The following is a 55,843-nucleotide window of genomic DNA, read 5'->3' on the forward strand; positions in this document are numbered from 1 at the left end:
CCTGCGCCGCGCCCTGCCGGCCGGCCTCGGCGCGCGCGGCCGCGGCGTCCTCGCGCGCCGCAGCGAGCGCGCCGCGCTGCACCGAGCCGCCGAAGGCGAGGCCGGCGGCGGCGAAGACGATGGCCTCCAGGCCGGAGAAGAGGAAGACCAGGCGGTCCCAGTTGGCATCGGCGCGTTTCGCCGCCAGGAAGATCATCATCGCGGTGTAGCCGGCGAGGACGACGCAGATCAGGGCGTAGATCGTCCAGTGGATCGGCGGCGCGGTGGCGGCTCCTGGCTCGGCCGGTGTGCCTGGGTCGGGGGCCGTGCCCGGGGCCGTCCCGCCCGGCTCCGTGCCGGGGGTCGCGTCCGGCTCCGTGCCGGCTTCGGCTCCGGCGTCCACTCCCGCCATCCCTGTGCCCCTCTTTCCGCTCTTCCCGTGCGGCTCGCCGCGCAGGTGCGCCAACGTGCAGGGCGAGTATGCCAGAGCCGGCATGATCGTCTTCTGCCTTCCGGCACACCGCAGTTGACGTACCGTCGGCCGGCCGGGCCACCCGGGCGGGGCAGGCCCGGGTGACGCGGCTCAGCGGCTGCTCAGCGGCTGCTCAGCGCTTGCTCAGTGCTCGCTCAACGCTTGACGGCCACGCCGCCGTACATCGCGATGTCCTGGTCGCGGATCGGTGCCGCGTCCGGGTCGGGGTTCCAGTGGTGGACCAGGGTGACGCCGGGGTCCAGCAGCTCGTAGCCGTCGAAGAAGGCGAGGGTCTCGGCGCGGTCGCGGATCTGCAGCGGGATGCCCCGGGCGTTGTACTCGCGGCCCACGCCACCCACGCCGACCGGGTCGGTGTCCCCGGTGAAGACGGTCAACGCGAGGAAGCTGCCGGGCGCCAGGCGGTCCATCAGCCGCCGGGCGAGGCCCTGCGGGTCGTCCGCGTCGAGGAGGAAGTGCACGATCGCGATCAGCGACAGCGCCACCGGCTGGGAGAGGTCCAGCACCTCGCGCAGCCGGGGCGAGTCCAGGATCGAGTCGACGTCGCGCAGGTCGGCGTCGAGGTAGGCGGTGCGGCCCTCGGGCGTGCTGGACATCAGCGCGCGGGCGTGGGTCAGCACGATCGGGTCGTTGTCGACGTACACCACCCGCGACTCCGGGGCCACCGCCTGGGCGATCTCGTGCAGGTTCGGCGAGGTGGGAATGCCCGAGCCGATGTCGAGGAACTGCCGGACCCCGTGCTTCCCGGCGAGGTGGCGGACCACCCGCTCCATGAAGGTGCGGGTGGTCCGCATCGAGGTCGGCAGGGCCGGCCAGGCCTGCACGGAGGCGTGGGCGGCGGCCCGGTCCGGCGCGAAGTTGGTCTTGCCGCCGATGAGGTAGTCGTACACCCGCGCCGAGTGCGGGACGTCCATCCGGAGGTCCACACCCTGCCAGGCCTCCTCGCCCGGCCGCTCCCCCGACAGCCAGTCAGCGTTTCCCATGTCGTTCCTCCCGCATCCCCGTTGACGTTCCGTGCCGGCCCCCGCCGGCGGCCCGCCACGCCGACTCCTCGGCGGACGCGCCTTCCTGCGCATGGTAGCCGTACCGGGCGCCCGACGGGGCGGGCGTCTCAGAGCTGCCCGGACAGCGCGGCGAAGGCCGCCTCCAGACCGCTCACCGCCGCCGCGAGCACCGCGACCGTGCGCAGCGCGTCGACCACCGTGCCGACCCGGCGGCGCAGCGGTCCCTCGCGGGGTTCGTCCAGCGCCGTCTCGGCGAGGATGCCGGCCAGTGCGGCGTCCGCGTCCTCGGCGTCGGCGTCCGTCACGGCGTCCGGGCGCTCGGCCCGCAGCCGGGCGAGCGCGGTGCGCAGCGTCTCGGCCGCCGCGCGCAGCGCCTCCGGTCCGACCGGGCCCGCCGCGGCCGCGTCGGCGCCGATCCGTACGGTCGCGCCCTGGCCGCCGGCCACCGGGCCGTGCACGGTGGAGCCGACCACCTGCACGCCGCCGGTGTTCCAGTTGGCCCCGGCCGGCGGCTGGTTCGCGTCCCCCGTGTCCTTCGCGTCCTCCGCGTCCCCCGCGTTCGCCATCTCACTTCCCCTTCCCCTTGCCGATGTCGACCTTCGCCCCCGCACCGCCCGCGACCGGGCCGTGCACGGTGGAACCCACCACCTGGACCCCGCCGTTGTTGATGTTGGTGATGCTCTGCGACTGCTCCTCGAAGGCCGCGCTGTCGTACCCGCGCGCCTTGAGCTCGCCGCCGACGGCGCTGAACACGCGCTCGGTGACGGTGCTCAGGAACCGCTGCACGTCGTGCTCCTGGAAGATGTTCTGGTACGCCCCGCCGGCGCCGAGTTCGCGCACGCTCGACCGGGGCGCGTAGTCGACGGCGTACCCGGCGCGGGTCAGATGGCGGTACCGGCGGGCGAGTCGGGCGGCCCGGCGGCGCGACCGCCAGCTCTGCCGCACCTGGCCGACCGCGATCGCGAGGTCGCCGCCGAGCCGGCGCGCGGACCAGCCGAGCGCGTTCATCCCGTGCATGAAGCCGGAGCGGTGACCGAGCAGGTCGACCACGTGGTAGCCCTGCGCCACCGGGCCCAGCACGTACGGCAGCCACTCCAGGTAGAGCATCCCGCCCCGGGTGCTGGCCCGGACCAGGACGGTGACCACGACCTCCTCCTGCCACGAGCCGACCCGGATCGCCAGGTAGTGGCGGAGCCGTTCGTGGCCGGAGCGGCTCAGCAGGTCCGCCCAGGCCGGTTCGAGCAGGACCTGGTCGCCGGCCCGGCCGGACATCGCGCCCAGCCAGCTGTCCGGGGCGTCGTCGCGCAGGCTGGGGCGGAACACCCGGTCGGTGACGGTGAGTCCGCGTAGCGAGTCCTCCGGGTAGCGCGGGTCCAGGGCGAGCGCGCGGACCCGGGCCGCGACGGAGCGGTAGAGGGAGGTGGTGTCGATCGGGTCCGGCGCCCCGCCCCGGGCGGCGCGCTCGGCGGAGGGGCGCAGCTCGAAGGTCATCCGCCAGATGCGGCCGGCCGTGCCGAGGCCGACCAGCGGGGCCTGCCGGCGGTAGAGCAGTTCCGGACCGGCCTGCTGCTCCCCCAGTCGCTCGTACACCAGGGCGGCCCGCAGGCCCCGGGGCCTCGGCGGCGGGACGGGGGTGGGGTCCATCCCGACCAGGGCGGACAGCCGCCGGCGCAGCCGGTAGCGCAGCCGGGCGGCGGCCAGCCAGAGCAGCAGCAGTTCGACGAGCACGCCGACCCCGGCCGGGCCGAAGAGGTTCGGGACGAACGCCCGGTCCACCTCGGAGTTCCGGAGCGGGCCGTAGAGGTAGCTGACGGCGACGGCCACCAGGACGAGGGTGCCGAGCAGCCGGCCGACGACGGCGACGGTCCCCCGCCAGCCGGTGGCGCGCGGCGCCCGCGGGGTGATCATCAGCCGCTCGACCTCCAGGCCGAGCCGGTGGTCCATCCGGCCGCTGCCGAAGCCGCCGGCCAGTCCGAACAGCAGGAGCAGCGCCAGGGCCGCGAGCCCGGCGCCCACACCGAGCAGCGGGAAGCCCAGGGCGAGGACGAGCACGCAGAACACGCCGGTCCGGGCCTCCCAGCGGCGGGCGGTCAGGGCCTCGTGCAGCACCCGGACGAGGTCGGTGCCGGGCGAGGGGGCGGGGATGCGGAAGGACTGCTCGATCAACTCCTCGATGAGCGCCGCGCGGAAGCGCCGGTCCAGCCAGGCGGCGGCGCACAGGTAGCGGGTGGCGTCGCCGGGGACGGTGCCGGCCTGGTGGTGCAGGTTCTCGGGCGTCGCGGCGACCGGCGGACCGTCGAACGGGTCGTCGTGCGCGGGGTCGTCGTGCGCGGCGGAGGGGCCCGGGCCGGCGGACGTCGTGAAGGACGGGCCCAGGTACGTCGGTGTGTCCTGCGGCTCGGGCGCGACCTGCTCAGCCTGCTCGACCGGCGCCGGTTCGACGGGGGCCCGTTCGGGCGGCGCCGGTCGGGGCGGCGGCGGCTTCGGCGGGAGCACCGGCCCGGTCCGGATCCGCGGCGGGGGCGGCGGGTACCCGTGCGGCGGGGTGGGCGGAGCGGGCGGGCGCGGCGGAGGGTAGGGCGGCGGGTACGGCGGTGGTGTCCGTGCGGGTTCCTGCGGCGGAGTTGGCGGTGGGGTGCCACTGTCCACGGTGTCCCCATTCCCCAGGTAGTCTTCCGGCGAACGAGCCTGGCCAGTAAAGCAGTTGACCTGTCCGACGGACAGCACGCCGACGCCTCTCCCGGGTAACGGTTCGGCTCCGCCGGGCGGCGCGCGCAGGAAGGGGTGGGCGACGTGGTCGGCTGCGGCCGCGCGGTCACCGGGCCCGCGCGGCCGCCGTCACCGCGCGGTCTCCGTCACTCCGCGGTCAGTTCGGTCAGGAACGCCCCGGCCAGGTCGAGGTACTCCTCGGGCGAGTCCGTCACCATCTGGAGGTCCACGAACACCTCATCGTTCGGCGCCGTGCACATCACCCTCAGGTGGTCGCAGATCTGCCGGACGGTCCCGCGGCGGTAGGTCTCCGAGGGGTCGGCCTCGACCGTGGTGACCTCGGCGTTCACCCGGAACACCCGGCGCAGCCCCGCCGCGTCCCGCCCGGCCTGCTCGGCGGCCGCCGCGACGACCGCCCAGAGACCGTCGAGGAGGGCCAGCGGCATCGAGGCCGCGAGCCAGCCGTCCGCACGCCGGCCGACCCGCTCCAGGGCGGGCGGGGCGAAGCCGCCCAGCAGGATCGGGGGCCGCGGGCCCTGGAACGGCTTGGGGTGGACGGTCGACTCGGCGATCGTCCACAGCTTGCCCGTGTGGACGACCGGATCGGCCCGCCAGACGGCGTCGAGGACGTCGAGGGTCTCCTCCAGACGTTCGCCGCGGCCCTGCCAGGGCACCCCGGCGGCCTGGTACTCCTCACGCATCCAGCCCAGCCCGATGCCCACGTCCAGGCGCCCCCGGCTGATCAGGTCGAGGGTCGTCAGCGCCCGGGCGAGCACGAGGGGCGGCTGCCACAGGGCGTTGAGCGTGCTGCTGCCCAGCCGCACCCGTTCGGTGGCCGCGGCCGCCGCGCCCAGCGCGAGCAGCGGATCGAGGTGGATGCCGTACCGGCCGGACATCTGCCCCCCGCCGGGGTAACCCTCGGGGGGAACCACCGGGGAGAGGAGGCGGTCGGCCACCCAGAGGCTGTGGCAGCCCAGTTCCTCCAGCGCCGCGCATGTCCGGGCGCTGCTGTGCGGGTCGGCGAACGGGCCGAACTGGGGGACGGCGAATCCGATGCGCATCGGTGAGGACTCCTCGATCGGTACGGGACGGGACGGGCGGACGGATGGGTTTCGGGAGCCACCGCCGCGGATCCGGCGGTTCCAGGGCGGTAGGTGGTGCCCGACGTCATGGCAGCCAGTCTCCGGACCCCGATTGCCACAGACTTGACGCCGACTTGCCGCACGGCGACGCGCACACCCCGGCCCCGCTCCCGGTCCCGCCCGCGCCGGCGGCTCGACGGCGGCGGGCGGGCGGCTCAGGCCGCGGTGGTACGGCGGCTCAGACCGGCCGGAGTTCGAGGGTGCAGCACTTGGGCCCGCCGCCCCCCTTGAAGAGCTCGGAGAGGTCCACCGGTATCGGCTCGAAACCCGCGTCGGAGAGGCGGCCGGCCAGCGACTTCGCGGCCTCCGGGAGCAGCACCCGCCGGCCGTCCGAGACGGCGTTCAGGCCGAACACCTCGGCGTCCTCCCGGTCGGCGAGGACGGCGTCCGGGTAGAGGCTGCGCAGCAGCGCCTGACTGTCCGGGGTGAACGCCTCCGGGTAGTACATGATCTGGTCGTCGTCGAGGACGGCCATCGCGGTGTCGAGGTGGTAGAAGCGCGGGTCCACCAGGGTCAGGCTGAGCACCTGCACGCCGAACAGCTCCCGGACCTCGGCGTGGGCGGCCGGTTCGGTGCGGAAGCCGGAGCCCGCCAGCAGCCGGCGGCCGACCAGCAGGTGATCGCCCTCGCCCTCGTTGACGTACGCGGCGCGCCGCACCTCGCGGTAGCCGCCGGCCTGGAACCACGCCTGGTGGGCGTCGGACTCGGCGGCCCGCTCGCGGTGACGGAAGGTCGCGACCAGGACCTGGCCGCCGAGCACGGTCGCGCCGTTGGCGGTGTAGACCATGTCCGGCAGGCCGGGCACCGGATCGATCAGCTCCACGGTGTGGCCGAGCTGCTCGTACAGCGCGCGCAGCCGCTCCCACTGCCGGACGGCGAGCCCGGTGTCGGTCGGCTGCTCGGGGTCCATCCAGGGGTTGATCGCGTACTCGACGGTGAAGTACGTCGGGGGGCACATGAGGTAGCGTCGCGGCCTTGCGACGCGCTCCGGGAATCGGTTCGGCATGCGGCGACCTCCGCCGTCGGCAACGGGACTGGGAAGAACGAGACCGGGTGAACACGGACGCGCGGGCCCCGGGGTACGGGGCGCGGGCGACGCTCGCCGCCCAGGCCCTCTCTTTCGGATCTTGTCGGATCAGCGCGCGGCGTTAGGCGCCCGGCTGGGCGTGCCGGCAGGTCGTCCTCGTACTGGGTCGTACTTGGGCGATCTGCCGGTGCGTCCAGGCGGGATGCCCGGCGTCGCGCGCCCGGCAAGATCCGAAAGAGAGGGCCTGCGTCCGTACGGTCCGAAGGGCGGCTGCCCCGGCGAAACCCTCCGCACACCCGGGTGGACACATCGGGCGGCGCACTCCCCCCGCGCACCCGGCGCGCCCGCCCGCGCAGCACCGGCGCACAGCGGGTGCCGGACCGTCATCGCGGGCCGTCCGCGCGGGCCGTCCGGCCCCACGTGGCCGATCTCACGCACCACACGGGCCACCTACGGTGGCGTAGGTTACTTGAGACAGTGAACTATCTCTTTCATGCCTAACCTCCAGGAGACCCTCGACCTCAATTCGTACGTCGCCCTCGGGGACAGCTTCACCGAGGGGCTGAACGACCCCGGCACCGACGGCGCCTTCGCCGGCTGGGCCGACCGCCTGGCGGGGCTGCTCGCCGACGGCCGGCCGCCGGGCGACTTCCGGTACGCGAACCTCGCGGTGCGCGGCCGGCTGCTGGACCAGGTCATGGCCGAGCAGGTGCCGGAGGTCCGCCGCATCCAGCCCGACCTGGTCACCTTCTGCGCCGGCGGGAACGACATCCTGCGGCCGGGCAGCGACCCGGACGAGGTGGCCGAGCGGTTCGAGGCCGCCGTCGTCCAACTCGCCGACGCGGCGGGCACGGTGCTCATCTGCACCGGCTTCGACACCCGTGGCGTGCCGCTGTTCAAGCACCTGCGCGGCAAGATCGCCACCTACAACGGCCACATGCGGGCCGTCGCCGACCGGCACGGCTGCAAGGTGGCCGACCTCTGGTCGCTGCGGGCCGTCCAGGACCGCCGCGCCTGGAGCGAGGACCGGCTGCACCTCTCCCCCGAGGGCCACCAGCGGGTCGCCCTGCTGGCCGCCCGCTCGCTGGGCCTGCGCACCGCGCAGGACCCGGAGGCGCCGTGGCCGTCCGCGCCGGCGCTCTCCGCCGCCGAGCAGCGCCGCGAGGACCTCCAGTGGGCCCGCGAGTTCCTGCTGCCGTGGGTCGGGCGCCGGCTGCGCGGCGAGTCCTCCGGCGACCACGTCGAGGCCAAGCGGCCCGAGCTGCTGCCACTCTGACGGACCGTCAAGCGAGGGACCGGCCCACCGCCCTCGTGCTCGCGCGCACCACCGCGTGTACGAGGGCGGCCAGGCCCGCGCCGACCAGGTACCAGAGCAGGTCCGGCGCGTTGAAGGTCGAACCGAGCACCAGGCGGGCGAGCACGCTGCGCCGGGCCAGGTCGTCCGGCACACCGGTCAGCTGGAACAGCTCGACGGCCCAGCTCAGACCGGCCGCCCAGGCGGCGGCGACCGGCGGCCGCAGGCGCGGCGCGAGCAGCACCGCGAGCGCGTACAGCAGCACGGTGTAGAGGGCGTCGCCCGCGTACTTGGCCGCCTCGCCGCCCGCCACCGTCCGCACCCCGAGCCCCGCACCCACCGTCAGCACCGCCGCCACCGCGGCCGCACCCCGGACCACCCACCGCCCCCGAAGATCATCCATGTCCGCACCCTAACCGTCGGCCCCGCGCCGCCCTCCCCGCCCCTGCGGGAACCGCCGTCGCCCGCCGCGCGTCCCTCCCTGCCGAAAGACCGGGGCGGCGGCCCGGTAGCCTGCTGGCCGGCCCGCTCCCGGGCCGGGTCCGCGCAGGTCGCGGACCGGAACGACAGAGACAGGGCGGGGCGCAGTGACGCAGCTGACCGAGACGGTGGACGGGTCCGGGATACCGGCGGACGTGGCGGGGGCCGGGCAGGGACCCGGGCGGCGGTTCGCCGTCGAGGGCTTCGCGCCGCACCAGGACGGCCGGGCGCGCGAGCGCGGCAAGGAGTTGCGCGCCCGCACCCCGCGCGAGCGGCACGCCGAGTTCCCGCCCGCCACCGACCGTCCGACCGCCGTCCGGGCGATCGAGGCCTCCAACGAGGGCCGGCTCGCCGAGCTGGTGCCGATCCGCCTGGGCCGGATGGCCGCCACCCCGTTCGCGTTCCTGCGCGGTTCGGCCGGCCTGATGGCCGCCGACCTCGCCGCCACCCCGACCAGCGGCACCGTCGCCCAGCTGTGCGGCGACGCGCACGCCGCCAACTTCGGCCTGTACGGCGACGCGCGCGGCCGGCTCGTGATGGACATCAACGACTTCGACGAGACCGTGCCCGGCCCGTGGGAGTGGGACCTCAAGCGCCTCGCCGCGAGCCTGGTGCTGGCCGGCCGGGAGATCGGCGCGGACGAGACGACCGCCCGCCGGGCCGCCTTCGACGCCACCGCCGCCTACCGCCGCACCATGCGCACGCTGGCCAAGCTGCCCGCGCTGGACGCCTGGAACGCCGTCGCGGACGAGCACCTGGTCACCTTCGCCCAGGCCGAGGACCTGGCCGAGGTGCTGGAGAAGGTCGGCGCCAAGGCGCTCGGCAACACCAGCGCCCGCTTCGCCGCCAAGTCCACCGTCCGCTCCGAGGAGGGCGGTTGGCGGTTCACCGCCGCGCCGCCGGTGCTCAGCGAGGTGACGGACGCCACGGCGGCGGCCGTCGCCGGCGCGCTCGGCCCGTACGTGCGGACGGTGCCCGCCGAGCTGCACCCGCTGCTGTCCCGCTACCGGGTGCAGGACGTGGCGTTCCGCGTCGTGGGCACCGGCAGCGTCGGCACCCGCTCCTACGTCGTCCTGCTGACCGACCACCGCGAGCAGCCGCTGGTGCTCCAGGTGAAGGAGGCCCGCCCGTCGGTGCTGCTCCCCCACCTGGCCCGGGCCGGCTACCCGGTGGCCGCGCCGGACGAGCACGAGGGCCGCCGGGTGGTGCTCGGCCAGAAGCGGATGCAGGTGGTCAGCGACACCCTGCTCGGCTGGACGACGGTCGACGGACTCCCCTACCAGGTACGGCAGTTCCGCAACCGCAAGGGCAGCGTGGACCCGGCGGCGCTGCTGCCCGCCCAGCTGGACGACTACGCCCGGATCACCGGCGCGCTGCTCGCCCGCGCCCACGCCCACACCGCGGACCCGGGCGTGATCAGCGGCTACTGCGGCAAGAACGAGGCCCTGGACGAGGCGGTGGCCGCCTTCGCGGTCGCCTACGCCGACCGCACCGAGGCCGACCACGCCGACCTGGTGACCGCGATCCGCGCCGGCCGTCTCCCGGCCGAGCACGGCGTCTGACGGAGGCCCCGTTCCTCGCCCCTACCGGCCGGGCCGGTCGGTAGGGGTGAGGAACGGGGCGACGGTCCACTCGATCAGTGCTCTCCGGCGAGGGGCGCCAGCTGCCGGCTGAGCCTGAGCACGGCGCCGACGGTCCGCGGGTCGGTGCTTGCCCGAGGGGCGGGAACGGGCTGGGTCCGGGGGCCGATGATCAGGCCGGTCCGCCCGTCGAGAGAGGGGTCGGTGGCCGCGACGACGGACGGCTCGGCGGCCACGGACGCGGGGCCGGCGGTGGAGCGCTCGAAGGTGCGGCGGACCAGCGGCCACAGCAGCCGCAGGGGCGGGGAGACGATCCCGGGTGACGTCATGGTGCCGTTGGTCATGTCGGTCGCCGCGCCGCCGGGGTCGGCCGCGAAGACCGTGACGCCGCTGCCGCGCAGGCGCTCGGCCAGGTCCAGGGTGTAGACGAGGTTGGCGAGCTTGGCCCGGCCGTACCAGTGGAAGCCGTAGTAGCCGCCCGGCGGCTCGACGGCGTCGAAGGTGCGCTTGGCGACCTTGATCGCGCCGGAGCTGACGTTCACGATCCGGCTCGGAGCGCCGTCCCGGAGCCGGTCGAGGAGCAGCTCGGTCAGCAGGTACGGCGAGAGGTGGTTGACCGCGAACGACGCCTCGATCCCGTCGGTCGTCCGCTGCCGCTCTGCGAACATCGCACCGACGTTGTTGACCAGGACCTTCAGCGGCCCCTCGGCCGCCAACCGGGCGGCGAGCGCCCGGACTTCGTCCAGCGAGGCGAGGTCGGCCGCCACGAAACGCGGTTCGCCTCCGGTGGCGATCGCGGCGATCCGCTCGACCGCGCGGGCGCCCCGCTCGGCGTCGCGGCCGACCACGGTGACGGCCAACCCGCGCGCCGCCAGCCCCACCGCGGTCTCCAGGCCGATGCCGCCCGTCCCCGCCGTGACGACCGCCCGCTGCTCCATCGTGTCCGCCCTCCGCTGCCTCGCCACGACGAAACGGATAGGTATCCGTTTCGATGCGAGCACGCTAGCACAAGCGGATATCTATCCGTTTAGCTGAGGGATGGGCGGGCGGAGGCCCTTGTGCGCTTGCCGAACTGCCGTCAGCGCGGCGGGCGCAGGCCCTCCAGGAGGACATCAAGGTAGATCTCGGTGCGCGCCGGATCGCTGTCGCCGACCCGCACGGCGTGCTCGATGCCGCAGAGCAGGCGGCGCACGTCGTCGGCCTCGACATCGCGCCGGATGACGCCCGTCAGGCGGGCACGGTCGAGCAGGCCGGCGGTGGCCCGGTCCAGTTCGGCCTTCAGCTGCGAGGTGTGCGCCTCGGCATCGGCGGCGGATTCGAGAACGGCGGCGAACCCGGCGTCCTCCAAGGCGCACGCGAGGGTGAACCGCAGCAGGCGGTGCAGGCCCGCGAGGGCGTCCTCCGCCTCCGCCGCGGCCTGGGCCTCGCCGACCAGCTCCCTGAACCGCTCGGCCGACAGCGCCTCCCGCAGCGCGTGCTGGTTGGGGAAGTGCCGGTACACGGTCCCCACGCCCACACCGGCCAGCCGGGCGATGGCGTTCAACTGGAGCGAGTCGTCACCGGCGGCCAGCTGCTCGCGAGCGACCTGCAGCACCCGGGCGCGGTTGCGAGCGGCATCCGCCCGCAGGATCGGCCCCTGATCGGCTTTCGGTGTCACGGGCCCCAGCATACGACCGCCGGACACCCCACCGCCGGGACGAACGCCCGAGCCGCCGACCGTGAGCCTGCGGCCCCGCTCCGGTCACGTCGGCAGATCGGCGGACAGGAAGGGAGCGAGGAGCGCGAGCAACGCGTCGGGGCGGTCGAGGGGGATGATGTGGCCGCAGTCCTGGAGCTGGTGTCCGACCAGGTCGTCGGCGATGGGGCGGAGTTGGCGTTCGAGCCCGGTGCCGACGGGGTGGGAGCCGACGGCCATGGTGGGCATGGTCAGCCGGGCCGTCGCCACGGCGTCCTGGAGCTGCCGCGCGCTGGTGGGCAGGGCCCGGTAGTAGGAGAACGCGCAGCGCAGGGCCTCGCTCCCGGTGTACGCGTGGACGAAGGCCGCGCGGATGTCGTCGGGTACTCCTCGCCCGAGCGTCCCCGAGTCGAGGAACCAGTCGATGTACGGGGCCTCGTTGCCGGCCAGGACGGTCTCGGCGAGGCCGGGGACGGCGTGGAAGCCGAACCACCACGGGGCGCCGCCCGCGAGGACGTGTTCGGCTCCGGGCAGGCGGCCGAGCAGTGCCTCCATCACGACCAGGCGCCGGACGAGGTCGGGGCGGCGCAGCGCGAGCAGGACGGCGGGGGCGGTGCCCGCGTCGATGCCGACCACCGCTGCCGAGGGCTCGCCGAGCGCGTCGAGCAGCCCTTCGGCGTCGGCGGCCAGGGTGCCCGCGTCATAACCCTCGACAGCACGTTCGCTGGCGCCGAGGCCTCGCAGGTCCGGGGCGATGACCCGGTACCGTCCGGCCAGTCGGCCCATGATGCCGCTCCAGAGTCGCCAGGTGTGCGGGAAGCCGTGCAGCAGGAGCACCGCGGGTCCGTCCCCGGCGATGGCGACGTTGAGGTGGACACCGTTCGTCGCGACGCGGCGCAGGTGGTGTGCGGTGGTGGCGGGCATGGCGGCTCCTCCGAGCTCCTCCGAGCTCCTCCGAGTTCCTCGGCTGGTTACCATTGGTGACCACAGAACGATAGGTAACTGCCGGGCCGCTTGCCAGACGGCACTTTCAGGGAAGGTGGTGAGCCACAGGTGACCACCCGAGGAGCCCGGGCCGCCGGTCGTGGGGTACGCGGCGATCTGTTCGATCCCGACTGCCCGACGCGGCAGTTGCTGGACCGCATCGGTACGAAGTGGACGTCCATGGCCGTCAAGACGCTCGCCGACGCCGCACCGGACGAGGTGCGCTTCGCGGAGCTGAGGCGCCGGATGCCCGGCGTCTCGCAGAAGATGCTGTCCGTGACGCTGCGAAGCCTGACCCGCGACGGGCTGGTGTCGCGTCGGGTCGAACCGACCGTGCCGCCGCGGGTCTTCTACCGGCTCACCGGACTCGGGCTCTCCCTGGAGGCCGCGCTCGCCGGGCTGCGGACCTGGGCGGAGGAGCACATGGCCGAGATCGACCGCGCCAACGAAGCCGTCGACCAGGAGGTCGACGAGGGATAGGCGGGCCGGGCCCGGCCGGCTGCGGCCCGGCGTTCGCGCGGCGCTCAGCGCGTCGGCGTGGCCTTCCGCGCGGGGCCGCCCGCCGGGTCCTCGGTCTCCGCCTCGACGTTCGCCTCGGAGGCCGTCCCGCCGGACGCCGCCTCGGACGCCGCCGTCTCGCGCGCCGACACCCGGCCCGCCAGCATCGAGGCGACCACCGCCAGCGCCGCCACCGCCGCGCAGACCCCGCTCGCCCAGGCGTACGCGGCCCGGTGCCCGCCGCCCCCGCCGGTCGCCCGCAGATAGACGCCGGAGAGCGCCGAGATGCTGACCGCCGCCGCGATCCGCTGTGCCATCTGCAGGATCGCCCCGCCCACCCCCGCCGCCTCGGCCGGGGCGTGCCGCAGCACGAACGCCTGGTTGGACGCCGCCATCAGCCCCACCGAGGCGCCGCCGAGCAGTTGCAGGAGCGCGAGCAGCCAGGGCAGCGGGCCGACCGGCGCCCAGCGCGCGACCAGCCCGCCGGCCAGCATCACCAGCGCCGAGCCCGTCATGCCCGCCGTGACGGTCCGCCGGCCGAAGCGCTGGACCACCCGCCAGGCGAACGCCGAGGCGAAGCCCATCGCGACCGCCGAGGGCAGCGCGACCAGGGCCGCGCCCATCGGCGAGAGCCCGAGCCCGTCCTGCAGGAACATGGTGAGCACCAGCCCGGCCGCCAGCGAGGAGCCGAACTGGGCCATCGCCACCGCCGTCCCCAGCGCGTACGGCGCCGACCGGGTCAGCGCCGGGTGGATCAGCGGGTGGCCGCCGGCCCGGGCGTAGCGGCGCTGCCACCAGGCGAGCGTGCCGAGCAGCAGCACCGCCGCGGCGGCGAACCCCAGCCAGCCGGCCCAGCCGGGCGGCTGGACGAAGGGCAGCATCAGCGCGAGGGTCAGCGCGGCGACCAGCAGCAGGCCGACCAGGTCGAGGTCGGCGTGCCGGGCGCTGGGGCGCGGGCGCGGCAGGTGGCGGACGGCCAGCACCAGGGTGGCCAGTCCGAAGGGGACGTTGAGCAGGAAGGTCAGCCGCCAGCCGTACTCCGGTCCGACGGCCGCGAGCACCGCGCCGCCGATCGGCGGGCCGAGCGCGAAGGCGAGGCCGCCGGTGACCGCGTACATCCCGAGTGCGCGGGCCCGCAGTTGGCCCCGGAACACGTCCTGGAGGGTGCCGATCATCTGGGAGTTCACCAGTCCGGCGCCCGCGCCCTGGAGCAGCCGGGCGGCGACCAGCAGCCACGGCTCGGTGGCGGCGGCGGAGAGCAGGCTGACGGCGGTGAACAGGGCGAGCCCGCCGACGAAGAACCACTTGCGGCCCCGGACGTCACCGAGCCGCCCGCCGGGTATCAGGGCCAGGCCGAAGGCGAGCGAGTAGCCGGCCACGATCCACTGCAGGTGCGCGGGCTGGGCGTGCAGCGACTCGCGCAGCGCGGGGATCGAGGTGTTGAGCACCGACTGGTCGATGAGGGTGGTGAACCCGCCCGCGACGCAGACCAGCAGCACCCGCCGCCCGGCGGCGTCGAACCTCTCCTTGACCGGCGGCGCCGGCGGCACCGGCGGCACCGGTTCCGCGGGGGTCGCGGGGGTCGCGGGGGTCGCGCTCACGGCTCGACCACCACCAGCGCGTACCGGGCCTCGGCCGGGCCGGGACAGCGGAACCGGCTGGTCTCTGCGACGAACCGCAGGCAGTCACCGGCCTCCAGCAGGTGCTCCTCGCCGTCGACGGTCATCGCCAGCCGGCCCGCCAGCAGCCAGAGGTGGTGCTCCCGTCCGGTGTCGCTGGGCTTGTCGTAGGCGATGTCGGCGCCGGCGGGCAGCCGCCCCTCGACCACCTCGGCGCGCAGCGAACCGTGCGGGGGCGAGACGGAGCGGCGGACGAACCCGGTCGCCTCGTCCCGCCAGACCCGCTGGTCCCCGGCCCGCACCAGCCGCGCGGGCGCGGCCTCCACCTCGGCGAGCAGGCGCGACATGCTCCGCCCGTACACCGCGCAGAGCCGCCCGAGCACCGCGGCGGTCGGGCTCACCTCGGCCCGTTCGACCCGCGACAGGGTCGACCGGCTGACGTCCGCCCGCCGTGCCAACTCCTCCAGCGTCCACCCGCGTTCGACCCGCAACTCGGCGAGCCGCTCCGCCAACCGCTCGTCGGCGGCCGTCTCGATTCCCATATCCGCGATGTTATCCCGAATATGGGACGATCCTTCGAGCCGTTTTTCGCAGCGGCGGCATCGGAGCGGCGGCATCGGAGCCGTGGCATCGGAGCGGTTTCCGCCCCCCGGCCACCGGACACCGAGCGGGGGAGGCGCCGTCCGTCGGGAGTTCCAAGTCGGCAGGCCGGCGATCATATGATGTCCGCGATCACGGGCCCGGCGGTCGACGCGAAGGCGGCCCACGGGACACAGGGGACACACGGGGGAACGGGGAACCACTATGTTCGGCATCATCAGGCCGTGCCGCCACCGGCTCTCGGAGCGGCTGCAGGCGAGCTGGATGGCTCACCTCTGCGGGCTCTGCCTCGCGCTGCGCGACGACCACGGGCAGCTGGCGCGGACGGCCACCAACTACGACGGGCTGATCATCTCGGTGCTGGTCGAGGCCCAGGCCGACGCCGCGACCGGCGCGGGCGCCGCGGCCGGACGCCGGACCGCCGGGCCGTGCCCGCTGCGCGGGATGCGGACCGCCTCGGTCGCCCGCGGCGAGGGGGCCCGGCTGGCGGCCACCGTCTCGCTGGCGCTCGCCTCGGTGAAGATCCGCGACCACGTCGAGGACCGGGACGGCGTGTTCGCCCGGCGCTCCGTGGCCGCGGGCGCGCGGGCCGTCACCCGGCGCTGGGACCGCAAGAGCGCGGGCAGCGCCTCGGTGGTCGGCTTCGACACCGCCGTGCTGCTCGACGCGGCGGCCCGCCAGGGCGAGTTGGAGCGCGCGCTGCCGGCGGGCGGGACGGTGCTGCTGGTCACCGAGCCCACCGAGACCGCCACCGCCGCCGCCTTCGCCCACACCGCCGTCCTGGCCGGACGGCCGGGGAACGAGGCACCGCTGGCCGAGGCCGGGCGGCTGTTCGGGCGGCTCGCGCACCTGCTGGACGCCGCCGAGGACCAGGAGGCCGACGCCCTGAGCGGCGCCTGGAACCCGCTCACCGCCACCGGCACCGACCGCGCCGAGGCCGCACGGCTCTGCCGGGACGCCGTGCACGGCATCCGGCTCGCCCTGCGGGACGTCGAACTGGCCGACCGTGCCCTGGTGCACATCCTGCTCGCCCACGAGACCGAGCGCGCCGTCGAGCGGGTCTTCGGCCGGGCCGGCCACACCGCCTGCCGGGTCAAGGCCGAGGACGGCGCGCCCCTCGCCGCCAACCCGTACCAGTCGCCGCCGCAGCACGACCCCAGCCAGGCCCCGCCGCAGCACAATCCCTACCAGACCCCGCCGCAGGGCCCGGGCGCACCCGTGCCGCCCTGGATCCCGCAGGGCCCCGGCTTCACCCCGCCCGGCGCGCCGCCGCCGAACCGCCGCAACCTGCTGGCCGGTTGCGCCGCCTGGGCGCTGCTGGGCTGCACCTGCCAGCTGCTCTGCTGCGAGCACGACCACCCGTTCTCCGGCGAACGCCGCGAGGGCTTCTGCGCCCGGAACGACTGCTGCGACTGCGGCAACTGCTGCGACGGGTGCCAGTGCTGCGGCGAGAACGCCCAGTGCTGCAGCGACTGCGGCTGCTGCGACGGGTGTGACGGCTGCGACTGCGGCTGCGACTGCTGAGCCCCTCCGACGGAAACGCTCCCGCGAGGCGGAGCCGGCCCCGGTCCGACGGCGCCGGCTACCTCACCGGCGACAACCTGATCGTCTCCGGCGGGATCGGCGTCCACACCCGCCCCGTGTAGGCCGGACCGGCGTCGGCCCGGTGGGGCTCACCCGTCGCGGCCCGCCGGCGGTCTCGCCGCGGGCGTCGTCTCGGTGCGGCGGTCGGCCGCCAGTGAGTCCTCCAGCCGGGCCAGCAGCACCCGGAACCGGTCCGCGTCCTCGGCCGTCATCCGGCCGCTCTCGGCCGGGGTGCGCGTGCCCCGGCTCCCCCTCGTTCCCTCGGTCATCCCCAGACGCTAGGCGATCACGATCAACACCGGATAAACGGAGTGCGTCCGGCCGAACGGAATCCCGCGCGCCGCAGGGCCCAGGACGGCCTCAGGCCCGTCCGAGCACCCGGTCCACGGTGATCTCGATGACCACCCGGTCCGGGTTCACCCGGGGCTCCCGGTAGCGCTCGGCGTAGCGGCGCTCCGCCTCCGCCACCGCCGCCGGCTCGTCCCGGACCACGGCCACGCCCTCCAGCGTCGACCAGCGGGCCCGGTCCACCTGGCAGACCGCCACCCGCTGGCCCGCCGCCCCGGCGTCCAGGACGTTGCGCACCTTCCGGCTGGTCCGGCTGCTGATCACCCGCGCGATCCCGGTCTCCGGCTCGAACGTCACCCCGACCGGCACCACGTGCGGCGAGCCGTCCGGGCGCCGGGTGGACAGGGTGGAGATGTGCCGCTCCTGCCAGAAGGCGAGGAAGGCGTCGTCGAGCGCGCGGGGATCGTGGGCCATGCCCGCGATGCTACGTCGTCGGGCCCGGCGGCCGGCCGCCGGGCCCGACAGCGTGCTCAGTGACCGCGGACGTGCTCAGTGACCGCGGGCGATCCACTCCGGCAGGGCCGGGGCCTCGGCGCCGACGCTGGTCGGGTCGCCGTGGCCGGTGCGGACCACCGTCTCCGGCGGCAGCGTCAGCAGGCGCTCGCGGATCGAGTCGATGATCGTCGGGAAGTGCGAGAACGACCGCCCGGTGGCGCCGGGGCCGCCGTGGAAGAGGGTGTCACCGGTGAACACGGTGCCCAGCTCCGGGGCGTACAGGCAGACCGCGCCCGGGGCGTGGCCCGGGGTGTGCAGCACGGTCAGCTCGGTGCCCGCGACCGCGATCCGCTGCCCGTCGGCGAGTTCGCCGTCCGGGAGCCGGTCGGGGTGGGTGAGCTTCCACAGCGGCAGGTCGTCCGGGTGGAGCAGGATCGGCGCGCCGGTGCGCGCGGCGAGCGCGGGGGCGGCGTCGATGTGGTCGTTGTGCGCGTGGGTGGAGACGATGGCGAGCAGTCGGCGCCCGCCGAGCGCCGCCTCGATCGCCTCGGCGTCGTGGGCCGCGTCGATCACCACGGCCTCGTGGTCGTCGCCGACGATCCAGACGTTGTTCTCCACCTCCCAGCTGCCGCCGTCGAGTTCGAAGGTGCCGGCGGTGACGAGCCGGTCGATCCGGGGGGTGCCGCCGCTCACAGGACCACCACCGAGCGGAGCACGTCGCCGTGGTGCATGCGCTCGAACGCCTGCTCCACCGCGTCGAGTTCGATGGTCTCGCTGACGAACGCGCCGAGGTCCAGGCGGCCCTGGAGGTAGAGGTCGATCAGCATCGGGAAGTCCCGCGAGGGCAGGCAGTCGCCGTACCAGGAGGACTTCAGCGCGCCGCCGCGCCCGAACACGTCGAGCAGCGGGAGCTCCAGCTTCATCTCCGGCGTCGGCACCCCGACCAGGACGACGGTGCCGGCGAGGTCGCGGGCGTAGAAGGCCTGCCGGTAGGTCTCCGGACGGCCGACCGCCTCGACCACGACGTCCGCGCCGTGACCGCCGGTCAGCTCGCGGATCGCCTCGACCGGGTCGGTGGTGGTCGAGTTGACGGTGTGGGTGGCGCCGAGCTTCGCGGCGGTGGCGAGCTTGCGGTCGTCGATGTCCACCGCGATGATCTTCGCCGCGCCGGCCAGCCGGGAGCCGAGGACGGCCGCGCCGCCGACGCCGCCGCAGCCGATCACGGCGACCGAGTCGCCCCGGCCGACGTCGCCGGTGTTGATCGCGGCGCCGATGCCCGCCATCACGCCGCAGCCGAGCAGCCCGGCGACGGCCGGCGAGGCGGCCGGGTCCACCTTGGTGCACTGGCCGGCGGCGACCAGGGTCTTCTCGGCGAAGGCGCCGATGCCCAGGGCCGGGGACAGCTCGGTGCCGTCCAGCAGCGTCATCTTCTGCTTGGCGTTGTGGGTGTTGAAGCAGTACTGCGGGCGCCCCCGCCGACAGGCGCGGCACTGACCGCAGACGGCGCGCCAGTTGAGGACGACGAAGTCGCCGGGCGCGACCTCGGTGACGCCCTCGCCGACCGTCTCCACGATGCCCGCGGCCTCGTGCCCGAGCAGGAAGGGGAACTCGTCGTTGATCCCGCCCTCCCGGTAGTGCAGATCGGTGTGGCACACGCCGCAGGCCTGGATCCGCACCACCGCCTCGCCCGGCCCGGGGTCGGGCACGACGATCGTCGTCACCTCCACGGGCGCGCCCTTGGCGCGTGCGATGACTGCCTTGACCTGCTGGGCCATCCGATCCACCTCCGTCTGCCGGTACCGCTCCGTACCGGCGTGACCTGCGTCGATGCGAGTCCGGTGACTCGCCCACGAAGCCTAGCGTCCGGCGCGGCGGCGGGTCGGGGAAGACCCTGGTGATCCGGCTCGCCGGCCGTCACCACCACCGGCGGGTCCCGCGACGGCGCGAAACCGTCCACCGGCGGACCCCGCGCCGAGACGGCGCCGACCGCGCACCGAGACGGCGCGACGACCCGCGCGAGGCGCGGAGCCGGGCGCGCGGGCGGCGCTGAGCGCCCGTCAGCAGCGCCGTGCCCTCACCACCCCCCGGGCGCCCCGGCGTTGGCTGGAATCGTCGCTGACTGCGGCTCGTCGCCCACGTACGGTCGTAGCCAACCCGGCCCACCCGGCACCCACCAGTCCACCACCCGTCGTCGCCGCGCACCGCCCGGATCCACCCCCACCGGCCGCCACCCTGGGCGGCCACCGCCCTGGAGTCTGGAGTACGGATGTCCGCCGAGAACAGTGCCACCGGTGCCGGAACCGGAACCGGTACCGCCGCCGACGCCGGTCCCGCCCAGGCCGCGCTGCCGCCGTTGCACTGCCTGCGCCTGCTCGAACCCGGCCCGCCCCGGCTGACCGCCCTGCCCACCGGCACCCCCGTCTGGCTGGTCACCCGGCACGCGGACGTCCGGCAGGCGCTCACCGACCCGCGGCTGGGCCGCGCCCCGCTCTACGCCCCCGGCGCCCCGCCGGTCTCGCTGACCCCGAACCTGCTCGACGACCCGGCCTCGATGCTCAACATCGACGGCGTCGAGCACCAGCGGCTGCGCCGCACCGTGCAGCGCGCCTTCACCCCGCGCGCGATCGCCCGGTGGCGCCCCTGGGTGGCCTCGGTCGTCGAGGGGCTGATCGACGAACTGATCGACCGGGGCTCGCCCGCCGACATCGTCGCCGGCTACACCCGCCCACTGCCGGTCGCCGTGATCAGCCGGCTGATGGGCCTGGACGGCCTCGACGGCAAGCGGCTGGAGCACTGGAGCGACCACGCCCTGTCCGCCTCCGCGTACTCGGCCGAGGCGATCCGCACCGCGATGACCGAGTTCGCCGGCTTCGGCGCCGAGGTCATCGCCGAACGCCGCGCCGCCCCCGGCGACGACCTGGTCAGCAGCCTGCTCGCGGCCACCGACGACACCCCGGGGATCACCGAGGCGCAGATCGTCACGCTGGTCATCGGCCTCGTGGTCGCCGGGCACGAGACCACCATGACCTCGCTCGGCAACGCCCTCGTCTACCTGCTGAGCGACGGCCACGACGCCTGGCGGCAGCTCGCCTCGGACGAGCAGAGCGCCGCCGCGGCCACCGAACAGCTGCTGCGCGCCATCCCGCTGGGGGACTCCGACGTGCTGCCCGGGCTGCTGCGCCGGGCGATCGAGGACGTGGAGATCGGCGGGGTGCGGATCCCGGCCGGGAGCGTGGTCGCCGCCGACACCGACGCCGCCAACCAGGACCCCGAGGTGTTCACCGCCGACCTGCTGACCGAGCTGTTCTCCCCGCTCGCCGCGCCGATGTACACCTTCGGCGCCGGGCCGCACCACTGCCTCGGCGCCTGGCTGGCCCGGATGGAACTGGAGCTCGCGCTGCACCGGCTGGCCCGCCGGCTGCCCTCGCTGCGGCTCGCCGAACCGGCGGACGCCGTCGACTGGCGGCGCGGCCTGCTGACCCGCAGTCCGCAGCGCCTGCGGGTCGCCTGGTGACGGGCCCGGAGGCGGCCCCCGGGGCGGCCCCGGAGCCGGCCGGGACGGCGCCGGCGGTCATCGTCCAGGTGGACCGCGACCGCTGCATCGGCTCGGGCATGTGCGCGACCACCGCGCCCGGCTCGCTGGCGCTCGGCGCCGACGGGCTGGCCCGCGCGCTGCGCGAGCAGCCGACCGGCACCGCCGCGGAGCCGCTGACGGCGGAGCTGGCCGAGGCGGTCGACTTCTGCCCGGTCGAGGCGCTCTCCCTGTACGGCGTCCACGACGGGCGCCGGATCAGCCCGACCGACTGATCCGCCGTCGGCGCCGCGCCCCGTCCGGCGCGGCGCCGACGGCCTCCCGTCCGCAGCCGTCAGCCCGAGGCCGCCAGGGCCTGCCGGACCTCGTCCACCGGATCGCCCTCGTGGTACGGGCGCTCGGTGTCCTCGATGTGGTCGAGGAACTGCTGGTACCGCAGGGCCTGCCCGAGGTGCACCAGCGGCCCGGCCAGCTCCAGCGCCCGCTCCGGGTCGCAGCCCGGCACCCGCTCGCGCCAGGCCCGCGCCCACTCCTCGGCCACCTGCGCCCAGCGCTCCCCGTCGACGAAGCCGCGCGGGCGCAGCCCGTCCGTCACCGGGTGGCCGAGACAGGCGTCGGCGAAGTCGATGACCACCACGCCGGAGCCGTCACCGCGCCAGTTGCCGGGGTGGAAGTCGCCGTGCACGACGGTCTCCGGCAGCCCGCAGGCGGCCAGCTCCTCGACCAGCGCCGGCAGCCCGGCGGCCAGCGCCCGGGCGGCGGCGAGCTCCTCGCCCGTCAGCTCCGCCGCGGCGGCGAGCCGGTCGAGCAGCCCGGGGACGGCGGCGGCCACCGCCCGCGGGGTGCGGTCGGGCAGGCCGGCCGCGTCGGCCCGGCCGTCGGCGGCGTGCACCGACTGGGCGGCGACCAGCCCCGGCACGACGGCGGCCACCTCCTCCGCCGACGGGCCCCAGCAGTCCTCGCCGGGCACCTCGTCGAGCAGCACCCGCCCGTGCGCCGGGTCGGCGGCGAGCACCGTCGGCACCAGCGCCGGGGCGGCGGCGCCGAACAGAGCGATCGCCTCGGCCTCGGCGACGTTGAAGGCCGGGTTGATCACCTTCAGCCAGACCGGTCCGGCGGCCGTCGGCAGCCGGAACACCCCGGACAGGTTCCACGTCCGCACCTGCTCGGCCTGCCCGGTGACCGGCCGCCCGGCCGCCGCCAGCACCCGCCCGGCCCAGTCCAGCGCCGCCCGCAGCCCCGCGGGCGTGGCCCACCCGGCGCGCCGCTCGGCCGGGCCCAGCAGCGCGTCGACCTCCGGCCCCGCCGGGCGCGGCGCCGCGTCCGCCGGCCGCTCCAGCGCCTCGACGTGGTACACCGCGTGCCCGTCCCGGCCGCCCGCGCCGCCCGTCACCCCGACCAGCCGGACCACCGCCACCGGCACCCCGGTCTCCGCCGCGACGCGCTCGGTGACCGCCCCGACGGACGACCACCACGGGACCGCCACCTCGAAGGGGCCGACCGGTCCCAGGTACTCGCCGTCGTGCGTGAGGTGGACGCCGACGGTCCGACCGCTTCCTTGATCCATTCGCGCAGGGTCCCCCACCCGGCCCGGCCGCGCCACCCATTTTCCGCGGCGGCTTTTCCTCGGCGGCGCCACCCCGCCGCCGTGCCCTGTCCGAGGACGGCTCCCGCCCCCGTCCCGTCAGTGCGCTCCCTCCCCGGAGGCCCCGTGAGCAGCACTGTTACCCTGGCGACATGATCTTGAGGGGGACCAGACAAAAAGCGTCCGACGAGCCGGACTCCGGTCCGCAGCGGGCGCTGATCATCGCCAGTTTCGTCAACAGGGTCGGCAACGGTCTCTTCAACACTGCCTCCGTCCTCTACTTCACGCTCGTGGTGCACCTGCCCGCCACCCAGGTGGGCGCCGGTCTGACGATCGCCGGCCTCTGCGGCCTGGCCGCCGGCCTACCGGCGGGGAACCTGGCCGACCGGTACGGGCCGCGCGCGATCTGGCTGACGTCACTCGTCGTCCAGGCCGCGACCATGGCCGCCTTCGTCCTCATCGACAGCTGGCTCGCGTTCACGCTCCTCGCCACGGTGGACCGGCTGGCCGCCACGGCGGGCAACGCCGCGGGCGGGGCGGTGATCGCCCGGGCCGGCGGTGAACGCCCGGCCGCCTTCCGGGCCAGACTCCGCACCTTCGTCAACCTCGGTGTGGTCGTGGGCACCCTGGGCGCGGCCTTCGCCGTCCAGATCAACACCCGCCCCGCCTACACCGCGCTGATCCTCGCCAACGCCGCCAGCTTCGCCTGCGCCGGACTGGTCGCGCTGCTCGGCGTCCCGAACTACCGGCCGCTGGCCCGGCCCCAGGAACACCGGCAGTGGTCCGTCCTGACCGACCGGCCGTTCGTGACCTTCGTCGCGCTCTACAGCGCCATGGGCCTGCAGTACCAGGTCGTCTCCCTCCTGCTGCCGATCTGGCTCAGCAGCCACACCGACGCGCCGCGCTGGACGGTGGCCGCGGTCTACGCGATCAACAGCGGCGTCTGCGTGCTGCTCCAGAGCCGGCTCGGCTCCAAGGTGGAGACCCCCCGGCAGGGCGGCCGGGCGTTCCGCCTCGCCGGGCTGATGTTCCTCGTCAGCTGCCCGCTGATGGCCCTGACGGCCGATGTGCCCGTCTGGGTCGCACCGGTGCTGGCCGTCCTCGCGGTGTGCGTCCACAGCGTCGGGGAGGTCTGGGAGTCCTCGGGCGGCTTCGCGCTCGGCTTCGGGCTCGCCCCCGACCACGCGCAGGGGCAGTACCAGGGCCTCTTCGGCATCGGCTTCGACGCCGGGCAGGCCCTCGCCCCGCTGATCCTCACCGGGGCCGTCCTCGCGCTGGGACAGCCGGGGTGGCTGCTCCTCGGCGTGTTCTTCGCCGGCCTGGGCCTGGCCGGGCCCCCGGTGGCCGCCTGGGCCGAGCGGAGCCGCCCCGGGAAGCCGGACGCCGAGGCCCCGGATGCCGAGGCCCCGGCCCGCGCCCTTCCGGCGGCCGCGAGCGAGACGCCCGCCCGCTGAGCCGCGCCGCGCACGCGCGTGACCCCCGGTCGCCGGACAGGCGGCCGGGGGTCACGTGTGTACGGAGTGCCGTCAGCTCTCGTCGGCGCGGCGGCGACGGGAGGCGACGACGAGCGCCGCACCGGCGGCGACGGCCGCGGCAGCGCCGCCGCCCTCCCAGCCGAGGCCCTCGGCACCGGTGGCCGCGAGCTGGCCGGCACGGGCGGCGGCGGTACCGGTCGTCCCTGTCGTTCCGGTCGTTCCGGTCGTTCCCGTGGTGCCGGTGCCCGAGGTGGTGCGGACGGCCGCCTGGACGACCTGGCCGCCGGTGGCGGTCGAGGTAGCGGTCGAGGCGGCGGTGGAGGTGGCGGTCGAGGCGGCGGTGGAGGTGGCGGCCTGCGCGACCGGAGCGGCGGTCGGCTGCTCGGTCGGCCGGGCCGTGGCCCCGGTACCGGGCTCGGCGGCGGCGGCCTTGGCGGCGGCCTCGTCCTCGGCACGGGCCGTGTACTGGCCCTCCTTGAGGAACTTGACGACGTCCGCGTAGGTACCGTCGAGCGCCGCCCACGCGGCCTTCTGCACCGCGGGGCCGCCCACCGACGCGATCTGGGTCAGCGCGACCCGGTCGTCATCGGCCCGCTGCTTGGGGAGCTCGACCTCCAGGAACTGCCGCAGCGCGGCCGGAGTCCCGGCGGCCAGCGCCTTCTGGGCCGTCTCCCGCACACCCCGGCCGGTGGCCGGGTCAGCGAGCAGCCGCTCGATGTCCGCCCGGTCGTCCTCCGCGCGGGCCGTGTACTGGCCCTGCTCCAGGAACGCGAGGATGTCGGCGTAGGAGCCGTCGAGCGCGGCGGACGCGGCCTTCTTCACCGCGGGCCCGCCCTTGGCGGAGATCCGCAGGACCTCGACCCGGTCGTCCTCGACGCGCAGCTTGGGGAGGTCGTCCGCCAGGAAGTGCCGCAGCGCGGCCGGAGTGCCGGTGGCCAGCGCCTGCTGGGCCCCCTCCCGCACACCGCGACCGGTCGCCGGGGCGGCGATCAGCCGCTCGATCTCCGCCCGGTCGTCCTCGGCACGGGCGACGTGCTGGCCCTCCTTCAGGAACGCCGCCAGGTCGGCGTTGGAGCCGCGCAGCGCGGCCTTGGCGGCCTTCTGCACGGCCGGACCGCCGACAGCGAGGATCTGGACGCACCTGACCCGGTCGTCGATCGCCTGGGCGTTCTGGTGGCCGGTGGTCAGGAACTCCCGCAGCGCGGCGGCGGTCCCGGCGGCCAGGGCCTTCTCGGCGGCCTCGCGCACGGAGACGCCGCTCGCCTTGTCGGCGAGGATCCGCCGGACCTCGGCGCGGTCGAGGTCCTCCTGGCCCGCCCCGTCGTCCGGGGTGGCGCTCGGGGTGGCGTCCGGCGTGCCGGCGGAGGCGTTGTCGGGCCCGGAGGCCCCGGTGGGCCGGGGGGCGTCGGCGGCCGAGGCCGAGGACGGGAAGAGAACCGCGGGGGCGAGGACGGCGGCCGCGACGACGGCGGACACCCGGGGGAGCTTCATCCAGTAGACCTGCTTCATGCGAAGTGTGAAGTGCGACGTGCGAAGACATCGTGAACGCACGAAGCATAGATCCTCCTTACGTTTTGTCATACCGCCTTAAGCCTCCAGCCCCGGCAGACGCGGACGCGGCCCGTGCGGGAGCACCCGCACGGGCCGCGTCCGACCGCTCGACGGTCAGGAACCGGCGGCCTCGGGGTCGATGACGACCCCCGCGCCGGAGACGCGGACCCGGGGGGCCGCGCTGCGCAGGTCGACGTGAAGGAGGCCCGGACGGCCGAGGTCCTCGCCCTGGTGCAGGGTGAGGACGCCCGGGGCGGCGGGGTCGATCTCGCGGAGGTAGGCGCCGAAGGCGGCGGCCGCCGCGCCGGTGGCCGGGTCCTCGACGACACCGCCGACCGGGAACGGGTCGCGGACGTGGAAGACGTCGGGGGCGGCGCGCCAGACCAGTTGGACGGTGGTCAGGTCCCGGGCCGTCATGAAGGCGGCGAGGCCGTCGAAGTCGTAGGCGAGGCGGGCCAGCCGGTCGCGGGTGGCGGCGGCCAGGACGAGGTGGCGGGCGCCCGCGAAGGCGTACCGGGCCGGCAGCGCGGGGTCGAGGTCCCCGGGCGCCCAGCCGAGCAGGGCGAGCGCCTCGGCGACGTCCGCCGGCTCCACCGCCGTGACCCGCGGTTCGACGCTGGTGAGGGTGGCGCGCAGGCCGCCGTCCGCGTCCTCGGCCACCTCGACCGGCACTTCGCCCGCCGGGGTGCGGTAGAGGAAGCTCCCGGGGCCGACCCGCTCGGCGAGCGCCACGGCCGAGGCGACGGTGGCGTGGCCGCAGAACGGCACCTCGGCCAGCGGGCTGAAGTAGCGCACGGTGTACTCGCCGGCCGGGCCGGGGGTCAGGAAGGCCGTCTCCGAGTAGCCGACCTCGGCGGCGATCGCCAGCATCCGCTCGCCGGTCAGGCCGGAGGCGTCGAGCACCACGCCCGCCGGGTTGCCGCCCCGGGGGTCGGTGGCGAAGGCGGCGTAGCGGAGGACCTCCGGCTCGGCGGCCTTCGGGGTCTCGGTGGTGGAAGCGGTGGTAGCGGGGACTGCGGTGGACGGGGCTGCGGCGGCGTCACTTGTCATGATCGCTCGAACGCGGCCCGCCGCGCCCGTGTTCCCGTCACTGCGGTAATCCCGTCACCGCGGTGTTCCCGTCACCGCAGCACCGCCTCCAGCAGATCGGTGCCCAGCCGCGCGCTGCCGGCCAGGTCCAGCTGGTACAGCATGTAGCGCCCGCGCCGATGGGTGGTCAGCAGCCCGGCCCTGCGGAGCACCCCCAGGTGCCGGGACACCTCGGGCGCGCTGAGCTGCCAGGCGGCCGCCAGTTCCCCGGTGGTGTGCGGGCCGCGCGCCATGGTGCGGGCGAGCCGGAGCCGGACGGGGTGGGCGAGGGCCTCCAACCGCTGCTGGACCAGCGCGAGTGACACCGGCTCGGGCACGCCCGGCTCGGCGACGGGGTACTGCACCACCGGGCGCCAGCCGGGCGCGGACACCACCAGCAGATGCGGCCGGCCGAACGCGGTCGGGACGAAGGTGACGCCCCCCGCAGCCACCGCGCTCGCGGTGTTGTCCTGGAGTTTGTCGACCACGATCCGGCGCCGCCCCTCCCCCGCGTCCTCCAGCGCCACCGAGGAGGAGACGGCGGCCAGCGCCTCGGCCGCTCCGTACCGGGCCAGCAGGTCGGTCTTCCGGCGGGCGTCGGCGGCAAGTTCGGGCAGCACCCGCCGCCAGGCGTCCACGAAGAACGCGTCCGCGCAGTCCTCCAGCAGCCGCCGGACCAGGGCGCGGACGGCGGGCGGATCGGCGAGCAGCCGCTCCGCGAAGTCCGCCTGCCGGGGCCCGCGGGCCAGGGCGAGGTCCCGGGCCCGCTCCTGCTCCACCGGGTCGGTGAGCGGCGAGGTGATCCGGTGTTTGAGCCGGGAGGCGCCGCAGGTGATCACGAGCGCGGCCCGGACGTACCGCTCGTCGTCGATCCGGTCGACGGCGTCCAGCTCCTCGGCGAGGGTGGCGCCGGGCAGGCCGGGGACGAGGAAGTCGGCGCGCGAGGAGCGCCAGACGAAGTCGGCCTCGGCGAGCCGCTCGGCGAGCGCGGGCGGGACGGCGGCGATGGTGCTCGCCGCCCAGCCGTGCAGGGCGGGGTGGTGCTCCGGTTCGGCGAGGACGTGCAGCATCGCGCTGAGTTCGGCCAGCGGCGAGGGCGTGAAGAGCAGGCACTCGTCGGGCAGGCCGGTGATGTCGATGGTCAGGCTCACGCCCCGATCCTGTCACCTGCGGCGACCCGTTCCCAGGTCGATTGACGGGAGTCGTCAATCGACGTGCGCGCGGGCCGGGTGCGGGCGGACCGTACCGGTCATGAGCCTGACCCAGAGCCCTCGGCAGCGGCCCGACGACCCGACCCCACGCCGGCCCGACGACCTCGCCCCACGGCCGAACGACCCTGCCCGGCCTCGCAGCGGTCCGGCCGCCCTGCTCGGTCTGCTGACCGCCGCCGGCGGCCCCCGCTACGCCGCCGCCCTGCTGGTGGACGCCCTCGGCACCGGCCTGCTGCGGCCCTTCCTCCTCCTCTACGGCATCGGCGTGCTCGCCCTGGACGCCGGCACGGCGGGCCTCGCGATGTCCGCCGGCATGGTCGCGGGCCTGCTCGTCCTCCCGCTGACCGGCCGGTGGATCGACCGGGGCGCGCGCAGCCTGCCCGCCGCGGCCACCCTGCTGGTGCGGGCGGTCGGGTCGGTGACGCTGCTGCTGGCCGACGGGGTGGCCGGGTTCGCGGCGGCGGCCGTACTGCTCGGCGTGGGCAGCCAGGCCTGGCCCGCGACCCATGCGGCCGTCGTCTCGACCCTCACCGAGGGCCGCACCAGGGACGCCGCGCTGGCGGCCGGCCGGACGCTGCGCAACGCGGGGCTGGGCGCGGGCGCGCTGCTCGCCACGCTGGCGGTGGCCGGCGGCGCGGGGGCGATCCGGCTGCTCGCCGGGGTGACCGCGGCGGCCTGCCTGCTGGCGGCGGTGCTGGTGCACTCGCTGCGGGTGACCGCGCCGCAGTCCCCGACCGCGCCCGCCGAGGCCCACCCCAGCGCCGGCGACCACCAGGGTCCCTCGCAGAGCCCCGCGAAGGACCCGGCGCTGCGCCGGATCACGCTGCTCAGCCTGGCCAACCTCCCCTACGCCTTCGCCTTCGACGTCCTGGAGGTGGCCCTCCCGGCGCTGCTGGTGCTGCACCTGCACGCCTCGGCCGCGTGGTCCTCCGGCGTGTTCGTGGGCAACACCGTGCTGGTGATCACCCTGCAGCTGACCGTCGTCCTCCGCTTCGCCCACCGGTCCCGGCACACCGTGCTGGCCGCCGGCGGAGCCACCCTCGCCGTCTCCTACCTGGGCTTCTGGGCGGCCGGGGCGCTCGGCGGCACGGCCGGCGCGGCCACCGTGGCGGCGGTGTCCGTGCTCTACACGCTCGGCGAGATCCTCTACACCGGCGCGGGCACCGCCCTGGTCGCGGCGAGCGCCCCGCCGCACCTGCTCGGCCGGGCGCTGGCCCGCTGGGAGCTGTCCATGGGCGTCGGCCGAGCCGTGGCCCCGGCCGCCCTGACCGTGCTCCTGGCCGTCGACCCGGGCGTGCTCTGGCCGGCGCTCGCCGGCACCACCCTGCTCGCCGCGGCGGCCGTCCTCCGCCTCCGCCCGCGCCCCGGCACCCGACCGGACCGGGCCTGACCCGTCCGCCCCTATCTCACCTGGCCCCGGCTCCGCCGCCCGCCCACCCCGTCCCGGGGTGCGGGCACCCGCCGGGTCGCCGATGCTGGGCGACGAGGCGTGCGCACCCACCGCACGCGGGACGACGCGCCCGGCCGGGCCGGCCGGCCGGCCGCGAGGAAGGACCGTTCATGAGCGCCCTCGACTTCGAGGTCATCGACAGCCCGGACAGCTCGCTCAACAAGACGTCCGTGCTGGTCACCGGCCCCCATGACGCGCTGCTGGTGGACGCCGGGTTCACCCGGTCCGACGGCCGGCGGCTGGCCGAGCGGGTGCGGGCCAGTGGCAAGCGGCTGACCACCGTCTTCGTGAGCCACGGCGACCCGGACTTCTACTTCGGCGCCCAGGAGGTGCAGGACGTCTTCCCGCAGGCCCGGTTCGTGGCCACCGCGTCGACCGTCGAGCACATCCAGGAGACCTTCGACGCCAAGCTCCGCGCCTGGGCGCACCTCGGCCCCGAACTGCCCACCCGGCTGGTCCGCCCGGAGGTGCTGCACGCCGACGAGCTGGTCTTCGAGGGCCACCGCTTCGAGCTGCGCGGCGCGGACTTCCACCTGCCGGACCGGCACTACCTCTGGCAGCACCACCACCGCGCGCTGTTCGGCGGGGTGCTGCTCTTCCAGGGCCTGCACGTGTGGACGGCCGACACCACGACCCCGGAGCAGCGCGCGGCCTGGATCGACCTGCTGGACGGCATGGCGGCGCTGGAGCCGGCGTTCGTGGTGGCCGGGCACCGGACGGAGGGCGCGCCCACCGACCCCTCGTCGATCGACCACACCCGCGACTACCTGCGGGCCTTCGAGACGGAGGTCGGCCGTGCGCCGGACGCGGCGGGGGCCCGGGAGGCGCTGGAGCGGCGCTTCCCGGGGCTGGGCATGACACTGGCGGTGGACCTCGGTACGAAGGTCGCCAAGGGCGAGTTGAAGTGGGGCTGAGCACGATGATCGAGATTCCGAGGTCCACCGCCACGTTCGCCGAGTCGGACGCCCCGGCCGACGTGGTCCGCCGCCAGTACCTGGCCTCGGCGCGCGGGGACCTGGCCGCGCTACGGGCGACACTCGCCGACGACGTGGAGTGGACGGAGATGGCGGGCTTCCCGCTGGCCGGCACCTACCGGACGCCGAAGGGCGTCACCGCCGGGGTGATGGACCGGCTGGCCGCCGAGTGGGAGGACTGGACGACGCACGACGACCGGTACGTGGTGGACGGCGAGGACGTGGTGGTGCTGGCCCGCTACACGGCGGTCCACAGGGCCACCCGGCGCCCGCTGAACGTCCGGGTGGCGCACCACTTCACGGTGCGCGGCGGGCGGATCGTCCGGTTCGAGCAGTTCACGGACACCGCCCTGGTCCGGGACGCGATGACGCCCTGACGCCTTGGCGTGCCGCTTTCCGTGTCACCCGTTCGGGGGAGCCCGGGCGGCGCGCCGGACTTCGTCTCGACAGGCCCCTCGGACGGCGGCAGGCTGTCCGTGATTTCCGCCGGAGAGCGAGGAGTTCAGCATGGGCACGGACAGCACTGGCACCGACGGCGACGGGCGGCAGCGCCCCATCGTCATCGTCGGCGCCTCCCTCGGGGGCGCGAAGGCCGCGCAGGCGCTGCGCGAGGCCGGGTACACCGGCGGCATCGTGCTGATCGGCGAGGAGCACGAGCGCCCGTACGAGCGCCCGCCGCTCTCCAAGGGCTACCTCCAGGGCAAGAGCGCGCGGGAGAAGATCTACGTCCACCCGCCGCAGTGGTACGCCGAACACGACGTCACGCTGCGGCTCGGCACCCGGGTGGTCTCGATCGATCCGGCCGCGCACACCGTGACCCTCGCCGACAACGGGCGGGTGGAGTACGCCAAGCTGCTGCTGACCACCGGCTCGGTGCCGCGCCGACTGCCGGTGGCGGGCGGGGACTTCGGCGGTGTGCACTACCTGCGCCGGGTGGAGGACAGCGAGCGGATCCGCAAGGAGTTCCGCCCGGGCGCCCGGATCGTGGTGATCGGCGCGGGCTGGATCGGCCTGGAGACGGCGGCCGCGGCCCGCGCTGCGGGCGCCGAGGTGACGGTGCTGGAGGCGGCCGAACTCCCGCTGCTGCGGGTGCTGGGCCGCGAGGTGGCGCAGGTATTCGCCGATCTCCACCGCGACCACGGCGTGGACCTGCGCTTCGGGGTGGGCGTCGCCGAACTGACCGGCGAGGCCGGCGAGGTCACCGGCGTCCGGCTGGCGGACGACACGGTGGTACCGGCCGACGCGGTGGTGATCGGCGTCGGCATCGCCCCGGACACCGAACTCGCCGAGGCCGCCGGCCTGGTGGTGGAGAACGGCATCAAGACCGACGAACACCTGCGCACCTCGGACCCGGACATCCACGCGGCGGGCGACGTCGCCAACGCCTTCCACCCGCTCCTGGGCCGGCACATCCGCGTCGAACACTGGGCCAACGCCGTCAACCAGCCCCAGACAGCGGCCCGCGCCATGCTCGGCGAGGACGCGGTCTACGACCGGATCCCCTACTTCTTCAGCGACCAGTACGACCTGGGCATGGAGTACGTCGGCTGGGTCGAACCGGGCGGCTACGACCAGGTGCTCTTCCGCGGCGACCCGGCCACCCGCGAGTTCATCGCCTTCTGGCTCGCCGACGGCAAGGTCCTGGCAGGCATGAACGTGAACATCTGGGACGTCACCGACCCGATTCGCTCCCTGATCCGCTCCGGCCGGACGGTGGACCCCAAGTCCCTGGCCGACCCGGACATCCCGCTCACCGACCTCTGAGCAGGAGGACGCGGGCCCCGGTCGGCGCAGCCCCGACCGGGACTCGGGGCCCTACCCGATCACGTTGTCCGGGTCGTCCAGCCACGCCTGGTGCTCGCCCGCCACCGGCCGGCGGCATCGGAGGTCTGGGGGCCCGGCCGCTCCGTGGGGGACGTGCACGGCCGGGCCGGCTCTTGGGCTACTCGTCCTTACCAGTGACAAACAGCCGCACGTTCTTGTCGTGGCCCCGCGCCACCGCAAGCTCATACGCTTCAACGATGGTGACGTGCCCGGAGCTGACCCACCTGTCACCGGACGGCGGCTCCGGGGTCTCGTCGGGGTGTTTGGAATCCCTCATGCTGTCCTCCTTCCTAGCGGGAGCCTACGGTCAGTGACGAGGTGAAGACGGGACTACACCGGGATCGGCTCCGGCACGTCCTTGGGCTTCGGCTTCGGGATGAGGATGATCGGCCCGCAGTCCGGCGAGTGCCAGGTCTGCGCCCCCGGGCCGAGCGGGATGCCCTCGGGTCCCGCCCACAACTCCTTGTCCGCCGCGACACCGCACCCGGCCATCGTCGCAACCGTGAGCCCGACGGTGGAGGCGTCGTAGGCCGTCTCCTCCGGAGTCTGCGGGTAGTGCTGGATGAAGCCGCCGAACTTCTCGCACAGCACCGCGTAGATCTCGGTGTTGAGAATCAGCGCGTGCCATCCGGCGTCAACAGCGGGCGACGGCGCGAGCGGCTTGTCCCGGTGCTGGGACACGGTCCAGAGGTAGGCCAGCGCCTCCGCGAGGATGCGCTCCGCCGTGTCCGGCGCCAGGTCGGGGTGGTCGCTCAGGATGGTGCGCACGACGCGGCTCCACTCGATCTCCGAGAGCAGCACCCCGGGCTCCGGCGCGGTCGGGCCGGGCGGACGCGTCGGGTCGACAGTCGACTCGGTCATACTGGTGTCTCCTCACACTGAGGCGGTCCCGGTCACCGGTAGGCGTCCCGGGTCCTTCGGTGTTGCGGAACCCGCTCCGGCCGGCTGCCTGCCAGGGATGACCAGCCGGGGCGGGAGTCTGCGGGGGGGCAGCTTCACGGGTCCGTTCCGGGCGGCTTCTTCGCTTGGAACGGGAGTCTCGCGCTGGCCGGCGGGCGGCCCGGTCGGTTCTGCTCGTACCGGTTTTCGGTTACGGGCGCGTCGGCACAGTGGAACTTCTTGTAGACGAGCCGGCCCTTCTCGATCCGTCGAAGCAGAACGGACGTACGTCGAATGCGGGTTGTCATGGGGTCCCCATGTCGAGTGCGCTTCAGGAGGGTCCACATCCGTCCGCGCCCGTCAATGAACTGCCCCATCAGCCCGGGAAGCCCCAGGTTTTCCACGCATCCGCCTTCGCGTCGTCGCGGGCAGTTGCAGCTCACCGCCTCAACGAGCGCTGGCGCGTCCGCACCTGATTCAAAGGCGCCCCAATCGTCCAGCGTCGGCACATACCCGCTACCGACGGTTTCGACGAGCCGCTTCTTCCGGGGCACTGAGCTAATCCTTCTTCTCGATCTTGTCCTTGAAGCGCTCCAACAGGTCCCGCCGCTCCCGCGCCTCCTTCCCCGTGTGCTCGGTCGCCTTCTTGTCGACCTTCGGCTTCGTGGTCTGCTTCGTCCTTCCCAGTGCCATCGGGTGGCGCCCCTCCTGGTGGTGTAGTTGGCGGCTCCGTCCGTCCCGCCGGGGGTGTCGCATGACGGACGGAGCCCTTCCCCTGCCTGGTGCGGATCCGCTACGACTTGCGCAGGTAGAGGTCCACCTCGTTCTGATCCGGTGTCGCGTCCCCAAGTAGCATCGGCCAAGGGCGGTTTCTAGGGGCCCGGGGCCCTACCCGATCACGTTGTCCGGGTCGTCCAGCCACGCCTGGTGCTCGCCCGCTACCGAGACCGTCAGCCCGAACCGGTGCAGGCTCGGGCTGCCCTGACGCTGCCACCAGCCGTACGCGGCCGTCACCTCGTCCCACAGGTTCCGCGGTCCGGACTGCGAGACGGCGTGCTTCCCCTTCCAGTCGGCCAGGCGGCAGTGGGCGTACGACACCCCGTCCCAGATCTCGAACCGGCCGGTGCCGAGCCGGTCATAGGGAGCCCAGACGCTCTGCCGGAACAGGTCCGACATGCGGAGCCCGATCGCGAACGCGGCGTCGGTGGAGTCGGCGATGTCCGCAGGGTCGATCTCCGACGGACCGTAGCGGATGTCGTCGATGTCGAAGTCCCCGCTGTCCGGACGTTGGTCGCGCACCCACAGGTCGTACGGGGCCCCGACGGGGTAGCCGAGCATCCCGTCCGCTGCAAGCACCGTGGGCGTGCGCCCCATGGTGGCGAGCTGTGCGCGGGCGTCGATCGCGAGACCGGGGTCCGCTTCGATCGTGACCACGTTCTCCGCGCCAACCCGACTGGTCAGCAGGCCGGCCGTCCACCCGGTGCCGGTGCCGACCTCCAGGACCCGCATCCTGGGGGCGACGTCCAGGTGCCGGAGCATCGTCGCGACCACGGTGGGCATGGAGCTGGAGGACGACGGGGTATTGGTTCCGTCGTAAACCTGCGTCACGAGCGGCACGTCAGAGGTGACGGCCTCCGCCCACCGGTCGGGGTGGTCCGCCCGCTCGATCCACTCCCCCTCGACCTGGATCCGATCCGGGGTGAAGCGGTCTCGCGGGGTGGATCGGAAAACCTGCTCCCAGTCGGCCGACAGCGCACCGGACTCCCGGAGCGTGTTGGTCAGCTTGTCCCACGTCATGATCTTCTCCATGCTCCCCTACTTCTGATCCCGGGCCGGTGGCAGTGGCTTGCCTTCCCCATCACCGGCCAGGGAGTTCGTGGATCCGTGGTCAGCGGATCGGGGGGTGGTTGGCGCTGCGGACGGGTGCGAGAAGTTCCGCCCGGCGGTCGCGTTCCCGGGGCGTCAACGAGGTGGTGGTGTGCTCCTCCGGCGTCAGAACCGGCCAAGGATCACAAGCCGCCTGCGGCGGGTCCGCCTCTTCCGGGAGAAGGTTCACCTCAGTCATGGTGCTCCGCCTCCTGGTGCCGGCCCGCGCGGAGGCGGGCGTCCAGGGCGCGGGAGTGGTCGCCGGCCTCGGCGGAGACGCGCTCCAGTGCCTCCCAGGCCGCGCACATGAGGCAGTTGGCGGTTTCGGCCGGGGTCTCCGCGATCACGGCTCCTCCTTCGGCACCATGAGCCAGGGCGTCCGCGCGACGTGCTCGTAGGAGCGGTGCCCCTGCTCGTCCCGCAGGTGCTCCGCGGGCCACTTCTGCGCCGTGGCGAAGTCGCTGCTCTCCGGTCCCTCCCCGCCGCACGGCGTGCCGTCTTCGGCCTCACCGACGCACCGGAAGCGGTGCACCACGGGCGGGCGATCGGGCTCCAGGTCAGTCCGGAGCGTCCACTCCAGGAACCGGAAGATGCGCCGGGGGCGTACAAGGGTGCCGACCGCGCCAACCGACCGCGCTCCGATTCCCTCCGCGCGGACCTGCCGGGGATCGAGACGCTGCCACGGGTCCACGGGCTCCAGCCCGCCGGCCGTCACGCCGCCCTCCGAGCGGCGCACTGCGGGCACGAGCAGTGCGCCCGGACCGCGTCCCGCTGGATGACCTCGGCGGCACCCTGGGCAGTCCGCGCCGCCGCCCGGTCGTCGTCGAGCGGGGCCCGGTCCCTCGGCACCTGCGCAGTCCCGTGCTTGGGGAACGGCCGCTTCGCACCGCCGTACTGTCTCACTACCGCCATTCGCCGTCTCCCTCACGCAAAGAGCCCGTCTCGTCACACGACGCTACGGGCTCCTTACGGAGGGAAGGGGCAGAGTCTCTGCCCCCTATTTCACGCGGCCATCCCAATGGCGTCCGCAAGTCGTCGGCCAGCAACCTGGTCTGACGGACCACCATCGATCAGCGCCCGCACCATGGCCCGGGTCTCCTCACTCCACCGTGCGGTTTCCGGAGCCACCTCCACGGCGGTGGTCAGGCGCTCAGCCACTTTCTCCGACTCGCCCCGGAGCGCGTGCGCACGGGCCACCTCGATGAGGTGGCGACCGCGCCGCGGAACCGCGATCACGTCTGCCTCCGGCAGCCGGCGCGCCCACCGCAGCGCTGTGCCCGTCTGCCGCAGCTCTACAGCCACGGTGACGGAGTGCAGCGCAGCCGCCTGCCGGGATCCTGACGTCGGGGCACTCCAGTGGTCGGCCGGGAGGGCGTCGGACACCGCCTTCGCGCGGTCGATCCACCGCCACGCGTCGCCGGCCTCCCCCGCCACCGCATGGGTGATCGCGGCGTGGTAGGCTATGTCGGCCCATGCGCACGCGAGTTCCGGGTTCTCGGTACGCACAGGGTTCAGGAGCCGAAGCGCGTCCTCCGTGAGAGTCTGGGCACTCTCCCACTGACCGGATTTCCGGAACGCCTCCACAAGGAACCAGCAGGAGGTGGCGATGGCCTGCGGGTCTCCCGACGCACGGGCTGTCGCGAGTGCGCGTTCTGCCACCCGCCAAACGAGGTTGCCGTCCCCTTGGAAGGCGGCGTACATCTGCGTCAAGTTGAGGGCGGAGGCGTACATCGCTTCCGCCCGACGCCGATCCGTGCACTCGGGGTGGGACGCCGCCACAGACGCCGCGGACACCAGCGGGGGAAGCAGTTCCGCCAGGGCGGTCCGGTGGTCCCCTCGCGTCATCCTCGTGCGCCATGCGTCGGCAAGTTGCACCGCGATGTGATCGAGTCGGGGAGCCGGCCCTCCGGCCGTACCGAGCGGCGCCCCGTCGACCGCGCGACGCACGGAGGCCAGCGCCGCATGGTCCATGCCGGAGTAGAGGGCGCGCGGCATGCTGACGTCTCCCGTCAGTAGCGAGAGATCGTCCACGCCCAGGTGCTGAGCGATTCGCGTCAACATCGGCAGGCGCGGAGGCAGGAGCACTCCGGCCTCCACCTGCTTCAACCACGAGGGCGACCGGCCGAGCAGTCCGGCCAGGACAGCGCGGCTCTTACCGGCGCGCTCCCGGTAGTACTGGATACGCCGGCCTACGGGCAGGGCGGGATCAAGTGCCATGCCGTCAGCGTAGAGCCGAACCCCACGCGCAGTCTCGGCATGTCGTACACAAGCCGAGACTACAGTGGACGCATGTTGGGACATCTGGAGTCGTCCGGCCTCCAAGACCTCTTTCCGCTCACCAACTCCGACTCGAAGACCGATCTGATCCAACGCGTCCGCGACGCCCGGTCGGGGATCACCATGTTCGGTCTGACGCGGAACTTCTACGGCACTGACGAGCTCCGGGACCTCTTCGTCGCCAAGTCGCACGAGGTACCCGTCCGCGTATTCATCATGGATCCCTTCTGCGAGTCACGGAAGGACAGGTACCGGCTGGAGCCGGCCGAGGCCGCCATGGAGGATCCGGCCCGGTACATGCGTGAGGTACTCACCCCTCTCGCGGAGGCTGCTCGCGCGGGTGGCGGCGACTTCAAGATCTACTTGTTCAACTTCCCGTGCAGCTTTGCCCTGGAGATGATCGACGACACGATGCGCGTCATGCTCTACGGGCACGGTAAGCGTGGCACGGACGGGCCGATCCTCGTGTTCGACAGGGGCTCGGCCGAGACGGGTCCAACACCCTACTGGCAGTACTTCGAAGACCAGCTGGCGTGGATTCAGCGGCTGGCGGACGCCGACGAAGTACCTGAGCCGTGGCGCTCGAAGGGAATTCGCGTCGTGCCGTGCTAGCCAGAGCCGGTCGATTCTTCCCGACTGCCACCAGCACCTCTTCGCGCCAGACCCCTGACTGAGCGCAGCCGAGCGGCCCGTTCCCGGAAGGAACGGGCCGCTCGATGGTTCTCGGGGGTGGGTCAGGCGATGGGCGGGAAGGCCTCGGTGTCGGGCTTGAGGAGCTGGCCGGGGGCGGGGGCCTTCTGGTTCAGCAGGTAGTCGGTGACCAGCTTGCCGAGCTCCGTGCTACGGCCGACGGCGCAGTGCTCGACCACGTCGACGGAGACGAGGACCGCGTTGCCCAGCTGGCGCTGCATGCGCTGGGAGAAGCCGTAGTTGGTCGCCGGGTCGTAGAGGTTGCCGATGACCATCACCGGGGTGGCGGTCTTCCGGTTCCACGGGCCGGTGAAGCGCTCGGCGTCGCGGGCCGGGGCCGGCCAGGAGGCGCAGGTCGGGCCGTCGAAGGCCTGGTAGCGGCCGAAGGTCGGCGACTCCTTCTCCCACGGCTTGGCCAGGTTGGCCAGGGTCCACGGGTTGGACGGGTACGGCTTGTCCTGGCAGTTGACGCCGTAGTAGGAGTCGTCGGCGGAGTACGGGGTCTCCGGCAGGGCCTCGCGCAGCGCGTTCGGCACGGGGGCGGCGAGGGCCTTGGCGTCCTCGACGACGGCCGGGTCGACCGCGGCCGGGGCGGCGGCCAGGCCCTGCGCGGCGGCGGCCGGGGCGGCCTGGGCGTTGATCACCTGGTGCAGCGCCTGGAGGGACTTGGCGATCGGCGCCTGCCGGGCCTGCGAGTAAAGGGCGTTGGCCACCTGGCTGGTGAAGTTGGAGAGGGTGACCTGGGTGCCGTCCGGCAGGGTGACCGGGTTGGTCCGCAGGTGGTCGCGGGCGGCGTCGAACTTGGCCCGGGTGTCACCGTCGCCGAAGGCGCAGCGCGGGGCGCCGGCGGCCTGGCAGCGCTTGAGGAACTCGGCCAGCGCGACCTCGAAGCCGGCGGCGCGCTGGCGGTCGTACTCGACGCCGTTGTGCATCCGCAGGTTGGGGTCGACATTGCCGTCGACGATCAGCGCGCGCACCTTGTCCGGGTACATGCCCGCGTAGGTGGCGCCGATCAGGGTGCCGTAGGAGAACCCGGCGAAGTTCAGCTTGCTGTCGCCGACGGCGCGGCGCATCCGGTCGAGGTCGCGGACCACGTTGATGGTCGACATGTGCTCGATGAGCGGGCCGGCGTTGCGCGAGCAGGCGTCGCTGTAGTCCTCGGTGGCGTCGATGGTCTGCGCTATCTCGGCCCTGGTCACCGGGACGCCGACCATCCGGTCGTTGACGGCCGCGGCCTCCTCGTCGGTGGTGAAGCACTTCAGCGGGTTGCTGCGGGCCACACCGCGCGGGTCGAAGCCGACCAGGTCGAAGCGGTCCTGGACGTCCTTGCCGAAGCGGGCGGTGGTCGCCCACAGGTAGCCGCTGCCGCCCGGGCCGCCGGGATTGAGGAACAGCGAGCCGATCCGCTTGGCCGGGTCGCTCGCCCGGCGGCGCATCATCGCGATGCCGGTGGTCTCGCCGTTCGGGTGGTCGTAGTCGAGCGGCACCTGATAGACGGCGCAGTCGTAGATCTTCGGATCCGGCTGGCTCGGATCGGGGTTGCACGGCTTCCAGTCGACCGGTGCCACCTTGGCCTCGGCGGCCGGGCCGGGGGCCGGTGCCGCGACGGCCGCCGCGGCGGTACCGGCGACGAGGGCGAGGGCACTGGTGACCGCCAGTGCCGCGCTGGTGATACGGGACACGAAACCTCCTCCGGTTCTGCAAACCCGGACAGCCTGTCAGCCCCCCGTCAACAGGGGAAGGGATGAGCGGCGGAAGATTCTTGCGAGAAGTACCCTAATCACCGTCAATCTCTCTTTTCTGGTCAGAATTGACGGGAAACAGCGCGGCCGGTGGCTGAAGATCATCATTAACCGTATGGTCTGCGCCGCGTTTGACGCTGTGGCTGGCGGGTCACGGCGCACCAGGGGCCACGTACCGGATGGGGCCGCGTACCGGGTGGGGGGCGCGACCGGCGCATCGGGCTCCGGGTGGTGCGCCCGCGCTCCGTTGACCGTGGACAGCCGGAACCCAATACTCGGCATTGCGAAAGCCTGACCGCTCCTTGCCTTCGGATTCGCCGGCCACCCGGCGGAGAGGTGGACACTCATGGGCTTCCTGACGGCAGACGACGACAACCCGCGACCGGAGCCGCACCAGCCGCCGGGCCGGCGGGCCGTACTGGCCCGGGCGCTGGGCCTCACGGCGGTGGCCGGCCTGGGCGCCGTGGCCTCGATCGGGACGGCGGCCGGACCGGCGGCGGCCTCGGGCGCAGGCACCGCCTCGACGCAGGCGAGCCAGGCCGACTGGCGGTTCTGCGTCAAGTGCTTCGGCCTGTTCTTCCGCGGCTACCCCACCGACGGCGCCTGCCCGGCGGGCGGCGGCCACGACTCGGCCGGCTACAACTTCACCATCCCGCACGACATCCCCGAGACGCCCACCGCGCAGCACAACTGGCGCTTCTGCACCAAGTGCTACGGCATGTTCTTCTGGGGCTACCCCGACAACGGCCGCTGCCCCGCCGGAGCCGCCCACGCCGCGGCCGGGTACGACTTCGTCATCCCGCACGACATCCCGGAGAACGGGAGTTCACAGCGCAACTGGCGGTTCTGTCCCAAGTGCTACGGACTCTACTTCTACGGCTATCCGACCAACGGCGCCTGTCCGGCCGGCGCCGCGCACTCCGTGGCCGGCTACGACTTCGTCCTCCCGCACCTGTAGGCCGTATCGTCACCGGGGCGCGGGGCTCCCCCCGCGCCCCTCAACTCGCTAGCTCACCTTGGTGAGCGCCTCCGCCGTGAGCCCCTCCGCCGTTTCTCCCTCCGCCGGGAGCGCCTCCGACGTCAGCCCCTCCGCCGGGAGCGGCGCGCGCCACGGGCGGTCGCGCTCGGCCCTGCGGACGGCCGGGCCCATCGCGCAGCCGGCCGCGAGGAAGAGGCCGCCGAGGAGCAGCCAGCCCGGGCCTCCGCCGTCGAGCAGGAGGGTGGTCAGCAGCAGCGGTCCGGCGGTGCGGGCCACCGCCACCCCGGTGCCGAAGAAGCCCTGGTACTGGCCGAGCCGGTCCGCCGGGGCCAGGTCGAAGGCGATCTGCCAGGAGCCGGCCGACTGCTTCATCTCGCCGAACACCTGGAGCACCGCGCCGGCCACCAGCAGGGCCGCCGTCGCCCAGACCGGGGCGGTCGCGGCCGAGAGCGCGAACACCGCGCAGGAGGCGAGCAGCACCGCCCCGGCCTGGCGGACGGCCCGGGCCGCCGAGGGCAGACCGGTGACGGCGCGGGCGGTACGGACCTGGAAGAGGGTCACGCCGACGGTGTTGAGGACGAAGAGCGCCGAGCCGAGCCAGCCGAGCTGCGGGGCGCGGTCCGCGATCCAGAGCGGGATCACCAGGCTGAGCAGCGGCATCCGCAGCAGCAGCACCGTGTTGACCAGCGTGACGACCACGTAGCGGCGGTCCGCCAGCACCGCGAATCCGCCGTCCCGGGAGGGGCGGGCTGAGCGGGACGCCGCAACGTCCGCCGCTTCCCCAGCAGACCTCGGGGCCTCCCCGGACCCGCCCGCCTTCGCGGACGGCGCCACCGCCGGCAGCCGGAGCAGGATCAGCCCCGTCGCCAGGAAACCCAGCGCGGTCAGCGCGAACGCGGCGAGGAAGGCCGTCCTGGTCCCGACCGTGAGCGCCACGCCGCCGAGCGCGGCGCCCACCGCCAGCCCGGCGTTGAGGGTGGCCTGCAGCCGGGCGAGCGCCGCCGTCCGCTCGCCGTCCGGGACGAGCCCGCCGACCAGCGCCTGCCGGGCCGCGCCCAGCCCGGACTGGGCGGTCGCGTAGAAGCAGGCGGCGATCAGGAACGGCAGGAAGTCGCGGACCACGAGGAACGAGGCGACCACCGCCGCCGTACCGAGGGCGAGCACCGCCGCCGTGCCCCGGGGGCCGCGCCGGTCGGCGAGGTGGCCGAGCGGCACGCCGGCGACCGAGCCGATCGCCCAGGCCACCGCGAGGCCGAGGCCGAGCCTGGTCGGTGAGAGGCCGACGATCCGGGTGAAGTACAGCGCCGAGCTGGTGTAGTAGGCGCCGTCGCCGACCGCGCTCACCAACTGGGCGACGGCAAGGGTGCGTTGTGCTCCGGACAGGGGGCTGCGGCGGGACGGCACGGTACTCCTGGGGTGGTGGGCCATCAGCGGTTCTCGGGTGCGGACACCAGTCTCCGCCACGGGCGGACCAGGCAGAAGGTCCACTGGACTGCCGTGATCTTGGGCCACTTCGGCACGGCGCTCCCCTCCCCTCGAACCGGGCCCCGAGCCCGCCCGGCGCCGGTCATGCTCCCGTCCGCCCCCGGGGGCCCGCCGCACGCCCCCCGGGCGCGTGTCCCCCGGACGGCGGTACCGCGCGCGCCGCGCCGTGTGCCCCGCACCAGCCCCGTACCCCTCCCGCGCCCTCCGTGTCCGCCCCATCCGACATCCGATCAGATGTCCGAGCATGCCCCAGGTGTCCGTGTTGACCGACCAGTAGGGCGCTCCTATGCTCAACCGCGTTCTCGCTCACGATCGTGGACACGACCAAAACGTGCCCGCCTTCCCGAGCACCGTCCGGCACCTTCGGCACCGGGGCGGGACCCTCATGGCCCGCCCGGCCGGAGCCGTCACCGGCGAGAAGGGCTCCCTCCCATCAGCACCTCCATCGCGCCCTCCGACGGCACGGACTTCACCGGCGAGCAGCAGTCCGGCGCCGACCAGCAACCGGGCGCCGCCGACCGCCGCCGCTTCCTCACCTACCTGCTCGCCGCGCCCACCCTCACCGTCGCCGCCCGGGCCGGACTCGACGCCGCCGCCCCCGCCACCGCGCAGGCCGCAACCGCCACCGCCCAGGCCGCCGCCGCCCCCTCGCAGTTGCTCGGCCTGCCCGGCATCCCGGACATCGTCGACCTCGGCCAGGCCCTCCAGCTCGCCGGCCTGCCCACCGCGCACCTGCTCGTCCTGGAGATCACCACCGCCGGCCGCGCCGTCCTCCACCTGCCCCGCCTGGAGGTCGGCCAGGGGCTGACCACCACGGTCGCCATGATGGTCGCCGAGGAGCTCGACGCGCGGCTGACCGACGTCGACGTCCCGCTCTCCGACAGCCGCCCCGACCTGCTGTTCAGCCAGCTCACCGGCGCCTCCAACTCGGTCCGCACGCTCTACGACCCGGTGCGCGGCGCGGCCGCCGCCGCCCGGGCCCGGCTGGTCACCGCCGCCGCCCGCCGCTGGTCACTGCCGGCCGGCACCCTGCGCACCGCCGACTCCGCCGTCCTCGCCCCCGACGGCCGCCGGGCCGGCTACGGCGAACTCGCCGCCGAGGCCGCCGCCGTCACGGTGCCCGCCGTGCCCGCCACCCCCAAGCCGCCGGAGCAGCGCCGCCTGGTCGGCCGCCCCACCGGCCGGATCGACGCCCGCGACATGGTCACCGGCCGCGCCCAGTACGCCGGCGACCTCGCCGTGCCCGGCGCGGTGCCCACCGTGGTCGCGCGCCCCACCACCCTGCACGGCACCCTCGCCTCGCTCGACGCCTCCGCCGCCCGCGCCATGCCCGGCGTCCTCGCCGTGGTCACCGTCCCCAGCGGGGTGGCCGTCCTCGCCGAGACCTTCGACCAGGCGCTGAAGGCCCGCGACGCGCTGCGCACCTCCTGGCACCCGGGCCCGGTCGCCGCGCTCTCCGACGCGGACATCCGGTCGAAGCTGCGGGCCGCGCACGCGCCGTTCCTCGTCCCGCCGCTGCTCACCCAGTATGTGGACGGCGAGTTCGACTTCGCCTTCGTCAACCACGCGCCGATGGAGGTGCTGACGGCGGTCGCGGACGTCCGGCCGAACCGCGCCGAGATCTGGTTCGCCGCCCAGACCCCGATCGTCGCCCAGCAGACCATCGCCGCCGAACTCGGTCTGCCGCAGGACGCGGTGACCGTCCACGTGGTGCGCGGCGGCGGCTCCTTCGGCCGGCGGCTGTTCTACGACGCCGCCGTGGAGGCCGCGCAGATCTCCCGCGCGGCCGGCCGGCCGGTCAAGCTCATGTGGACCCGCAACGACGACATGCGGCACGGCCGGATGCGCCCCGCCACCCACCACCGGGTCCGCGCCACCTACGGGCTCGGCCGGGTGCTCAGCTACGAGCACCGCGCCGCCACCGTGATGACCGACTTCGGCCACGGCCTCGGCGAGGCGCTCACCGCCGCCGGCTTCCAGCTCTCGGTCGCCGGGCTCTCGCTCGCCCAGGCCTTCTTCCTGCTCAGCCAGAGCAACCCGTACAACGTGGGCCTCCCCACCCAGCTGCTCGCCGAGGTGCCGCTGAGGATCCCGACCGGCAGCTGGCGCTCCGTCTACTCCGGCACCGTCCGGGTCGCCGACGAGATCATGATGGACGAACTGGCCCGCCGCCTCGGCCAGGACCCGGTGGCCTTCCGCCGCGGCCGGCTGCGCGAGTCGGCCGGCCGGTCCGTCCTCGACAAGGTCGCCCAGGCGGGCCGCTGGGGCCGCACCATGCCGGCCGGCCAGGCCCAGGGGATCGGCTACCACGCCGAGAACGGCGGCCGGACCGCCTACCTGGTCGAGCTCGACGCGACCGACCCGAAGCAGCCCCGGGTCACCAAGGCCGTGATCGCCGCCGACCTCGGCACCGTGATCAACCCCACCGGTCTGGAGGCCCAGCTCACCGGCGCGCTGATCGACGGCATCTCGGTGATCCTGCAGGCCGGCAACCACATCGACCGCGGCGCCGTCCGCGAGGGCAGCTTCGCCGACTTCCAATACGCGCGGCAGCGCCACAGCCCGCCGGTGGTCGAGATCCACCTGCTGCCGCCGAGCGGACCGCCCGGCGGCGCGGGCGAACTGGGCGTCCCGGCGGCCTCCGCCGCGGTGGCCAACGCCTACGCCCGGGCCACCGGGACGAGCCCGCGCTCCTTCCCGATCAACTTCTGACCCGGCCCCCCGAACCCCCGAGCCCCGAACTCCCGAGTCCCCGAGGAACGCGCCCCATGCCCAGCCACACCTTCGTCCTCAACGGCCGGCCGGTCATCGTCGAGGCACCGGACGACATGCCGCTGCTCTGGGTGCTGCGCGACAAGCTCGGCGTCACCGGCCCCAAGTACGGCTGCGGCGTCGGCGTCTGCCGCGCCTGCACCAGCCATCTCGACGGTGAGGAGATCCAGCCCTGCACCGTGCCCGTCAAGGACTGCGCGGACCGCCGGGTCACCACCATCGAGGGCCTCGCCGACGGCGACACCCTGCACCCCGTCCAGGAGGCCTGGCTGGAGTGCGACGTCGCCCAGTGCGGGTTCTGCCAGCCCGGCCAGATCATGACGGCGGTCGCCCTGCTGCGCCGCACCCCCGCGCCCACCGACGCCGACATCGACCAGATCCAGAACATCTGCCGCTGCGGCAGCTACCCCCGGATCCGCGAGGCCATCAAGCGCGCCGCCGCCCGGACCACGCCCGGCAGCTGACTCAGGACTGGTCCCAGGCGATGACGGTCAGCAGCGCGTCCGGCGGGCAGGCGGCGATCCGGGCCGGGTGCAGCTCGCCCAGCCGCCAGTCGGCACCGGGCATCGAGCCGTCGGCGAGCAACGGCAGCACCTCACCGGCGCGGGCGGTGTAGCGACAGGGGTAGCCGTCGAACTGCAGCTGCTGCGCCCGGCCGGCCGCGACCAGCGCCTCGATCCAGTCCCGCCCACGGAGCCCCGTCTCCCACTTGGCGAGCACGACGCCCTCGCCCTCCTCCCCCACCGGTGCCCTCACGACGAACCACCAACCGAGCATCGACGCCCTCCCCCTCCGGTCCAGCACGACTCCCCACGACCCTACGCCCCGACGCAACCGCCCCCCGACCCCGAGAGAACCGGCTGACCGCGCCCCGCGTCCGGCCCTCGCCGCGCTACCCGACGGCCCCGGGGTCGCGGCCGAAGAACCCCGCGAGCCGGTCGTACACCGGCGCGTCCTCGGCGACCGCGACCTCCGGGCCGAAGGCGTGCTGCTCCTCCTCGCTCCCCCGGTACTCCGGCCGCAGTGCGCCGCGCGCCCAGGCCAGCGCCGCCCGGCCGACCTCCTGGTCGAGCCCGGCCGTGGACTGGCCGGTGGCCCGGGAGAGGTCCCAGGTGTGCGCGGCGAACTCGGCGATCTGCTGGTCCACCGGGAAGCGGGCCGGCAGCTCGCCGACGCCGGGGACCTCGATGACGCCGTCGAGGTCGCCCGCCTTCCGCCAGGCGGCCACCAGCCGCTCCGCGCCGGCCTCGAAGCGGTGCAGCCAGTCGTCCTCGACCCGCTCGAAGGGCTCGGACCAGTCGGGCGTGCCGCCCTCCGCCCGGACGGTGAACTGTCGCAGGTCCTGCAACAGATGGCTGATCAGCTGTCCGACGTCCCAGGAGCGGCAGGGGGTCGGGTGGTCGGCCAGTTCGGCGCCGACGCCGTCGATCACTCCGGCGGTCTGCGCGAGCGCACGGGCGAGCAGCTCGATCGGGTCTTCCGCTCCGGTCATGACGCACCTCTCCGTCGTCGGGACCTCCCCGGCCCCTCACTCGGGACCCGTGCGCCGGCGCGCGGCCGTACGGTCGCGCGCCCGCTCACGTGGTCGGTCCGGCCGATCGTAAGCGCGGGCACTGACAACCGGCCCGGAGCAACACCCCGGGCCGGTCCTCCGGTACGGCGCGCCGCCGCCCATGGCAGCTACGCGGGCGGCGACGCGCGCCGGTCAGACGGCGAAACCGCCGTCCACGGCGATCTCCGCGCCGGTGATGTACCGGCCGTCCTCGCCCGCCAGGTGCGCGACGGTCGCGGCGATGTCGGAGGGCCGCCCGAAGCCGCCGAGCGCGGTGAAGCCCGACTGGAACTCGGCGCCCGGGCCGTCCGCCGGATTCATGTCGGTGTCGATCGGACCGGGGTGGATCACGTTGACGGTGATCCCGCGCGGGCCCAGCTCACGGGCCAGCGCCTTGCTGAGTCCGATCGTCGCGGCCTTGCTGGTCGCGTAGAGGCTGCCGCCGGCGAAGGCGGTCCGCTTGGCCATGCAGCTGCCGATGGTCACGATCCGCCCGCCCTCGGCCAGGTGGGCCGCGGCGGCCTGGGCGAACAGGTACGGCCCGCGGACGTTGGTCTCCAGCACCCGGTCGATGTCCGCCAGGCCGGTGTCCTCGATCGGCCCCATGAAACCCGCCCCGGCGTTGTTGACCAGGATGTCGAGCCGCCCGAAGCGCTCGGCCACCGCGGCGACCACGGCGCGGACCTCCTGCGGGTCGGCGCTGTCGGCCCGGACGGCCCAGCCGCGCCGGCCCATCGCGGTGATCTTGGCCGCGACCGCCTCGGCCCGCTCGGCGCTGCCCAGGTAGGTCACCACCACGTCGGCGCCGTCCTCGGCGAGCCGCAGGGCCACGGCCTCCCCGATCCCCCGGCTGCCGCCGGTCACCAGGGCCACCTTGCCGTCGAGCTTCGCGAGCTTGGTCATCGTCATATCGTCAGAACTCCCTGTGTCGTTCGCGGACATGACTCCAGCTTCGGCCGTGACGACCCGGCGGTCCGGCGGTATTCGGACGTCGCGTTCAACGTTCAACTACCGCCGGGAGTCGTCCGCCCGGCGCGCCCGCACCCCCGCTCCCCGGGACCGCGACACGCCGAACGGCCGCCCCGGGGGCAGGGCGGCCGTTCGGTTCACCGGGATGCCGGACCCGGTGCGGAGAGGGTCAGAAAGACAGGGTCTGACCCGGGAAGATGAGGTTCGGGTTGGTGCCGATCTCCTTGATGTTCCTGGCGTGCAGCCCGGCCGTGTCGAGGCCGAACTTGGCGGCGATGCCGCTCAGCGTGTCGCCGCTCTTGACGACGTAGCTGCCGCCGGTGAAGCCCTGCTCGGGCGTGGCGGGCCCGGGGGCGGGCTTCGCGGCGGGCGCGGCGGGCGCGGCGGGCGCGGCGGACCGCTGCGGCGCGGTCTGCGGCCGGGACGGCGCGGGCGCCTTGCGGGCCGGCGGCTTCTGGGCCGGGGCCTGCTCGGTGGACGGCTTGGCCGGCTGCTGCTTGGCCGGCTGCTGCGCCTTGGGCGCCGGGGCGGGCGTGTCGGGCGTGTCGGCCACGACCGCCGGCGCGCCGCCCTTGCTGAGGCCCGCCTTGGCCGAGCAGACCGGCCAGGCGCCCGGGCCCTGCGCGGCGAGGACCTTCTCGGCGACGGCGATCTGCTGCGGCCGGCTCGCCTGGTGGGCCTGCGGGGCGTAGGCGGCGCCGCCGTACGCCTTCCAGGTGGAGGGGGAGAACTGCAGTCCGCCGGAGAAGCCGTTTCCGGTGCTGATGCTCCAGTTGCCGCCGCTCTCGCACTGGGCGACGGCGTCCCAGGCGGAGGTGGGGGCGGCAGAGGCCGAGGTGGCCGTGACGAGGCCGGCCACCGGCAGGGCCGCGACAGCGGCGCCCGCGACCACGGCCATCCGAACGCGGTTGCGCTTGTTGGCGGCGGTGGTGGTGGCAGCGGCGGTCTCGTGACGGGGATTCATGGAAGTCCTCTCGACAAACCCCGGGCAGGCATGCGGAACCAGACCCCTGCCGGGGCCGGTCGTCGCTCCCTCACACGATGGGCGGCCGAGCACGTGTCCGACGTGCCGTGCCGCCCCGGCCACCCTTCGCTCGCCTGCGGCCCGGTGGAGCCGGCCGCGTCGGCGGTCACGGCCCTCGCGCCGGTGGTCAGTCGGCGGGCCATGGGTCGGGGGTGAACCCGGGTGGTGCTCGTTGCACCGCCAAAGAAGCTACGGGCGCTACCGGGCCGCATCAAGCAATTCTTGGTCGTCCCAGCTCAGATGACTGTTACCGGCGGTATCGATCATGAAACGGACCCGGAAACGACCGGATTTGACCGGATTTCCCGGCCCAAACGGTCGAATTCCGTGCCCTCGCTCACACCCGGCCGGTTGAACCTATGAGCGCTTAGTCGACTTACCGTCACCACCGACTGACGGATCGTCATCATGCCGAACGGAGTTCCCGATTCCATCGGGCGTCGAGGTGGCGTTCACCACTCCGACTACCGAGCGTGAGCGGAAAGTCGCTCAGCGCACGGCACACGATCCGTCCTTGCACGCACCGAACGGATCGTCAGCAGGCCCTCGGCGCCCGGTCGGCACCCTCGGCCGACATCCTCAGCCGACGTCCTCCAGCCCCGCGTCCCTGGCCAGCAGGGCCGCCTGGACGCGGTTCTCGCAGCCCAGCTTGGCCAGGATCCGGCTGACGTAGGTCTTCACCGTCGCCTCGCTCATGTGGATCCGGGCACCGGCGTCCGCGTTGGACAGCCCCTCGCCCAGCAGCGCCAGGACGGCCAGCTCGCGCTCCGTCAGCACCTCCAGCCGCCGCCGGGCCCGCGCCCCGCGCGCCGCGGCCGGTCCCGAGCGCCCGCCCGCCAGCGAGTCGACGATGTGCCGGGTGGCCGCCGGCGACAGGAAGGCGTGCCCGGTGGCGGCCGCCCGGACGGCCTGGATCAGTTCGGCCGGCGCGGTGTCCTTCAGCAGGAAGCCCGCACCACCGTCGCTCACGGCGCGCAGGACGTTGTCGCGCTCCCCGAAGGTGGTGAGGATCAGCGCCCGCGCGCCGGGGGCGGCCCTCGGCAGCTCGGCGAGCGCCGTCAGGCCGTCCATCACCGGCATCTGGATGTCCAGCAGGACGACGTCGACCCGGTGCGCGCGGGCCAGCTCCAGCGCCTCCCGGCCGTCGGCGGCCTCGGCCACCACGTCGATGTCGTCGGCCGAGGAGAGGATCATCCTGATCCCGGCCCGGATGAGCGGCTCGTCGTCGGCGACGAGGACTCGGATCACTGCTGGTCATCCCCTTGTACTGGTCCTGACGGCGCGGCGGCGGACCGGCCGGCGCCCCCTCGGACCATCCTGGCATCCCCTCCCGTCACTGCTTCACCCGGTAGTGCTGCTTGTCGACCAGCACCCCGTCCTTGAAGCAGAACCGGACGGTCGCGTCCTCGCCCCACCCGGTACCCGGGCCGTCGGTGAGGAAGTGGACGCAGACCGACCCCTCCGGCGGGGTGGGGCCGGTGCCCTTCAGGTGCCGCAGGAAGAGGTCGCTGCCCGGCGGCAGTTGCCGCCGCACCTCGGCCTCCGGGGTGCCGAGCTCCAGGCTCTCGTACACCGACCGCTTCACCGTGGCGTCCTCGGCGGACCGGACGAAGCCGATGACGCCCCAGACCAGCAGGCCGAGCACGGCCAGCAGCACCGCCACCCCGCCGACCGCGAAGCCGATCGCCGGGCTGCGCCGCTTCGGCGGGGTGGCTGCCATCGCCGGCACACCCTCAAGCGCCCACTCCAGCGCCCACTCCGGCGCACCCCCCGCACCCCCCGCACCGCCGATGCCGCCCGTACCACCCGCCCCCGCGCCGTCCGCGCCGTCCGCGCCGCCCGCCCCGGCACCGTCGCCCGCGGCCCCGGCGCCCTCCGCGCCCCGGTACGGCAGCACGGCGGCCAGCCGGAACCCGGCCTCCGGGGTCGGACCGGTGTGCACCATGCCGCCGACCAGCCGAGCCCGCTCGCGCAGACCCGTCAGCCCCTGGCCGCCGCTGACCACCGCCGCGGCGCCGCCGGGGCGCACTCCCGCCGGCTCGGGCGCCGCCAGGTTCACCACCTCCACCACCAGCGCGTCCGGCTCGTAGCGCAGCGCCACCGTGATCGGCGCGCTGGGGGCGTGCTTGTGCGCATTGGTCAGCGCCTCCTGCACCACCCGGTACGCCGCGTGCCCGGCGGACGCGCTCAGCGGACGGCGCTCGCCGTCCCGGACGAGGGAGACCACGGTGCCGGCCGCCCGGGAGGACTCGACCAGCCGCTCGATCCCGTCCACGCCCCCGGTCCCGACGCCGCCGGTACCGAACCCGCCGCTGCCGAAGCCGCCGCTGCCGGGGCCGCCCACCGGCGACCCGCCGGACCCCGGAGCGGTGCCCGGACCGGGCGGCGGCGCCGTCGACTCGTCGTGCAGCACCCCCACCACCTCGCGCAGCTCCCGCATCGCCGCGACCGCCGCCTGGCGCAGCACCCCGACCGCCTCGCGCTGACGGTCGGTGAGCGTCCGGTCGACCTCCAGCGCGCCCGAGTGCACCGAGATCAGGGCCAGTTGGTGGCCCAGGCTGTCGTGCATGTCCTGGGCGATCCGGTGCCGCTCGCGCAGCCGCGCCTGGTGCGCGACCATCGCGCGCTCGCGCAGCAGTTGCTCGTTGCGTTCGCGCAGCGCGTCGGTCAGCGCGCGGCGCTGCGCCCGGTACCGGCCCCAGAGCGCGGGCAGCACGGCGAGCAGCAGGAAGCCGCCCAGGGTGAACCCGACGATGAGCTTGACCGGGACCTGCCCGGCGTCCTTCACCACGCCGAACAGGGTCATCAGCACCCAGCCGACGGCGAACGAGCCGGCCAGCACCCCGACCCGGCGCACCCGGGCGCCGACCGACCAGCCGACGCAGACCAGCAGCGGCAACGGCCCGCCGCTGAAACCGCCGGCCGCGGCGGTGAGCACCAGCGTGGTCGCCGGCAGGCCGCGGCGCAGCAGGAAGAGGACGGCGGAGCCGACGCTCATCGGCAGGGTCAGTCCGCTGTGGCTGACCACTTCGATCAGCGCGGCGAGCCCGCCGATCAGGAGCGCGCCCACCAGCTCGCGGATCACCAGCCCGAGCCGCCAGGGCCCGGGCAGCGCCGTTCGTACCGCCTTCGACCAGGCTCTCGCTATCACGTCCACCCGTCGAGGCTAACGAGTCGGCCCCGCCCGCCACCGTCACCCTTCGTCGCCGCCGGGCCCGACGAAAGTCGTTCCCCGAGTTCCCCGAGCCGGTGCGGAGGAACGCCCCGCCGCCTCAGCGGTAGGCGGTGAGCAGCAGCGCGATGTCGTCCACCCGGTGCGTCGAGCCGACCTCGCGCAGGATTCGGTCGGCCAGGCCGTCCAGCCCGGCCGTGGCGAGCAGCGCCCCGACCTCCGGGCCCGCGAGGACGGCGCGCAGCCGGTCCACGCCCTCGTCGATCGCCACCGCCGGGTCCTCGACCAGGCCGTCGGTGTACAGCGCGAGCACCGAGCCCGGCTCCAGCAGCAGGTCGCTGACCGGGTATTCGGCCTCCGGCTCCACACCGAGCAGCGGCCCGCCGGCCACCTCCAGCGCCTCCGCCCGCCCGTCCGGGTAGCGCAGCACCGGCGGCAGGTGGCCGGCCCGGGCGATCAGGGCGGTGCCGTCGGCGGGGGTGAGGCGGATCAGGCAGCAGCTGGCGAGCAGTCCGGGGTCGAGGTCGAGCAGCAGCTGATTGGTACGGGCGAGCACTTCGTCCGGCGGATGGCCGCCGGTGGCGAAGGCGCGGACGGCGCTGCGCAGTTGGCCCATGGTGGCGGCCGCGCCGACGCTGTGCCCCTCGACGTCGCCGATGACCAGGCAGAGGTCCCGGCCGGTGACGATGGCGTCGTACCAGTCGCCGCCGATCTCCATGCCCTGGGTGCCGGGCAGGTAGCGGGCCGTGATCCGGACCCGGTCGAGGTGCGGCAGCCGGTGCGGGAGCAGGGCCTGCTGGAGGCCGCGGGCCAGGGTGAACTCGGCGTCGTACAGCCGGGCGCGCTCCAACGCCTGGGCGATGAAGCCGGCCAGGGCGGTGAGCAGGCCGCGCTCCTCCAGGGTGAAGGGGCGGGGGCGGTCGAAACCGAGGATGCAGCTGCCGACCGGGTGGCCGGAGGCGATCAGCGGCAGGAACGCCCAGGCGCCCATGTTGTCGAGGGCGAGGCCGGGATAGGCGGCGGCGAGCTGGTCGACGTTCTCGAAGAAGATCGGGGTGCCGGTGCTGAGCGCCTCGGCGCCGGGCACCCGCGCGCCGACCGGGGTGCCCTCGAAGGTGTCGAGGAATCCGTCGGGGTAGCCGCTCTGCGAGACCAGGTGCAGGTGCTTCTCGCGGATCGTGTAGATCGCGAGTTCCTGCCCGCCGAGCGCCGGGAGGATCTCGTCGGCAACCGCCCGGCAGACCTCGCGGACGGTGACCGCCTCGCTCAGCGCGCTGGCCAGCTGGAGCAGGTGGTACATCACGCCGAGGCCGGTCCACGTCCCGGGCGGGGCCGGCTCGGCGACCGGGTCGACGGCGTCCGGCGGCGGGTCGGCGGCGACCACCCGGCCGGTGACGCCGTGCGCGTCGGGGTAGAGCGAGAACGCCAGCCAGTGGTCCGGCGGCCGGCGGGCGAGGAAGGCGGTGGGCTGCTGGGAGAGCAGGGCGGCCCGGTAGCGGTTCTCGTACACGGGGTCGGAGAGCCAGGAGAGCACCTGCCACGGGTGGTGGCCGACCAGGTCCTCGCGGCGGGCCTGGAGCAGCAGCTCGACGCTGTGGTTGGCGTAGGTGATCCGGCCGTCCGGGTCGAGCGAGAAGACGCCCTCGCGCAGCCGCTCCACGGCGGCGGCCGCGGCGGTGCCGGTCCGGGTGTCGAGCACGGCGCCGACCAGGTGCCCGCGGGTGCGGGGCCCGTCGCGCGGCACCCGGGCCCAGAGTTCGACGGGGTAGGGGTGGCCGTCGCGGTCCAGCACCCGCAGCCGGGCGGCGAGCACCCGGCCCCGGTCGAGGGCGCCGCGCACGGCGGCGCGGAACTCCGGCAGGTCGCCGGGGGCGATCCGGGCGGCCAGGGTCTCGGCCCGGCCGTCGAAGTCGCCGGGGGCGAGGCCGAAGATCTCGCAGAACTGGTCGTCGGCGGTCACCACGCCGGACGCCACGTCCCAGTCGAACAGCCCGACCCGGGTGGTCGGCGCGGAGGGCGGGGTGAGTTCGACGACCGTGGTCTCGCCGTTGGGCTCCACCGGGTGGCCGGCCTCCTCCAGGCCGGCGAGTCCGGCGGCCAGCCGTGCGGCCACGGCGCGCACGTGGCGGCGCGCGCCCTCGGGCACGCCGTCGTCCGAGGCCGCCCAGAGCACGCCGAGCACCCCGTAGGTCTCCTCGCCCGCCCGGACCGGGACGCTGGCGGAGGCGAAGTCGTACGGCAGGCCGACGGCGAGCTGCGGGAAGCGGCGCATGGTGTCCTCGGTGTTGGCGAGGAGCACCGTGCGGCCGGTGCGGTAGCTGACCGCCGCCGGCAGCGGTCCGGCGGCGGCGATCCGCCGGAACGGGCCGAGGACGGACAGCGGCACGCCGGCGACGGCGCACAGCACCAGCGAGCGGCGGTCGCGGGAGCGCAGGTAGACGGTCGCGCCGTGCGCGTCGGTGCCGCTGAGCACCGTGCGCACGGCGGAGGTCAGCAGGGTGTGCCGTTCGCGCGCCGGGTCCGTCTCCGCCGGCGACAGCGGCGACAGCGGCGAGAGTGATGAGAGTGGCGCCGTCCGGTCCCGGGCAGCGTCCTTCCCTGGACGGTGCGGGTCGGGTCGCACCGCCCGGGCGTCCCCATCGCTGGGTCGCGGACCGGGCGGGTCCGCCGGAGCACCCTGGCGCATCCTCTCTTGCTACGCCGGGCCCCAGGGCCTGTCAAGGCGAACCCCACCGGCCCCACCGGCCCCGGGGTGCCCACCGGCCCCGGCTGCGCCACCATCGTGCCCATGACACCCCGCACCCCGGGCCCCGGCCCCGGCCCGACCACCGTGGTCAATCTGAAGGGACACCGCGACGACCCGGCCGTCGCCGACGTGGTCTACGTCGGCCGGGCGATGCACCGGGGCGGCTGGCACCTCGCCGAGTCGCCGCTGCACTGCCCCTTCCGGCCGGGCCCCGGGCTCTCCCGCGAGCAGATGCTGGTCGACTACCGCGCGTACCTGGTGGCCCGCCCAGACTTGCTCGCCCTCGTCCCGGAGCTGCGCGGACGCCGGCTCGGCTGCTGGTGCGCCCCGCTCCCCTGCCACGCGGACGTCCTGGCCGACCTCGCCGACCACGGCGTCCCCGGTTTCCCCGGTTTCCCCAGCTGACCCACCCGCGCCGGCCGGAGCTGCCCGGAGGGGCCGGGAGTGGTTGCCCGAAGGGCTGCACGGGCCCGTGACTTGGGTATTCTCCGTGAACAACGCAGCACAACGGCTGCCCCGGGGGAGACGAGTAACGCAGCATGGGGACCACACCGTCCGATCGTCCGGCGGGCGAGGCGTCCTGGCAGTGGGACGGCGACGAGGAGGCCGCCGCGACGGCGACCGCCGACGTGGTGAGCGGCGGCGCGGACGGCGGGGGCGACGGTCCGCGGCCGACCAGGCGCCGACTGCTGACGGGCGCCGGACTCCTGGCGGCGGGCGCCGCCGTCTGGGGGGTGTCGCGGGCGGCGGGCGGCTCGAAGTCCGAGCCGCCGAAGCCGCAGCCGCTGCCCAGCAAGCTGTACGGATCCGAGCCGCTCTGGGTGTACCGGGGGTCGGAGCCGATGATGCCGGGCCGGCTGAGCGGCCGGCTGTTCGCGCCCGCCTATGTGACGGCCAACGGCCTGCGGATCCTCGACGCGGCGACCGGCGCCGTGACCGGCACTGTCGAGGAGCCGGGGGTCAGGGGCCGACCGGAGGACTCACCGCTGATCGTCGGGGCGGGGCGGCTCTTCACCACCTCGCCCGGCCACGTGGACGCCCGCGCGCTGACCGGCCCGGCCGCCGGCTGGAGCCGGCCGCTCCCGCCCGAGCTGGGCGAGCAGATCACCCTCTTCGGCAGCGACGGCGCCCAGGTCTACGGCATGGTCGGCAGCCGGGTCGACACCCGGGGCGCCCTGTTTGCCATGGACGCCACCGGCCGCGGCCTGCTCTGGTCCCGCCCGGTCGCGGAGCGCGGCGAGAACACCGTCACCGTGCTGCCCATCGGCGGCCGGCTCCTCACCTGGGACACCGACCCGACCGCCGGCATGTCGCTGGTGGACGGCACCACCGGGCAGCGGGTCTGGACCACCGCGGGCTCCGCCCCCGTCTGGTCCATGATGGACCAGCGGCACGTCTACCTGCCGACCTCCGGGGCCACCGGCGTCCAGGCCCTGCGGCTGGAGGACGGCGCGCCGCGCTGGTCGGTACGCCCCGGCCCGGGCGAGGAGTGGCGCGCCCTGCCGCCGCTCAGCGACGGCTACCGGGTGTACGTGCCGCGCGACAACGGGCTGATCACCGCGCACGAGGCGG

At 74.6% G+C, this 55,843-nt stretch carries 53 protein-coding genes and 1 pseudogene (1 of these 54 cut by a window edge); 17 read left to right on the top strand and 37 right to left on the bottom strand.

Annotation, left to right across the window (positions count from 1 at the left end):
- The 6 genes and pseudogenes from ACFP3U_RS12045 to ddaH form a co-directional block, all read right to left on the bottom strand.
- Positions 1–391 (bottom strand): annotated as a pseudogene (locus ACFP3U_RS12045) (hypothetical protein); the annotation flags it as partial.
- Positions 392–606: 215 nt separating this feature from the next.
- Positions 607–1,452, bottom strand: coding sequence for an SAM-dependent methyltransferase (locus ACFP3U_RS12050; protein ID WP_380225389.1), 846 nt, complete (start codon positions 1,450–1,452; stop codon positions 607–609).
- A 128-nt stretch (positions 1,453–1,580) separates the two neighbouring features.
- Positions 1,581–2,039: a hypothetical protein gene (locus tag ACFP3U_RS12055; RefSeq protein WP_380225390.1), complete on the bottom strand. Its 459-nt coding sequence runs from the start codon at positions 2,037–2,039 to the stop codon at positions 1,581–1,583.
- A 1-nt stretch (position 2,040) separates the two neighbouring features.
- A complete protein-coding gene (locus ACFP3U_RS12060; protein ID WP_380225391.1) occupies positions 2,041–3,969 on the bottom strand; it encodes a hypothetical protein in 1,929 nt (642 codons plus the stop codon).
- A gap of 359 nt (positions 3,970–4,328) precedes the next feature.
- On the bottom strand, positions 4,329–5,243 hold the full coding sequence (locus ACFP3U_RS12065) for a TIGR03619 family F420-dependent LLM class oxidoreductase (protein ID WP_380225392.1): 915 nt from the start codon (positions 5,241–5,243) through the stop codon (positions 4,329–4,331).
- 259 nt (positions 5,244–5,502) lie between these two features.
- The gene (gene ddaH / locus ACFP3U_RS12070; RefSeq protein WP_380225393.1) at positions 5,503–6,330 is read right to left on the bottom strand and encodes a dimethylargininase; all 828 of its coding nucleotides are present in this window, start codon (positions 6,328–6,330) and stop codon (positions 5,503–5,505) included.
- Between the two features lie 514 nt (positions 6,331–6,844).
- On the opposite strand from ddaH, the gene ACFP3U_RS12075 reads away from it, so the two are divergent.
- Positions 6,845–7,627: an SGNH/GDSL hydrolase family protein gene (locus ACFP3U_RS12075; RefSeq protein ID WP_380225394.1), complete on the top strand. Its 783-nt coding sequence runs from the start codon at positions 6,845–6,847 to the stop codon at positions 7,625–7,627.
- A 7-nt stretch (positions 7,628–7,634) separates the two neighbouring features.
- Here ACFP3U_RS12075 and ACFP3U_RS12080 read toward each other — a convergent pair whose 3' ends face one another.
- On the bottom strand, positions 7,635–8,048 hold the full coding sequence (locus tag ACFP3U_RS12080; protein ID WP_380225395.1) for a ribosomal maturation YjgA family protein: 414 nt from the start codon (positions 8,046–8,048) through the stop codon (positions 7,635–7,637).
- 184 nt (positions 8,049–8,232) lie between these two features.
- On the opposite strand from ACFP3U_RS12080, the gene ACFP3U_RS12085 reads away from it, so the two are divergent.
- Positions 8,233–9,687, top strand: coding sequence for a DUF2252 domain-containing protein (locus ACFP3U_RS12085; protein WP_380225396.1), 1,455 nt, complete (start codon positions 8,233–8,235; stop codon positions 9,685–9,687).
- 74 nt (positions 9,688–9,761) lie between these two features.
- On the opposite strand, the gene ACFP3U_RS12090 is transcribed toward ACFP3U_RS12085, so the two are convergent.
- The 3 genes from ACFP3U_RS12090 to ACFP3U_RS12100 form a co-directional block, all read right to left on the bottom strand.
- Complete coding sequence (locus tag ACFP3U_RS12090) at positions 9,762–10,643, bottom strand: SDR family NAD(P)-dependent oxidoreductase (RefSeq protein WP_380225397.1); 882 nt, start codon at positions 10,641–10,643, stop codon at positions 9,762–9,764.
- 140 nt (positions 10,644–10,783) lie between these two features.
- On the bottom strand, positions 10,784–11,362 hold the full coding sequence (locus ACFP3U_RS12095; RefSeq protein WP_380225398.1) for a TetR/AcrR family transcriptional regulator: 579 nt from the start codon (positions 11,360–11,362) through the stop codon (positions 10,784–10,786).
- Positions 11,363–11,446: 84 nt separating this feature from the next.
- Positions 11,447–12,304 (bottom strand): alpha/beta hydrolase, encoded by an 858-nt coding sequence (locus ACFP3U_RS12100; protein ID WP_380225399.1) that lies wholly within the window; start codon positions 12,302–12,304, stop codon positions 11,447–11,449.
- A 129-nt stretch (positions 12,305–12,433) separates the two neighbouring features.
- Between ACFP3U_RS12100 and ACFP3U_RS12105 the strand changes: the two genes are divergently transcribed.
- The gene (locus tag ACFP3U_RS12105) at positions 12,434–12,844 is read left to right on the top strand and encodes a winged helix-turn-helix transcriptional regulator (RefSeq protein ID WP_380225400.1); all 411 of its coding nucleotides are present in this window, start codon (positions 12,434–12,436) and stop codon (positions 12,842–12,844) included.
- 44 nt (positions 12,845–12,888) lie between these two features.
- Here the strand turns inward: ACFP3U_RS12105 and ACFP3U_RS12110 are convergent, their stop codons facing one another.
- Positions 12,889–14,463, bottom strand: a complete 1,575-nt coding sequence (locus ACFP3U_RS12110) for an MFS transporter (protein ID WP_380225401.1) — start codon at positions 14,461–14,463, stop codon at positions 12,889–12,891.
- Positions 14,460–15,023 carry a helix-turn-helix domain-containing protein gene (locus ACFP3U_RS12115; RefSeq protein WP_380225402.1) on the bottom strand — a complete coding sequence of 188 codons (564 nt, stop codon included), beginning with the start codon at positions 15,021–15,023 and terminating at the stop codon, positions 14,460–14,462. The genes ACFP3U_RS12110 and ACFP3U_RS12115 overlap by 4 nt, the downstream gene beginning before the upstream one ends.
- A 262-nt stretch (positions 15,024–15,285) precedes the next feature.
- Here ACFP3U_RS12115 and ACFP3U_RS12120 point away from each other — a divergent pair, with 262 nt between their 5' ends.
- Positions 15,286–16,605, top strand: a complete 1,320-nt coding sequence (locus tag ACFP3U_RS12120) for a proline-rich domain-containing protein (protein WP_380225403.1) — start codon at positions 15,286–15,288, stop codon at positions 16,603–16,605.
- 149 nt (positions 16,606–16,754) lie between these two features.
- On the opposite strand, the gene ACFP3U_RS12125 is transcribed toward ACFP3U_RS12120, so the two are convergent.
- The 4 genes from ACFP3U_RS12125 to ACFP3U_RS12140 form a co-directional block, all read right to left on the bottom strand.
- Complete coding sequence (locus ACFP3U_RS12125; protein WP_380225404.1) at positions 16,755–16,934, bottom strand: hypothetical protein; 180 nt, start codon at positions 16,932–16,934, stop codon at positions 16,755–16,757.
- 91 nt (positions 16,935–17,025) lie between these two features.
- On the bottom strand, positions 17,026–17,427 hold the full coding sequence (locus ACFP3U_RS12130; RefSeq protein ID WP_380225405.1) for a pyridoxamine 5'-phosphate oxidase family protein: 402 nt from the start codon (positions 17,425–17,427) through the stop codon (positions 17,026–17,028).
- Between the two features lie 75 nt (positions 17,428–17,502).
- A complete protein-coding gene (locus ACFP3U_RS12135; protein WP_380225406.1) occupies positions 17,503–18,141 on the bottom strand; it encodes an MBL fold metallo-hydrolase in 639 nt (212 codons plus the stop codon).
- Positions 18,138–19,223 (bottom strand): S-(hydroxymethyl)mycothiol dehydrogenase, encoded by a 1,086-nt coding sequence (locus ACFP3U_RS12140; RefSeq protein WP_380225407.1) that lies wholly within the window; start codon positions 19,221–19,223, stop codon positions 18,138–18,140. The genes ACFP3U_RS12135 and ACFP3U_RS12140 overlap by 4 nt, the downstream gene beginning before the upstream one ends.
- A gap of 491 nt (positions 19,224–19,714) precedes the next feature.
- Here ACFP3U_RS12140 and ACFP3U_RS12145 point away from each other — a divergent pair, with 491 nt between their 5' ends.
- Together ACFP3U_RS12145 and ACFP3U_RS12150 are read left to right on the top strand one after the other, a co-directional pair.
- Positions 19,715–20,962: a cytochrome P450 gene (locus ACFP3U_RS12145; RefSeq protein ID WP_380225408.1), complete on the top strand. Its 1,248-nt coding sequence runs from the start codon at positions 19,715–19,717 to the stop codon at positions 20,960–20,962.
- Positions 20,959–21,255: a ferredoxin gene (locus ACFP3U_RS12150; RefSeq protein ID WP_380225409.1), complete on the top strand. Its 297-nt coding sequence runs from the start codon at positions 20,959–20,961 to the stop codon at positions 21,253–21,255. Before ACFP3U_RS12145 ends, ACFP3U_RS12150 begins: the two co-directional genes overlap by 4 nt.
- Positions 21,256–21,314: 59 nt before the next feature.
- Here ACFP3U_RS12150 and ACFP3U_RS12155 read toward each other — a convergent pair whose 3' ends face one another.
- Positions 21,315–22,547 carry an aminoglycoside phosphotransferase family protein gene (locus ACFP3U_RS12155; RefSeq protein WP_380225410.1) on the bottom strand — a complete coding sequence of 411 codons (1,233 nt, stop codon included), beginning with the start codon at positions 22,545–22,547 and terminating at the stop codon, positions 21,315–21,317.
- A 170-nt stretch (positions 22,548–22,717) separates the two neighbouring features.
- Between ACFP3U_RS12155 and ACFP3U_RS12160 the strand changes: the two genes are divergently transcribed.
- Positions 22,718–24,019, top strand: coding sequence for an MFS transporter (locus ACFP3U_RS12160; protein ID WP_380225411.1), 1,302 nt, complete (start codon positions 22,718–22,720; stop codon positions 24,017–24,019).
- Positions 24,020–24,091: 72 nt separating this feature from the next.
- On the opposite strand, the gene ACFP3U_RS12165 is transcribed toward ACFP3U_RS12160, so the two are convergent.
- From ACFP3U_RS12165 to ACFP3U_RS12175, 3 genes are all read right to left on the bottom strand, one after another.
- Positions 24,092–25,549: an ALF repeat-containing protein gene (locus ACFP3U_RS12165; protein ID WP_380225412.1), complete on the bottom strand. Its 1,458-nt coding sequence runs from the start codon at positions 25,547–25,549 to the stop codon at positions 24,092–24,094.
- Positions 25,550–25,705: 156 nt separating this feature from the next.
- Positions 25,706–26,641: a PhzF family phenazine biosynthesis protein gene (locus ACFP3U_RS12170; RefSeq protein ID WP_380225413.1), complete on the bottom strand. Its 936-nt coding sequence runs from the start codon at positions 26,639–26,641 to the stop codon at positions 25,706–25,708.
- Between the two features lie 71 nt (positions 26,642–26,712).
- Entirely contained in the window at positions 26,713–27,810 is a 1,098-nt protein-coding gene (locus tag ACFP3U_RS12175; protein WP_380225414.1) for a DUF5937 family protein, read from the bottom strand.
- Positions 27,811–27,910: 100 nt separating this feature from the next.
- Here ACFP3U_RS12175 and ACFP3U_RS12180 point away from each other — a divergent pair, with 100 nt between their 5' ends.
- From ACFP3U_RS12180 to ACFP3U_RS12195, 4 genes are all read left to right on the top strand, one after another.
- Positions 27,911–29,260, top strand: coding sequence for an MFS transporter (locus ACFP3U_RS12180; protein WP_380225415.1), 1,350 nt, complete (start codon positions 27,911–27,913; stop codon positions 29,258–29,260).
- Positions 29,261–29,430: 170 nt separating this feature from the next.
- The gene (locus ACFP3U_RS12185; RefSeq protein WP_380225416.1) at positions 29,431–30,234 is read left to right on the top strand and encodes an MBL fold metallo-hydrolase; all 804 of its coding nucleotides are present in this window, start codon (positions 29,431–29,433) and stop codon (positions 30,232–30,234) included.
- Positions 30,235–30,239: 5 nt separating this feature from the next.
- A complete protein-coding gene (locus ACFP3U_RS12190; protein ID WP_380225417.1) occupies positions 30,240–30,671 on the top strand; it encodes a nuclear transport factor 2 family protein in 432 nt (143 codons plus the stop codon).
- 130 nt (positions 30,672–30,801) lie between these two features.
- Positions 30,802–32,058, top strand: a complete 1,257-nt coding sequence (locus tag ACFP3U_RS12195) for an NAD(P)/FAD-dependent oxidoreductase (RefSeq protein WP_380225418.1) — start codon at positions 30,802–30,804, stop codon at positions 32,056–32,058.
- Positions 32,059–32,236: 178 nt separating this feature from the next.
- Here the strand turns inward: ACFP3U_RS12195 and ACFP3U_RS12200 are convergent, their stop codons facing one another.
- The 8 genes from ACFP3U_RS12200 to ACFP3U_RS12235 all read right to left on the bottom strand — a co-directional run bounded on the left by ACFP3U_RS12200 (position 32,237) and on the right by ACFP3U_RS12235 (position 37,080).
- The gene (locus ACFP3U_RS12200; protein ID WP_380225419.1) at positions 32,237–32,395 is read right to left on the bottom strand and encodes a hypothetical protein; all 159 of its coding nucleotides are present in this window, start codon (positions 32,393–32,395) and stop codon (positions 32,237–32,239) included.
- Positions 32,396–32,448: 53 nt separating this feature from the next.
- On the bottom strand, positions 32,449–32,979 hold the full coding sequence (locus ACFP3U_RS12205) for a hypothetical protein (protein WP_380225420.1): 531 nt from the start codon (positions 32,977–32,979) through the stop codon (positions 32,449–32,451).
- 134 nt (positions 32,980–33,113) lie between these two features.
- Entirely contained in the window at positions 33,114–33,551 is a 438-nt protein-coding gene (locus ACFP3U_RS12210; protein ID WP_380225421.1) for a hypothetical protein, read from the bottom strand.
- Between the two features lie 4 nt (positions 33,552–33,555).
- On the bottom strand, positions 33,556–33,690 hold the full coding sequence (locus ACFP3U_RS12215; RefSeq protein WP_380225422.1) for a hypothetical protein: 135 nt from the start codon (positions 33,688–33,690) through the stop codon (positions 33,556–33,558).
- Positions 33,691–33,885: 195 nt separating this feature from the next.
- Positions 33,886–34,806 (bottom strand): rRNA adenine N-6-methyltransferase family protein, encoded by a 921-nt coding sequence (locus tag ACFP3U_RS12220; RefSeq protein WP_380225424.1) that lies wholly within the window; start codon positions 34,804–34,806, stop codon positions 33,886–33,888.
- 248 nt (positions 34,807–35,054) lie between these two features.
- On the bottom strand, positions 35,055–35,210 hold the full coding sequence (locus tag ACFP3U_RS12225) for a hypothetical protein (RefSeq protein WP_380225425.1): 156 nt from the start codon (positions 35,208–35,210) through the stop codon (positions 35,055–35,057).
- The gene (locus tag ACFP3U_RS37135) at positions 35,207–35,812 is read right to left on the bottom strand and encodes a DUF7848 domain-containing protein (protein ID WP_465261961.1); all 606 of its coding nucleotides are present in this window, start codon (positions 35,810–35,812) and stop codon (positions 35,207–35,209) included. Before ACFP3U_RS37135 ends, ACFP3U_RS12225 begins: the two co-directional genes overlap by 4 nt.
- 53 nt (positions 35,813–35,865) lie before the next feature.
- Positions 35,866–37,080, bottom strand: coding sequence for a helix-turn-helix domain-containing protein (locus ACFP3U_RS12235; protein ID WP_380225427.1), 1,215 nt, complete (start codon positions 37,078–37,080; stop codon positions 35,866–35,868).
- 72 nt (positions 37,081–37,152) lie between these two features.
- Between ACFP3U_RS12235 and ACFP3U_RS12240 the strand changes: the two genes are divergently transcribed.
- On the top strand, positions 37,153–37,752 hold the full coding sequence (locus tag ACFP3U_RS12240) for a hypothetical protein (RefSeq protein ID WP_380225428.1): 600 nt from the start codon (positions 37,153–37,155) through the stop codon (positions 37,750–37,752).
- A 122-nt stretch (positions 37,753–37,874) separates the two neighbouring features.
- On the opposite strand, the gene ACFP3U_RS12245 is transcribed toward ACFP3U_RS12240, so the two are convergent.
- Positions 37,875–39,512, bottom strand: coding sequence for an alpha/beta hydrolase (locus ACFP3U_RS12245; RefSeq protein ID WP_380225429.1), 1,638 nt, complete (start codon positions 39,510–39,512; stop codon positions 37,875–37,877).
- Between the two features lie 406 nt (positions 39,513–39,918).
- Here ACFP3U_RS12245 and ACFP3U_RS12250 point away from each other — a divergent pair, with 406 nt between their 5' ends.
- A complete protein-coding gene (locus ACFP3U_RS12250; RefSeq protein WP_380225430.1) occupies positions 39,919–40,530 on the top strand; it encodes a hypothetical protein in 612 nt (203 codons plus the stop codon).
- A 48-nt stretch (positions 40,531–40,578) separates the two neighbouring features.
- On the opposite strand, the gene ACFP3U_RS12255 is transcribed toward ACFP3U_RS12250, so the two are convergent.
- A complete protein-coding gene (locus ACFP3U_RS12255; RefSeq protein WP_380225431.1) occupies positions 40,579–41,955 on the bottom strand; it encodes an MFS transporter in 1,377 nt (458 codons plus the stop codon).
- 315 nt (positions 41,956–42,270) lie between these two features.
- Between ACFP3U_RS12255 and ACFP3U_RS12260 the strand changes: the two genes are divergently transcribed.
- Positions 42,271–44,748, top strand: coding sequence for a molybdopterin cofactor-binding domain-containing protein (locus ACFP3U_RS12260; protein ID WP_380225432.1), 2,478 nt, complete (start codon positions 42,271–42,273; stop codon positions 44,746–44,748).
- Positions 44,749–44,804: 56 nt separating this feature from the next.
- Entirely contained in the window at positions 44,805–45,272 is a 468-nt protein-coding gene (locus ACFP3U_RS12265; RefSeq protein ID WP_380225433.1) for a (2Fe-2S)-binding protein, read from the top strand.
- A gap of 1 nt (position 45,273) precedes the next feature.
- On the opposite strand, the gene ACFP3U_RS12270 is transcribed toward ACFP3U_RS12265, so the two are convergent.
- The 7 genes from ACFP3U_RS12270 to ACFP3U_RS12300 all read right to left on the bottom strand — a co-directional run bounded on the left by ACFP3U_RS12270 (position 45,274) and on the right by ACFP3U_RS12300 (position 54,148).
- Positions 45,274–45,585 carry a hypothetical protein gene (locus ACFP3U_RS12270; RefSeq protein ID WP_380225434.1) on the bottom strand — a complete coding sequence of 104 codons (312 nt, stop codon included), beginning with the start codon at positions 45,583–45,585 and terminating at the stop codon, positions 45,274–45,276.
- 115 nt (positions 45,586–45,700) lie between these two features.
- Positions 45,701–46,300: a TIGR03086 family metal-binding protein gene (locus tag ACFP3U_RS12275; protein WP_380225435.1), complete on the bottom strand. Its 600-nt coding sequence runs from the start codon at positions 46,298–46,300 to the stop codon at positions 45,701–45,703.
- A 213-nt stretch (positions 46,301–46,513) separates the two neighbouring features.
- The gene (locus ACFP3U_RS12280) at positions 46,514–47,263 is read right to left on the bottom strand and encodes an SDR family NAD(P)-dependent oxidoreductase (protein ID WP_380225436.1); all 750 of its coding nucleotides are present in this window, start codon (positions 47,261–47,263) and stop codon (positions 46,514–46,516) included.
- Positions 47,264–47,498: 235 nt separating this feature from the next.
- Complete coding sequence (locus ACFP3U_RS12285) at positions 47,499–48,293, bottom strand: transglycosylase family protein (RefSeq protein WP_380225437.1); 795 nt, start codon at positions 48,291–48,293, stop codon at positions 47,499–47,501.
- Positions 48,294–48,932: 639 nt separating this feature from the next.
- Positions 48,933–49,601 (bottom strand): response regulator, encoded by a 669-nt coding sequence (locus tag ACFP3U_RS12290; RefSeq protein WP_380225438.1) that lies wholly within the window; start codon positions 49,599–49,601, stop codon positions 48,933–48,935.
- 85 nt (positions 49,602–49,686) lie between these two features.
- Positions 49,687–51,510, bottom strand: a complete 1,824-nt coding sequence (locus tag ACFP3U_RS12295) for a sensor histidine kinase (RefSeq protein ID WP_380225440.1) — start codon at positions 51,508–51,510, stop codon at positions 49,687–49,689.
- Between the two features lie 115 nt (positions 51,511–51,625).
- Positions 51,626–54,148, bottom strand: a complete 2,523-nt coding sequence (locus ACFP3U_RS12300) for a SpoIIE family protein phosphatase (protein WP_417466413.1) — start codon at positions 54,146–54,148, stop codon at positions 51,626–51,628.
- A 165-nt stretch (positions 54,149–54,313) separates the two neighbouring features.
- On the opposite strand from ACFP3U_RS12300, the gene ACFP3U_RS12305 reads away from it, so the two are divergent.
- The gene (locus ACFP3U_RS12305) at positions 54,314–54,676 is read left to right on the top strand and encodes a DUF4326 domain-containing protein (protein ID WP_380225442.1); all 363 of its coding nucleotides are present in this window, start codon (positions 54,314–54,316) and stop codon (positions 54,674–54,676) included.
- A 134-nt stretch (positions 54,677–54,810) separates the two neighbouring features.
- On the top strand, positions 54,811–55,843 hold the 5' portion of the coding sequence (locus ACFP3U_RS12310; protein ID WP_380225443.1) for an outer membrane protein assembly factor BamB family protein. It continues 266 nt past the right edge of the window; only the first 1,033 of its 1,299 coding nucleotides appear in the window; the start codon lies at positions 54,811–54,813; its stop codon lies off the right edge, out of view.

Origin of the sequence: Kitasatospora misakiensis (assembly GCF_042656005.1) — a bacterium.
GTDB classification, from domain to species: domain Bacteria; phylum Actinomycetota; class Actinomycetes; order Streptomycetales; family Streptomycetaceae; genus Kitasatospora; species Kitasatospora misakiensis.

Bases quoted from the DNA above. Each gene is read 5' to 3' on its own strand.
- ACFP3U_RS12200 (WP_380225419.1), bottom strand. From the start codon at position 32,395: ATGAGGGATTCCAAACACCCCGACGAGACCCCGGAGCCGCCGTCCGGT.
- ACFP3U_RS12260 (WP_380225432.1), top strand. From the start codon at position 42,271: ATGTCCGAGCATGCCCCAGGTGTCCGTGTTGACCGACCAGTAGGGCGC.
- ACFP3U_RS12250 (WP_380225430.1), top strand. From the start codon at position 39,919: ATGGGCTTCCTGACGGCAGACGACGACAACCCGCGACCGGAGCCGCAC.
- ACFP3U_RS12180 (WP_380225415.1), top strand. From the start codon at position 27,911: ATGAGCCTGACCCAGAGCCCTCGGCAGCGGCCCGACGACCCGACCCCA.
- ACFP3U_RS12185 (WP_380225416.1), top strand. From the start codon at position 29,431: ATGAGCGCCCTCGACTTCGAGGTCATCGACAGCCCGGACAGCTCGCTC.
- ACFP3U_RS12055 (WP_380225390.1), bottom strand. From the start codon at position 2,039: ATGGCGAACGCGGGGGACGCGGAGGACGCGAAGGACACGGGGGACGCG.
- ACFP3U_RS12090 (WP_380225397.1), bottom strand. From the start codon at position 10,643: ATGGAGCAGCGGGCGGTCGTCACGGCGGGGACGGGCGGCATCGGCCTG.
- ACFP3U_RS12235 (WP_380225427.1), bottom strand. From the start codon at position 37,080: ATGGCACTTGATCCCGCCCTGCCCGTAGGCCGGCGTATCCAGTACTAC.
- ACFP3U_RS12240 (WP_380225428.1), top strand. From the start codon at position 37,153: ATGTTGGGACATCTGGAGTCGTCCGGCCTCCAAGACCTCTTTCCGCTC.
- ACFP3U_RS12285 (WP_380225437.1), bottom strand. From the start codon at position 48,293: ATGAATCCCCGTCACGAGACCGCCGCTGCCACCACCACCGCCGCCAAC.
- ACFP3U_RS12080 (WP_380225395.1), bottom strand. From the start codon at position 8,048: ATGGATGATCTTCGGGGGCGGTGGGTGGTCCGGGGTGCGGCCGCGGTG.
- ACFP3U_RS12305 (WP_380225442.1), top strand. From the start codon at position 54,314: ATGACACCCCGCACCCCGGGCCCCGGCCCCGGCCCGACCACCGTGGTC.
- ACFP3U_RS12155 (WP_380225410.1), bottom strand. From the start codon at position 22,547: ATGGATCAAGGAAGCGGTCGGACCGTCGGCGTCCACCTCACGCACGAC.
- ACFP3U_RS12190 (WP_380225417.1), top strand. From the start codon at position 30,240: ATGATCGAGATTCCGAGGTCCACCGCCACGTTCGCCGAGTCGGACGCC.
- ACFP3U_RS12220 (WP_380225424.1), bottom strand. From the start codon at position 34,806: ATGGAGAAGATCATGACGTGGGACAAGCTGACCAACACGCTCCGGGAG.
- ACFP3U_RS12215 (WP_380225422.1), bottom strand. From the start codon at position 33,690: ATGGCACTGGGAAGGACGAAGCAGACCACGAAGCCGAAGGTCGACAAG.
- ACFP3U_RS12140 (WP_380225407.1), bottom strand. From the start codon at position 19,223: ATGGCCCAGCAGGTCAAGGCAGTCATCGCACGCGCCAAGGGCGCGCCC.
- ACFP3U_RS12115 (WP_380225402.1), bottom strand. From the start codon at position 15,023: ATGGGAATCGAGACGGCCGCCGACGAGCGGTTGGCGGAGCGGCTCGCC.
- ACFP3U_RS12170 (WP_380225413.1), bottom strand. From the start codon at position 26,641: ATGACAAGTGACGCCGCCGCAGCCCCGTCCACCGCAGTCCCCGCTACC.
- ddaH (WP_380225393.1), bottom strand. From the start codon at position 6,330: ATGCCGAACCGATTCCCGGAGCGCGTCGCAAGGCCGCGACGCTACCTC.
- ACFP3U_RS12145 (WP_380225408.1), top strand. From the start codon at position 19,715: ATGTCCGCCGAGAACAGTGCCACCGGTGCCGGAACCGGAACCGGTACC.
- ACFP3U_RS12075 (WP_380225394.1), top strand. From the start codon at position 6,845: ATGCCTAACCTCCAGGAGACCCTCGACCTCAATTCGTACGTCGCCCTC.
- ACFP3U_RS12280 (WP_380225436.1), bottom strand. From the start codon at position 47,263: ATGACCAAGCTCGCGAAGCTCGACGGCAAGGTGGCCCTGGTGACCGGC.
- ACFP3U_RS12065 (WP_380225392.1), bottom strand. From the start codon at position 5,243: ATGCGCATCGGATTCGCCGTCCCCCAGTTCGGCCCGTTCGCCGACCCG.
- ACFP3U_RS12050 (WP_380225389.1), bottom strand. From the start codon at position 1,452: ATGGGAAACGCTGACTGGCTGTCGGGGGAGCGGCCGGGCGAGGAGGCC.
- ACFP3U_RS12265 (WP_380225433.1), top strand. From the start codon at position 44,805: ATGCCCAGCCACACCTTCGTCCTCAACGGCCGGCCGGTCATCGTCGAG.
- ACFP3U_RS12125 (WP_380225404.1), bottom strand. From the start codon at position 16,934: ATGACCGAGGGAACGAGGGGGAGCCGGGGCACGCGCACCCCGGCCGAG.
- ACFP3U_RS12160 (WP_380225411.1), top strand. From the start codon at position 22,718: ATGATCTTGAGGGGGACCAGACAAAAAGCGTCCGACGAGCCGGACTCC.
- ACFP3U_RS12120 (WP_380225403.1), top strand. From the start codon at position 15,286: ATGTTCGGCATCATCAGGCCGTGCCGCCACCGGCTCTCGGAGCGGCTG.
- ACFP3U_RS12130 (WP_380225405.1), bottom strand. From the start codon at position 17,427: ATGGCCCACGATCCCCGCGCGCTCGACGACGCCTTCCTCGCCTTCTGG.
- ACFP3U_RS12275 (WP_380225435.1), bottom strand. From the start codon at position 46,300: ATGACCGGAGCGGAAGACCCGATCGAGCTGCTCGCCCGTGCGCTCGCG.
- ACFP3U_RS12205 (WP_380225420.1), bottom strand. From the start codon at position 32,979: ATGACCGAGTCGACTGTCGACCCGACGCGTCCGCCCGGCCCGACCGCG.
- ACFP3U_RS12165 (WP_380225412.1), bottom strand. From the start codon at position 25,549: ATGAAGCAGGTCTACTGGATGAAGCTCCCCCGGGTGTCCGCCGTCGTC.
- ACFP3U_RS12270 (WP_380225434.1), bottom strand. From the start codon at position 45,585: ATGCTCGGTTGGTGGTTCGTCGTGAGGGCACCGGTGGGGGAGGAGGGC.
- ACFP3U_RS12195 (WP_380225418.1), top strand. From the start codon at position 30,802: ATGGGCACGGACAGCACTGGCACCGACGGCGACGGGCGGCAGCGCCCC.
- ACFP3U_RS12100 (WP_380225399.1), bottom strand. From the start codon at position 12,304: ATGCCCGCCACCACCGCACACCACCTGCGCCGCGTCGCGACGAACGGT.